The organism is Exiguobacterium sp. KRL4 (assembly GCF_001870785.1).
GTDB lineage: Bacteria > Bacillota > Bacilli > Exiguobacteriales > Exiguobacteriaceae > Exiguobacterium_A.
Genome location: NZ_MOLV01000008.1, coordinates 1 through 54,751, shown reverse-complemented (window position 1 = coordinate 54,751; position 54,751 = coordinate 1). Strand labels below are relative to the sequence as shown.

54 protein-coding genes, 1 pseudogene and 1 other annotated feature are annotated in these 54,751 nt (G+C 47.9%); of the genes and pseudogenes, 18 read left to right on the top strand and 37 right to left on the bottom strand.

Translation table 11 applies throughout. The annotated features are described in order from the left end of the window. Positions 1-506, top strand: a pseudogene (locus BLD48_RS07260) (RNA-guided endonuclease TnpB family protein); the annotation flags it as partial. Between the two features lie 80 nt (positions 507-586). On the opposite strand, the gene BLD48_RS07255 reads toward BLD48_RS07260, so the two are convergent. The 4 genes from BLD48_RS07255 to BLD48_RS07240 form a co-directional block, all read right to left on the bottom strand. Next, positions 587-2,101, bottom strand: a complete 1,515-nt coding sequence (locus BLD48_RS07255) for a peptide ABC transporter substrate-binding protein (RefSeq protein ID WP_071499619.1) — start codon at positions 2,099-2,101, stop codon at positions 587-589. A 95-nt stretch (positions 2,102-2,196) separates the two neighbouring features. After that, positions 2,197-2,432: a binding site (T-box leader), on the bottom strand. A 62-nt stretch (positions 2,433-2,494) separates the two neighbouring features. Next, positions 2,495-2,887, bottom strand: a complete 393-nt coding sequence (locus BLD48_RS07250) for a hypothetical protein (RefSeq protein WP_071499618.1) — start codon at positions 2,885-2,887, stop codon at positions 2,495-2,497. A 368-nt stretch (positions 2,888-3,255) separates the two neighbouring features. Further along, entirely contained in the window at positions 3,256-4,086 is an 831-nt protein-coding gene (locus BLD48_RS07245; protein ID WP_071499617.1) for a GNAT family N-acetyltransferase, read from the bottom strand. Positions 4,087-4,163: 77 nt separating this feature from the next. Then, entirely contained in the window at positions 4,164-4,646 is a 483-nt protein-coding gene (locus tag BLD48_RS07240) for a hypothetical protein (protein WP_071499616.1), read from the bottom strand. A gap of 137 nt (positions 4,647-4,783) precedes the next feature. On the opposite strand from BLD48_RS07240, the gene BLD48_RS07235 reads away from it, so the two are divergent. Further along, positions 4,784-5,287, top strand: coding sequence for a hypothetical protein (locus tag BLD48_RS07235; protein WP_071499615.1), 504 nt, complete (start codon positions 4,784-4,786; stop codon positions 5,285-5,287). 65 nt (positions 5,288-5,352) lie between these two features. Here BLD48_RS07235 and BLD48_RS07230 read toward each other — a convergent pair whose 3' ends face one another. Together BLD48_RS07230 and BLD48_RS07225 are read right to left on the bottom strand one after the other, a co-directional pair. Beyond that, on the bottom strand, positions 5,353-6,615 hold the full coding sequence (locus BLD48_RS07230; protein ID WP_071499614.1) for a HAMP domain-containing sensor histidine kinase: 1,263 nt from the start codon (positions 6,613-6,615) through the stop codon (positions 5,353-5,355). Beyond that, entirely contained in the window at positions 6,612-7,271 is a 660-nt protein-coding gene (locus tag BLD48_RS07225; protein ID WP_071499613.1) for a response regulator transcription factor, read from the bottom strand. Before BLD48_RS07225 ends, BLD48_RS07230 begins: the two co-directional genes overlap by 4 nt. Before the next feature lie 129 nt (positions 7,272-7,400). Here BLD48_RS07225 and BLD48_RS07220 point away from each other — a divergent pair, with 129 nt between their 5' ends. The 4 genes from BLD48_RS07220 to BLD48_RS07205 all read left to right on the top strand — a co-directional run bounded on the left by BLD48_RS07220 (position 7,401) and on the right by BLD48_RS07205 (position 13,608). After that, on the top strand, positions 7,401-8,531 hold the full coding sequence (locus BLD48_RS07220) for a hypothetical protein (RefSeq protein ID WP_071499612.1): 1,131 nt from the start codon (positions 7,401-7,403) through the stop codon (positions 8,529-8,531). A gap of 349 nt (positions 8,532-8,880) precedes the next feature. Next, positions 8,881-11,706 carry a sensor domain-containing protein gene (locus BLD48_RS07215; protein WP_071499611.1) on the top strand — a complete coding sequence of 942 codons (2,826 nt, stop codon included), beginning with the start codon at positions 8,881-8,883 and terminating at the stop codon, positions 11,704-11,706. 80 nt (positions 11,707-11,786) lie between these two features. Further along, positions 11,787-12,668, top strand: a complete 882-nt coding sequence (locus BLD48_RS07210) for a YitT family protein (RefSeq protein WP_071499610.1) — start codon at positions 11,787-11,789, stop codon at positions 12,666-12,668. Between the two features lie 37 nt (positions 12,669-12,705). Beyond that, entirely contained in the window at positions 12,706-13,608 is a 903-nt protein-coding gene (locus BLD48_RS07205) for an alpha/beta hydrolase (protein WP_071499609.1), read from the top strand. 52 nt (positions 13,609-13,660) lie between these two features. Here the strand turns inward: BLD48_RS07205 and BLD48_RS07200 are convergent, their stop codons facing one another. From BLD48_RS07200 to BLD48_RS07135, 14 genes are all read right to left on the bottom strand, one after another. Continuing rightward, positions 13,661-14,485 carry a squalene/phytoene synthase family protein gene (locus tag BLD48_RS07200; protein WP_071499608.1) on the bottom strand — a complete coding sequence of 275 codons (825 nt, stop codon included), beginning with the start codon at positions 14,483-14,485 and terminating at the stop codon, positions 13,661-13,663. A gap of 132 nt (positions 14,486-14,617) precedes the next feature. Then, positions 14,618-14,845, bottom strand: a complete 228-nt coding sequence (gene csrA / locus BLD48_RS07195; protein ID WP_071499607.1) for a carbon storage regulator CsrA — start codon at positions 14,843-14,845, stop codon at positions 14,618-14,620. Beyond that, positions 14,845-15,285 (bottom strand): flagellar assembly protein FliW, encoded by a 441-nt coding sequence (gene fliW, locus BLD48_RS07190; RefSeq protein WP_026830143.1) that lies wholly within the window; start codon positions 15,283-15,285, stop codon positions 14,845-14,847. The genes csrA and fliW overlap by 1 nt, the downstream gene beginning before the upstream one ends. 4 nt (positions 15,286-15,289) lie before the next feature. Beyond that, entirely contained in the window at positions 15,290-15,868 is a 579-nt protein-coding gene (locus BLD48_RS07185; protein ID WP_071499606.1) for a DUF6470 family protein, read from the bottom strand. Positions 15,869-15,885: 17 nt separating this feature from the next. Continuing rightward, the gene (gene flgL / locus BLD48_RS07180) at positions 15,886-16,845 is read right to left on the bottom strand and encodes a flagellar hook-associated protein FlgL (RefSeq protein WP_014971227.1); all 960 of its coding nucleotides are present in this window, start codon (positions 16,843-16,845) and stop codon (positions 15,886-15,888) included. Positions 16,846-16,852: 7 nt separating this feature from the next. Then, a complete protein-coding gene (flgK, locus tag BLD48_RS07175) occupies positions 16,853-18,382 on the bottom strand; it encodes a flagellar hook-associated protein FlgK (RefSeq protein ID WP_071499605.1) in 1,530 nt (509 codons plus the stop codon). Positions 18,383-18,394: 12 nt separating this feature from the next. Beyond that, a complete protein-coding gene (locus tag BLD48_RS07170; RefSeq protein WP_071499604.1) occupies positions 18,395-18,802 on the bottom strand; it encodes a flagellar protein FlgN in 408 nt (135 codons plus the stop codon). Between the two features lie 98 nt (positions 18,803-18,900). Further along, positions 18,901-19,149, bottom strand: coding sequence for a flagellar biosynthesis anti-sigma factor FlgM (flgM, locus tag BLD48_RS07165; protein ID WP_014971230.1), 249 nt, complete (start codon positions 19,147-19,149; stop codon positions 18,901-18,903). Positions 19,150-19,185: 36 nt separating this feature from the next. Next, complete coding sequence (locus BLD48_RS07160) at positions 19,186-19,566, bottom strand: hypothetical protein (protein ID WP_071499603.1); 381 nt, start codon at positions 19,564-19,566, stop codon at positions 19,186-19,188. A 42-nt stretch (positions 19,567-19,608) separates the two neighbouring features. Then, a complete protein-coding gene (locus BLD48_RS07155) occupies positions 19,609-20,148 on the bottom strand; it encodes a ComF family protein (protein ID WP_236629964.1) in 540 nt (179 codons plus the stop codon). Positions 20,149-20,243: 95 nt separating this feature from the next. Beyond that, entirely contained in the window at positions 20,244-21,458 is a 1,215-nt protein-coding gene (locus tag BLD48_RS07150) for a helicase-related protein (protein ID WP_071499601.1), read from the bottom strand. A gap of 187 nt (positions 21,459-21,645) precedes the next feature. After that, a complete protein-coding gene (locus tag BLD48_RS07145; protein WP_071499600.1) occupies positions 21,646-22,491 on the bottom strand; it encodes a DegV family protein in 846 nt (281 codons plus the stop codon). A 134-nt stretch (positions 22,492-22,625) separates the two neighbouring features. After that, complete coding sequence (locus BLD48_RS07140) at positions 22,626-23,321, bottom strand: response regulator (protein WP_014971233.1); 696 nt, start codon at positions 23,319-23,321, stop codon at positions 22,626-22,628. Further along, on the bottom strand, positions 23,318-24,490 hold the full coding sequence (locus BLD48_RS07135; RefSeq protein ID WP_071499599.1) for a sensor histidine kinase: 1,173 nt from the start codon (positions 24,488-24,490) through the stop codon (positions 23,318-23,320). Before BLD48_RS07135 ends, BLD48_RS07140 begins: the two co-directional genes overlap by 4 nt. 98 nt (positions 24,491-24,588) lie before the next feature. On the opposite strand from BLD48_RS07135, the gene BLD48_RS07130 reads away from it, so the two are divergent. From BLD48_RS07130 to BLD48_RS07120, 3 genes are all read left to right on the top strand, one after another. Further along, positions 24,589-25,230: a YigZ family protein gene (locus tag BLD48_RS07130; protein WP_071499598.1), complete on the top strand. Its 642-nt coding sequence runs from the start codon at positions 24,589-24,591 to the stop codon at positions 25,228-25,230. 68 nt (positions 25,231-25,298) lie between these two features. Continuing rightward, the gene (locus BLD48_RS07125; RefSeq protein WP_071499597.1) at positions 25,299-26,330 is read left to right on the top strand and encodes an LCP family protein; all 1,032 of its coding nucleotides are present in this window, start codon (positions 25,299-25,301) and stop codon (positions 26,328-26,330) included. Next, positions 26,305-26,721: a GNAT family N-acetyltransferase gene (locus BLD48_RS07120; protein ID WP_071499596.1), complete on the top strand. Its 417-nt coding sequence runs from the start codon at positions 26,305-26,307 to the stop codon at positions 26,719-26,721. The genes BLD48_RS07125 and BLD48_RS07120 overlap by 26 nt, the downstream gene beginning before the upstream one ends. Before the next feature lie 102 nt (positions 26,722-26,823). Here BLD48_RS07120 and chrA read toward each other — a convergent pair whose 3' ends face one another. The 4 genes from chrA to BLD48_RS07100 all read right to left on the bottom strand — a co-directional run bounded on the left by chrA (position 26,824) and on the right by BLD48_RS07100 (position 30,720). Further along, complete coding sequence (gene chrA / locus BLD48_RS07115) at positions 26,824-27,981, bottom strand: chromate efflux transporter (protein WP_071499595.1); 1,158 nt, start codon at positions 27,979-27,981, stop codon at positions 26,824-26,826. 72 nt (positions 27,982-28,053) lie between these two features. After that, positions 28,054-29,163, bottom strand: coding sequence for a DUF418 domain-containing protein (locus tag BLD48_RS07110; RefSeq protein ID WP_071499594.1), 1,110 nt, complete (start codon positions 29,161-29,163; stop codon positions 28,054-28,056). A gap of 54 nt (positions 29,164-29,217) precedes the next feature. Further along, positions 29,218-30,261: a glycosyltransferase family 4 protein gene (locus BLD48_RS07105; RefSeq protein ID WP_014971240.1), complete on the bottom strand. Its 1,044-nt coding sequence runs from the start codon at positions 30,259-30,261 to the stop codon at positions 29,218-29,220. A 57-nt stretch (positions 30,262-30,318) separates the two neighbouring features. Next, positions 30,319-30,720 (bottom strand): Rok-like winged helix domain-containing protein, encoded by a 402-nt coding sequence (locus tag BLD48_RS07100; RefSeq protein WP_014971241.1) that lies wholly within the window; start codon positions 30,718-30,720, stop codon positions 30,319-30,321. A gap of 292 nt (positions 30,721-31,012) precedes the next feature. Between BLD48_RS07100 and BLD48_RS07095 the strand changes: the two genes are divergently transcribed. Continuing rightward, a complete protein-coding gene (locus BLD48_RS07095) occupies positions 31,013-32,497 on the top strand; it encodes an N-acetylmuramoyl-L-alanine amidase (protein ID WP_071499593.1) in 1,485 nt (494 codons plus the stop codon). A 156-nt stretch (positions 32,498-32,653) separates the two neighbouring features. Here the strand turns inward: BLD48_RS07095 and pgmB are convergent, their stop codons facing one another. Next, complete coding sequence (gene pgmB / locus BLD48_RS07090) at positions 32,654-33,316, bottom strand: beta-phosphoglucomutase (protein ID WP_071499592.1); 663 nt, start codon at positions 33,314-33,316, stop codon at positions 32,654-32,656. 276 nt (positions 33,317-33,592) lie between these two features. Here pgmB and secA point away from each other — a divergent pair, with 276 nt between their 5' ends. Further along, on the top strand, positions 33,593-35,953 hold the full coding sequence (secA, locus tag BLD48_RS07085; protein ID WP_071499591.1) for a preprotein translocase subunit SecA: 2,361 nt from the start codon (positions 33,593-33,595) through the stop codon (positions 35,951-35,953). Further along, on the top strand, positions 35,937-36,695 hold the full coding sequence (locus BLD48_RS07080; RefSeq protein ID WP_071499590.1) for an SLAP domain-containing protein: 759 nt from the start codon (positions 35,937-35,939) through the stop codon (positions 36,693-36,695). The genes secA and BLD48_RS07080 overlap by 17 nt, the downstream gene beginning before the upstream one ends. A 53-nt stretch (positions 36,696-36,748) precedes the next feature. Here BLD48_RS07080 and BLD48_RS07075 read toward each other — a convergent pair whose 3' ends face one another. Together BLD48_RS07075 and BLD48_RS07070 are read right to left on the bottom strand one after the other, a co-directional pair. Next, a complete protein-coding gene (locus BLD48_RS07075) occupies positions 36,749-37,081 on the bottom strand; it encodes an Asp23/Gls24 family envelope stress response protein (RefSeq protein ID WP_235188816.1) in 333 nt (110 codons plus the stop codon). Positions 37,082-37,132: 51 nt separating this feature from the next. Next, a complete protein-coding gene (locus BLD48_RS07070) occupies positions 37,133-38,200 on the bottom strand; it encodes an acyltransferase family protein (RefSeq protein ID WP_071499588.1) in 1,068 nt (355 codons plus the stop codon). 43 nt (positions 38,201-38,243) lie between these two features. On the opposite strand from BLD48_RS07070, the gene BLD48_RS07065 reads away from it, so the two are divergent. After that, positions 38,244-38,984, top strand: coding sequence for an SGNH/GDSL hydrolase family protein (locus BLD48_RS07065; protein ID WP_071499587.1), 741 nt, complete (start codon positions 38,244-38,246; stop codon positions 38,982-38,984). 458 nt (positions 38,985-39,442) lie between these two features. Then, positions 39,443-39,910 (top strand): hypothetical protein, encoded by a 468-nt coding sequence (locus BLD48_RS07060; protein ID WP_071499586.1) that lies wholly within the window; start codon positions 39,443-39,445, stop codon positions 39,908-39,910. Between the two features lie 59 nt (positions 39,911-39,969). Here BLD48_RS07060 and BLD48_RS07055 read toward each other — a convergent pair whose 3' ends face one another. Together BLD48_RS07055 and BLD48_RS07050 are read right to left on the bottom strand one after the other, a co-directional pair. After that, positions 39,970-40,569: an alpha/beta hydrolase gene (locus BLD48_RS07055; RefSeq protein WP_071499585.1), complete on the bottom strand. Its 600-nt coding sequence runs from the start codon at positions 40,567-40,569 to the stop codon at positions 39,970-39,972. Continuing rightward, the gene (locus BLD48_RS07050) at positions 40,566-41,504 is read right to left on the bottom strand and encodes a ring-cleaving dioxygenase (protein ID WP_071499584.1); all 939 of its coding nucleotides are present in this window, start codon (positions 41,502-41,504) and stop codon (positions 40,566-40,568) included. The genes BLD48_RS07055 and BLD48_RS07050 overlap by 4 nt, the downstream gene beginning before the upstream one ends. Positions 41,505-41,684: 180 nt before the next feature. Between BLD48_RS07050 and BLD48_RS07045 the strand changes: the two genes are divergently transcribed. From BLD48_RS07045 to BLD48_RS07035, 3 genes are all read left to right on the top strand, one after another. Then, on the top strand, positions 41,685-42,578 hold the full coding sequence (locus BLD48_RS07045; protein WP_071499583.1) for an ABC transporter ATP-binding protein: 894 nt from the start codon (positions 41,685-41,687) through the stop codon (positions 42,576-42,578). After that, positions 42,568-43,770: an ABC transporter permease gene (locus tag BLD48_RS07040; RefSeq protein WP_071499582.1), complete on the top strand. Its 1,203-nt coding sequence runs from the start codon at positions 42,568-42,570 to the stop codon at positions 43,768-43,770. Before BLD48_RS07045 ends, BLD48_RS07040 begins: the two co-directional genes overlap by 11 nt. 66 nt (positions 43,771-43,836) lie before the next feature. Continuing rightward, positions 43,837-44,268, top strand: a complete 432-nt coding sequence (locus BLD48_RS07035) for a hypothetical protein (RefSeq protein ID WP_071499581.1) — start codon at positions 43,837-43,839, stop codon at positions 44,266-44,268. A 57-nt stretch (positions 44,269-44,325) separates the two neighbouring features. Here BLD48_RS07035 and BLD48_RS07030 read toward each other — a convergent pair whose 3' ends face one another. The 8 genes from BLD48_RS07030 to BLD48_RS06995 all read right to left on the bottom strand — a co-directional run bounded on the left by BLD48_RS07030 (position 44,326) and on the right by BLD48_RS06995 (position 52,729). Beyond that, complete coding sequence (locus BLD48_RS07030; RefSeq protein ID WP_071499580.1) at positions 44,326-44,955, bottom strand: helix-turn-helix domain-containing protein; 630 nt, start codon at positions 44,953-44,955, stop codon at positions 44,326-44,328. Positions 44,956-44,980: 25 nt separating this feature from the next. Continuing rightward, positions 44,981-46,912 (bottom strand): FtsX-like permease family protein, encoded by a 1,932-nt coding sequence (locus BLD48_RS07025; RefSeq protein ID WP_083412265.1) that lies wholly within the window; start codon positions 46,910-46,912, stop codon positions 44,981-44,983. Further along, the gene (locus BLD48_RS07020; RefSeq protein ID WP_014971257.1) at positions 46,878-47,642 is read right to left on the bottom strand and encodes an ABC transporter ATP-binding protein; all 765 of its coding nucleotides are present in this window, start codon (positions 47,640-47,642) and stop codon (positions 46,878-46,880) included. The genes BLD48_RS07025 and BLD48_RS07020 overlap by 35 nt, the downstream gene beginning before the upstream one ends. Then, a complete protein-coding gene (locus BLD48_RS07015) occupies positions 47,635-48,573 on the bottom strand; it encodes a sensor histidine kinase (RefSeq protein WP_236629963.1) in 939 nt (312 codons plus the stop codon). Before BLD48_RS07015 ends, BLD48_RS07020 begins: the two co-directional genes overlap by 8 nt. Positions 48,574-48,623: 50 nt before the next feature. Next, the gene (locus BLD48_RS07010; RefSeq protein WP_071499578.1) at positions 48,624-49,310 is read right to left on the bottom strand and encodes a response regulator transcription factor; all 687 of its coding nucleotides are present in this window, start codon (positions 49,308-49,310) and stop codon (positions 48,624-48,626) included. Between the two features lie 82 nt (positions 49,311-49,392). Further along, on the bottom strand, positions 49,393-51,309 hold the full coding sequence (locus BLD48_RS07005; RefSeq protein ID WP_071499577.1) for an ABC transporter permease: 1,917 nt from the start codon (positions 51,307-51,309) through the stop codon (positions 49,393-49,395). After that, positions 51,296-52,057: an ABC transporter ATP-binding protein gene (locus BLD48_RS07000; protein WP_071499576.1), complete on the bottom strand. Its 762-nt coding sequence runs from the start codon at positions 52,055-52,057 to the stop codon at positions 51,296-51,298. The genes BLD48_RS07005 and BLD48_RS07000 overlap by 14 nt, the downstream gene beginning before the upstream one ends. 168 nt (positions 52,058-52,225) lie before the next feature. Beyond that, positions 52,226-52,729 carry a PTS sugar transporter subunit IIA gene (locus BLD48_RS06995; RefSeq protein ID WP_014971262.1) on the bottom strand — a complete coding sequence of 168 codons (504 nt, stop codon included), beginning with the start codon at positions 52,727-52,729 and terminating at the stop codon, positions 52,226-52,228. A gap of 174 nt (positions 52,730-52,903) precedes the next feature. Between BLD48_RS06995 and BLD48_RS06990 the strand changes: the two genes are divergently transcribed. Then, on the top strand, positions 52,904-54,610 hold the full coding sequence (locus BLD48_RS06990) for a M3 family oligoendopeptidase (protein ID WP_071499575.1): 1,707 nt from the start codon (positions 52,904-52,906) through the stop codon (positions 54,608-54,610). The last annotated feature ends 141 nt before the right edge of the window (positions 54,611-54,751 follow it).

Here is a 54,751-nt window from a genome sequence, read left to right as displayed (position 1 = left end):
CCCGCCGTCAACGCATCGCTCTGAACAAGAAAGTCAAGCTTTCCGAGGCGAGGAACTATCAGAAGCAGAAGCGGAAGGTTGCCCGTATCCACGAGAAGATCGCCAACAAGCGTACCGACTTCCTGCACAAGGTATCGACCGAGATCGTCAAAAACCACGACGTCATCGGCATCGAGACCTTGCAGGTGAAGAACATGCAGAAGAATCGCAAGTTGAGCAAGGCCATCTCGGACGTCAGCTGGTCGGAGTTCTTCCGCATGCTGGAGTACAAGGCAGAATGGTAAGGGAAGACTGTCGTCAAGGTCGGCAAGACCTTTGCTTCCAGTCAACTGTGCTCCAGTTGCGGACATCAACACAAAGACGTGAAACATCTTGGATTGCGTGAATGGACATGCCCGAGTTGCGGCATCCATCACGACCGTGATGTGAACGCAGGACTGAATCTCAAACAAGAAGCAGAACGCATTTTAGCTTCTTCAACCGTCGGAACGACGGGGGTAGCCTGATCAGGTTTCGACCATCAGGTCGGATAACTCAGGAATCCTCCACCTCTAAGTGAAGCATAGGTGGAGGTAGTTCAACTGATTTACTTCCGGTTTATCTCCACATATTTATAAGAGATATCCGTTCCGACATTGTGACGGGCCAGGTTTTTGACTTCCGTGTTTTGCAGGAAGGCATTTTTTCGTTGGTAGACCGGTGAAATTGCTTGGTCGTCGAGTAACATCGTTTCTGCTTCGCTCAACAGCTCCAAACGTTTGTCTTGATCGAGTTCGTTTTCCGCCTGTTTCAAGAGTTTGTCATACTGTTTGTTCGAGTAGTCCATCATGTTAAACGGATTGCCTGTCATGAACAGGTTCAAGTACGTTGTCGCATCTTGATAATCCGGAGCCCAGCTCGCAAGTGACAAGTCGTAATCCCCTCGGCCTTCACGCGCCAACCGTTCTTTTTTCGGCAGCGACAACAGTTTGACATCGACGTTTTGCTGTTTCAGCGATCCTTGAATGTATTCGCCAATTTTTTTCGAGACATCGTCGTCTTCAATGATCATCGTCAGTTCTAACTTCTGATCGGCTAACACTTGTTTTGCTTGTGCCGCGTCAAATGAAGATTCGATTTGACGGGTCTTGTCGTATTTCAGATCGAGTTCTTTCGGTACGATGTAGTCAGCAGGCAGTGATCCGTTTCCGAGTAACGTCTCCGTCAATGCTTTTTTATCGTAAGCGGCATCAATCGCCTGACGGGTCTTCTGATCTTTGAGCGCGTCCGTTTTTTGATTCATCCGGATGAAGAACATCCGTGAGTCGCTGAACGTGTTGTACTCTTTTTTGTTTTTATACGTCACGACGTTTTCCGAGTTCAGTGGGGCGACATCCAGTTCACCTGTCTCAAACAAGTTAATCGCAAGCATCGGGTCCTTGATGATTTTGACATCAACCTCGTCGATTTTGACGTTTTTCCGGTCCGCGTAGTCGGCGTTTTTCGCCAGCGTATAGCCTTGCTCCGCCTGATATTTCTTGAACGTGAACGGTCCGTTGTAAACGTTTGTTTTCGGGTCCGTCCCGAACTGCTCGCCTTGTTGTTTTACGATGTCTTCCCGAACCGGCATATACGTCCCAAATGTCGTCATGCTGAGGAAGTACGGTGTCGGGCGTTTCAATTCGATTTGTAACGTCTGATCATCGATGACTTTTGTTTCTTTAACCGGCTCCAGCAAATAAGCGAACAGTGAGTTCGTCTCGATTACCCGCTCATACGCATAGCGGAAGTTTTCCGCTGTGACCGGTTTGCCATCCGACCATTTCGCATTCTGATCGAGCTTAAACGTGTAGACTTTTCCGTCTTCCGAAACGCTGTGTGATTTCGCTGCTGCCGGAACGAGTTCGTTATTTGCATCAAACCGGTAAAGTCCTTCGTAGATCTGGTTGAAGATGTTTGACGTGATGGCATCTGCCGGGTCGACCGACAAGAGGTCATAACTTTCCATCGTGTATAGGACTTTCTTTTCATTTTCCTTTGGTGCTGCTTTTTCTGTTTCCGTCGTCGAGCATCCTGCGAGTAGGAACGTCGTGCTTGCCGCCGCGATCAATGTCTTTTTCATCAAAAATTCCTCCTAAAGATAATGTGCGTTGGATGATTCGGCGTTCCTTGACGTAAAACAAAAGACGTCCTCTATGCCACAGCAAAAGCTGATGCATAGAGGACGCCTGTATCCGCGCGGTGCCACCTCTAGTTGAGATTAAAAATCTCCTCTTGTCGCTGGTCCAACAACCAGCTAGCCCGGTAACGGGGGCAACCGTCCTGTCTACTGAATCGTTCAACAGGCTCTCAGCGGTCCATTCCCTGATCATCTTACCGCGTCAGGCTCTCACCTTTCCTGACTCGCTTTGTCGGCAGTGTTGACGGTACTTACTCCGCGTCGTTGATTTGTTTGATATGGCTTAACTTGTTGTTTACTTTACACGGCTTGTTTTCAACTGTCAACGAAAAAAGCTTAGAACGGATGATCCTCTTTGCGTTCCTGTTCTTTCCGGACCGGACGGGGACGGATTGGTTCGACGCGTTCGACATGTGTCCGGGTGATGATCCGGTTGCCGAATGCCGCATCGAGTAAAATCGTAATCGCGGCTGCGATGTGCAACAACATCCCGACGACCGGGATGACACCGACTGTCGACGCGACGATTCCGACGATGTTCCCTTTTGACACGCGACCGGCTCGTGCCGTCAAGACGACGACCACGATATGGAACGCTAACATCAACCACAGTGCATTATACCCTGTCCCAATGACAATCAATCCGCCTATAAACGGAATCCCGAGCATTGCCTCTAAACCACCTGATACCCACTTCAACGTCCGTAATGAACCCTGTCGACATTCCATAACGTCGCCTCCTCTTTTTTTCCATATGTTTAGTATACGACAAAACCGGGAGAAGGTTTCAGACTTCTTTTAGATTATGAACTTGTTTTTCCATGTTGTTGAGCTCATCAAAAATAGCATGATTTCTTAAGAAAAGTTTCCGTCGTCCGGGCACGACTCCTACGGGAAAAGGAAGGGCTTGTCCTTTCCGTCAGGAACAGGCAAGACCCGGTCGGCTGAAAGATAACAGCGGCTTGCGTTCCGCCTGAGGAAAGCGCGCCAACGGACGAACGGCAACGATATCGTATTTCTTTAAAAAATAGCAAGACCTAAGGTCTTTTAACTCTACAAAAAAGCCCACTTCCGTGGACTTTCATCAACCAGACTACTTATAACGCAAGCACGTGGAACTGATAACCACGTCCGACAACGAATCCGGCTTCTTTATAGAGATCAAGCGCACGTGCATTGTCTGTCTCGACATCAAGCTCAAGCTGTGTCCGACCAGTACGGAACATCGCTTGCACCATCAGTTTCAACATTTTTTTACCGTACCCTTTACCCTGTGCTTCCGGACGAACGGCAAACGCATGGATGCTCGCCTGTGTGTCAGATGCGAGGTACGCCCGAATGACACCAACCGGCTTGCCGTTTGCGACACCGATGAACGTGACACGATCGTCCGACTCGATGGCTTGATAAATCGATTCTGCTTCGTCTGCCGTGTTGCCAAATGACGATCCAAGCGTCTCAACGATGAACGGACGATCGTCTTTTGTTGCTTCCCGCAGTTCAAAATCCGGATCGGCTTTTAAGAACAATTGTGCTTTCTTGAGCACCATGTTGTATTCCGTCATCCGGTATTCGGCACCAAGTTGACCGAGGACGGCCTGTCCGGACTTACTTTCATCATCAATGACAAACGTAAACGCTTCGACCCCTTGCGGACGAGCTGCTTCTTTTGCCGCTTCGACAAGCGTCTTGAAGACACCTTGTTTCCGGTAATCCGGATCGACGAAGACATTGATTTCCCATTCCGTCGGTAAGTAGGCAAATGCTTGGAGATAGCCAATCAATTTTGTATCATCATAGATTGCGAAATCGTTTTGTCCGACCCAATCCGCTGCTACCTTTAATTCGATGCCATCGTGATCGTTAACACATTTCTCAAGTTGTAAAACTTCTGTCGTTTGTTTGACTTCTGTTACTGTCCATTCCATTTCACTTCACCTCAACCTTTACTATATCGAACCATCAAAAGAAGCACTAGCAAAAGCTGGTGCTCCTTGCAGTTTACTTATTTTAATTTAAATGTTTCCATCATCGCCGGGACATCATTTGTGATCAAATTGGCGATTTTTTCTTTACCGACTGCGCCTTTGACGGCTTCTGTCGGCTGGACGTAATAATACGTTTTGTTGCCTTTGATTCCGAGGTACGTTCCGAATCCGACTTGTTTTTCAAATTGTTTTTTTGATAACTTTTTCGGTTCAAAGTTCAAGTTGACGAGCAATTGGTCTTTGCCCTTCACTTTATAATAGAGCGAAAACGTCCCGCTTCGTGTGACGGTGCCGTATTTCGTCTTGACGGTTTTGTTTTTGACAAAATCGACCTTATCCTGCTTGATCGCTGTCTGCAAGGCTGTCGTCGCTTTGACCGAGTAACCAAAGTCTTTGTTTTGAATCGTTCCTGTGTTGTACGTCACGTTACTTGCGCCGAAAGCTGTCACCGGAATTAGACATGCCCCGATTAATACCCCTGTCATTGCTAGTCGTTTCATGCTAACTCCCCCTCAACTCTTCGATAATAGTTAAATTCCCTTTTGTGAAATAGGTAAACTCTATTCTTGAAAAAAATTTGACGGAATTGTCTAAATTTCTTACGATAGAAGTAACGAAACGAAATGGGGTTAAACTGATGGCTGAACAAGAACAATTAACGCAAGAACAGCTCGATAATCTGCTGAAGAATTCGTTTGCGATGCAGGTACCAATCCTCGAGAAGTTCATGAAAGATACACATGACCGCTACGCACTCGCGACTACTTCTTTCAAACGCGATATGAATACGATGAAAGAAAGCGAGTGGCACCAGTTCTTTGCCGGTAAATTGTTACCACACTTCTTCCTCGAGCACCTCGGATTCGGCGCCTCGTTCCGCTTCAACGGACACGACAAAGAAGTTGATTTGCCGGAAAACGTCGTCCCTGTTCGCAATGACGCCGATGACCAAATCGCAAAAGTCGTCCTCGGTGTTGAAAAAGCAATGAAAGACATGCACATCAAAAACCATGGCTTAGTTGCGAAATTCTACCAGGAAACACTCGAACTCGCTTGCCAGATGGACAGCCGTGTCGGGATGAGTGATGAATTCTATACACTCGTCAAACCAAGCCTCGTCCAAGCAAACGATTCCGAATAAGTAAACGTCTCGCTCCTCATCTAGTTGATGAAGGGCGAGACGTTTTTTCATATGATCCGTTCTTCTCAGAATCGAATATAAAAGCAGGCTCCCTTAAGCGAACTGTCACGAACCCCATATTCAAGTCCATGACTATCCAGAATCAGTCGACTGATCGCAAGACCAAGACCGTGCCCGGATCCTCCGGTCTGTTTGACATAGAGATCCCAAATCGTTGCCCGGTCCGCTTCCGCGACACCACTTCCCGCGTCTTCGACCGTCAGTTCCATTGGTGTCAACTGGACCCGGACTTCACTGCCATTTGGTGTTGCGACCTGCGCATTCATCAAAAAATTAACGAGGACGCGTTCGAACATCCGGCGATCGACCACAAGACGGACCGGTTCTGTCTCGACGGTCAATATGACCTGGTCTTTGCTGAACGTCGACCGAAGGCGTTCGACCGTCTCCTGCACAAGCGAATCAAGGGCAACTTCCGATTGGTCGAGCGGCATCATCCCCCCGGCAAGTTTCGAGTAGACCAGTGTTTCGTCAATCAACAGACCCAACCGGTCCGCCTCCTCGATGATACTGTCCGTCACTTCCGGTAATTCTTCGACCGGGATCACTCCTGCCGCGAGTGCTTCCGTCTCGTTGCGGATGATGGCGAGTGGTGTCCGCAAATCATGGGTGATTCCGGCGATGAACGATTTCTGCAGGACATCTTTTTGTACGAGTTGTTCCTGCATCTCGTCCACGGCATTGATCAGTTCCCCAACTTCATCGTTTGGTCGGACCGGCAAGGTGACATCTTTTCGTCCGTCGCCAATCTGTTTGGCGACTCCGCGCAACTCGATGATCGGACGGATGAACTGTCGTCCCATATAGTAGGCAAGTCCTGCCGCCAGCAGTAACGTCACGAATAAAGCGACTCCAATCGCGAGATACACGCCGTCAAGTGCACTACTCGCAAGTGGGGCTTCACGGATCGTCGTGATGACCGTCTCCCCACTCGTCAGCTGATACGTCAACAGACGATTTCCTTGGACTTCGATGCGGTCCTTCTGTTGCAGGTCCTCTAAAATCGGTAACTCGACGAATTGTCGTCCCCGACCGTCAATTCGTTCCGTCACGCCGTCTTTCGTCATGAATCCTTGGATTTCGCGTGGGACGGGGCGATTCTCAGCGAGTGCTTCTTTGATGATGTTGGCTTCCCGTTCCAGTTGACTGTATCGTTCGTCCTCCGCAAAACGGTTGACGAGGAACGCCGTCAAACCAAAGCTGAGGATCCCCATGATCAATAACGGGGCGATGACGGCGAGTAAGAACTTCCGCATCAACTTGCTCATTCGATTGCCTCCAACCGGTACCCGACCCGATGGACTGTCTTCAACTGTTGTTTAATGGTCGGTAGTTTATCACGCAACTGTTTGACGTGGGTATCGACGGTCCGCGTATCCCCGCCGAACGTGTAGCCCCAGACCTCGTCCAGGATTTGGTCACGGCTGAGCGCTTCTCCGAGGTGCTCAAAGAAATAGATCAACAGTTCGAACTCCATCTTCGCCAGACTAATCGTCTCCGGTCCACTTTTGACACGGCGGGCCTTTTCGTCAATCGTCACATCTCCCAGCTGCCGTCCGGCGGATAACCGTTGTTTTAACGCCCGTTCAAGCCGAATGATCAATTCCTTTAAGACGACCGGTTTGACGAGATAATCATCGGCACCCAGTTCGAGTCCAAACACCCGGTCGTCTGCTTCCCCGCGTGACGTCAGCATGAAGACGATGGGTGCCGGATGATTTGACTTGATCGATGGGACGAGCGACCAACCGTCTCCATCAGGTAGACGGACGTCAACCAGTACGGCGTCAAACGTCTCGCCCATCAAATGTATTTTGGCCCCTTGTAGCGATTCGGCAAGTGTCACCGTGTAACCATGATGGCGCAAGAATCGTTCCGTGACCTGAGCCAATTTCAGTTCATCCTCAATCACTAAAATCTTCATCTTCATCCCTCCATCTGTAGTGTACCGCCTTTTTTAGCCGGTTAGCGTTTCTTCGCGATTTCTTTGCAACTTCCTCACAACTTCCGTCCGGACACCCGCTAACATAAAGGATGAAAGGAGTGATCACCCATGAAATTCAAAAAACAATGGATCACCGCATTGACCATCAGCGCCTTAACAGTTGGAGGAGCTTCTGCTTACGCCGCAACCAACGACAGCGATACGGCAACAAAATCAGAACGCCATCACTTCGAAGGCATGAAAAAACTTGACTTCACCTTACTTCTCAAAAAACTTAATCTGACTCAAGCACAAGCCGAGGCGGCTCGGGAAAAAGGCTTATCGATCGCCGATCTTGCGAAACAAAAAGGCATCTCATTTAAAGACTACAAGGCAGCAGAACTCGCTGCTGCAAAAGAACAACTTGCTTCCCTCGTCAAATCAGGGGACTTAACGAAGTCCCAGGCAGCAGATATGCTAAAACGACATACGGAACGCTTTAGTGGCGTTTCAAGCTACGCCGAGCTAAAAGAGCAAATGCCTAAAGGACATCACGGTGACAAAGGCGGTTTCTTTAACGAATCCTTGATTGCTGACGTCTTAAAAGCCCTTGGACTGAGCCAAGACAAGTTTGATGCCGCCAATCAATCACTCGCTGCCTATGCGAAGGCACAATCGATCAAGTTCGCCGACTACAAAAAAGCGTTGCTCGCTGCCCAGACGACACAACTCGATCAATTCGTCAAAGACGGTAAAATGACGAAAAAACAAGCAACGGACATCAAAGCCCGTCTGACGGAACAATTCTCGGATGCAAACAGTTACGACGATTTACCGGAACGTGGTCAGCATGAACCAGGCGAACACGTGCGATCAGGACACGATGTATTCGGTGACACGACATCTGCCATCTTGAAACGACTGAACCTCGACGAAACGAAATTCAAAGCCGCCGATCAATCGTTACCGGAATTTGCAAAAGCAAATGACGTATCCTTCGATAAGTTTGAAGAAGTGGTGCTCGCGGAACAAACGAAAGCCATCGATGCCAAAGTCAAAAGTGGTGCCATTACCAAAAAACAAGCGACGGCAATCAAGGAACGGATGCAGGAACGGGCAGATGAAGTCCCAAGTTACGATGACTTGCAACAAGGTCCACGTGGTGGACACGGACCAGGACGTCATCACGGGATGAATGATGCCCCTACAACTGATACGGATCCAAACGCAAGTGCCACATCTGTCGATCTCGCCATCTAATCAATATCTCCAAACACAGATGAACCTCATCACCTTTCACACATGTGGATGTTGGTGAGGTTTGTCTTTTTGTCTTTCTCTATTTCCTTTTCTGTTTTACGAAACGAACCGGACGATTGAGCCTGCGTTCGCAGCTCGGCTTCTACGGGAAAAGGAAGCGCATGAAAGCAGGCTCACCTCTCTGATTTTCCGGTACTCGCCCCTGTTTCATCATACCCCTCCCTATTCTCCAAAAAATGATTCGCTTTTTTTGAAAAAAAAGTCTATTCTTTGAACTTTGATTGCAATTGAGGCTCACTTACTCCGATACTAGAAAGAGAATTAAAATTTCTAGTGAGGAGATTTGTCTATGACTTTTTTCGACGCGATGCAACGGCTGAGTCGTTCATCTACATCCCCTCTGTTGATCGGCGGGCTCGAACTGTCCCATCCGGAACGCGTGGAACCTTTTTTTCAACAAAGTACGGATGCCGTCTTTTTCTTTAATCACCTTGGTGAAATCGTCTATTTTAACGAGAACCTTCCTCGGATGCTGGGTTATTCTGAAGATACTTTATATAACCATTTCGCCGTCTTTAGCCCACCGGAACAAAATGATTCCGTGACCACCTTTTTTGAACGTGCACTTGCCGGCGAAACCGTTCATTATACGGCCCAAGGATTACATATTGATCAGCATCGGCTGACGTTAAAAATCACCAACATGCCGATCGAACAAGAGGGTCAGGTCGTTGGTGTATACGGGATTGCACGAGACATCACACGTGAAAAGCAACTCGAAGAAGATGTCGTCCAGATTCGGTCCCAACTCGAATTGACGGAACAGATTCCGGAACTCGTTGTGTTTCATTATGATCCACAGGCCCGAACGATTGAGTACTCTCCCTCGTTGATCAACTACCTGGGTCTGGGTCCGGAACAACTGAAAGAACTTTCAAACGAACAATTGCACAAGCGAATTCACCCGCGTGACTTCGACCCACTTCGTTTTCAGGTGATCCGACTCCTCGACGGAGAAATCGAGACGTTCGAACAGGAAGTATCGGTTCTGAATGCCAATCACCAATACCAGTTGTTACGCTTAAAAGCTTTACGACGCGACGATCAAAGTGGCCTGATTTCACTTATCCTATACGATTTATCGGAAGTCAGCGAAGCCCGTCGCCAACTGACACTCGAACGTGAACAGACGCGTGAAATCTATGAGGCCCTCGATGCAGCAATTTCGCAAATCGATTTATCGACTGGACGTCTCCTGTTTCACTCAAAAGGGTTTTTTCAAATCTTCGAGGAGCTCCCGGAAGATTTAGTGCTTAGTGAAGAATGGTTATTTGAACGCCTTGACCCACGCGATGTACCGGCGATGAAGCAATTCATTCGTCGCCTGACTTCCGGAAAATCAAGTACGATTCAATACCGTCTTCTTTTCCCGGACGGCCGTTGCAAGTGGATCGAGGATCAACAAATCCCTGTCTTCCAGCTCGATGGATCGATTGCTTATACGAACAGCATCATGCATGACATCACGTTACAAAAAGAATATGAAGAACGGTTGCAGCAACTCGCGATGCACGATTCCGTCACCGGTTTGCCGAACCGGATCTCATTAACTGAAACCATCAAGGACTGGATGCAAACGAATACCACCTTCTCGATTTTATCGATTTCATTTAACCGGATTTCTGAAATCAACAATGCCTTTGGTCATGCGTCCGGTGATCAGTGGATTCAAGCGACGAGTGCTCTTCTCTACACATCAAAACCGGATGAAGTCTTTTTTGGTCATCTCGGTGGTGATGAATACGCGATGCTCATTCCGTCCTGCTTCAAGCAAGACGTCACATCGTGTGCTGAAGCCTTACTCACGTTATCTGCTGCACCGATTCTGATTGAACCGTACGCCTTGTTTGCCCGGGTCTCGATCGGGATCAGCCGTTTTCCGGATGATAGTCATGATCCGATTGAACTGATGAAACATTCGTATACGGCACTGCGGCGTTCGCGCCGGGAAGACCATAGTGCCGTCCATCATTATGCGTCCAATCTCGATATCGATTACTACCGCCGTTACCGGCTCGAACAAGATTTGCATTACGCGATTGAGCGGAATCAACTGTTTCTCGAGTACCAACCGAAAGTCGATAGCTGGACTGGGAAAATCATTGGTCTTGAAGCGTTAATCCGGTGGCAACACCCGGAATGGGGACGGATTCCACCAAATGATTTCATTCCACTGGCAGAAGAAAGTGCACTGCATATCGCGATTGGCGACTGGGTCGTCGAGACGGCTTGTCAGGCGATGGTCAACTGGTCCCGTGCCGGTGCTGAACTTGTTCCGATTTCCGTCAATGTCTCCCCAAAACGGTTTTTGATCCCCGGGTTCGAGCATCAAATCGAACAAGCTCTGACCACGTACAAGCTGTCGGCCGATCTGCTTGAACTTGAAATCACGGAAGCCGCCTTGATCATGGATGACCCGAACATCAGTCGGACCCTCGAACACTTAAGTCAGCTTGGTGTTCGGATTGCTCTCGACGACTTTGGAAAAGGATACTCCTCGATGGTCTACTTGCAACGTTATCCGATCAACGTCGTCAAGATTGATCGGCAATTTGCGACGCATATCGCGGAGGATCGAAAAGCGCAAGCCATCGTCAAAAGTATTCTTTACATGGCGACAGAGTTTAATCTAGCCGTCATCGCGGAAGGCATCGAAACCTTACAACAACTCGAGATGTTCCGGTCCTTGAACTGTCCGAATATCCAAGGTTATTTATTCAGTAGACCGGTGTCGGCAGAGGTCATGGAAAGTTTCCTCTTACGGGAAGTGTTGTATCCGATTGAAGCCTGTTCCCTTGCGTCCGATACCGTTCCGAGTTTCTCCGTCCCAGGAAAAATCAAGATGCTGAAACATCAGAATCAAGCCCTTGATTTTAGTTTTTCAAACATTCAGGCGCACCGGACAAGTACCCGTCATCTCTACTTCACGACGAAAACGCCACTGCCGTTACAGACCGCGACGTTTGAAGTACGGCTCACCGAAGGGAATCAGATGGTCTCCTGTACCTTGTCCATCATCGCCATCGAACAGGGACAATATGTCGGAAAATATGCAACGGTCCAAGAAGCTGAACTGGTTTTACGTTTTTTCCAGTCTCTTCGTTATACCGAATAATACCAGCACTAAGGTCGTTCTCGCGCGCCTTAGTGCTTTTTTGTTATAGTAATGAAAAGTGTGTAAAAAGGAGGAATTCGATGCCCGTTGCTGAACAGGCCAAACGACACCGCCGTTCGACGAAATGGCAACTCGTGCGCCGCCTGTTGTTATTGACGATTGGTGCCGTGATTTTTGCGATTGGACTAAAAGGATTTCTTGTCCCAAACAGCATCATCGATGGGGGTATCGTTGGGATTTCGATCATTGCCTCCAAACTGACGGATACGACGCTTGCCTTATGGCTGTTCTTTCTCAATATTCCGTTCATCTTCTTTGGTTATAAACAAATCGGAAAAACGTTTGCTTTGTCGACACTTTATGCCATCTCAATCATGGCGATGGCGACGAAACTGCTCGAAGACATCGGACCGATGACAAGCGTCGATTTACTCGCGACTGTGTTTGGTGGATTGATTCTTGGGATTGGGGTCGGAATTGTCATTCGGGCCAGCGGTTCGCTCGACGGAACGGAAATTTTAGCCGTTTCGTTTAGCCGCTCGACACCTTTTTCTGTTGGTGAGATCGTCATGTTCTTTAACGTCTTCATCTTAGGTGCTGCGGGTTTCGTCTTCGGCTGGGACCGGGCGATGTATTCGTTGATTACGTATTTCATCGCGTTTAAGACGATTGATGTGGTCATTGATGGACTCGACCAGTCCAAAAGTGTCTGGATCATTTCTGAAAACCACGAAGAGATTGGTCTAGCCATCATGGACCGGCTTGGTCGGACGATGACCTACTTAAATGGAGAAGGTGCCTTTTCCGGGGATGACAAAAAAATCATCTTTTGTGTCATCAGTCGTCTGGAAGAAACGAAATTAAAAGAAATCGTCCGTGATTTTGACGAAGAAGCCTTCATCGCCATCGGCAATATTCACGATGTCCATGGTGGTCGTTTCAAGAAAAAAGACATCCATTAAGCAATGGATATGATCAGAATAGAGAGGGAGGATCGCCGTGTCGTTTTTGAAAAAACATCGTAAGAAACTGATTGCCGGACTGATCGTATTGATCGTCCTGGTTTTGATTGCGATCGTCGGGATTTCCGCCTACGTCGGTTCTTCGTTGACGGAGCCGACTCGTGAGCCATTGACGACCAATCCGAAAAAAGCAGAAGGTCTTGCTTATGAAAATATTTCCTTCCGGTCCGCCAAAGACCGGACGCGCCTGTCCGGTTGGTGGATTCCAAGTGAAGACGCCAAGCTGACGATCGTCTTCGCCCACGGGTACGGGAAAAACCGGGAACAAAATGATTTGCCGGTTTTACCACTGTTCAAAAAGTTTCATGACGCCGGCTACAATGTACTGACATTTGATTTCCGGGGATCCGGTGAATCCGAAGGAAAACGTGTCACGGTCGGCGCAAAAGAACAGGATGATTTATTGACTGCCGTCAACTATGCGAAATCACGAGCATCCGAACCGGTTGTCCTGTACGGGATCTCCATGGGGGCTGCAACTTCTCTCGTCACGGCACCAAAAGCGGACGTGGCTGGTATCATCGCCGACAGTCCGTTCAGCAATCTCAAAAATTATCTCGAGACGAATCTGCCGGTTTGGAGTGGACTGCCTAACTTCCCGTTCACACCGATCATCTTGCAGGTGACACCACCGTTGACCGGACTGAATCCGGAACGGGTCAAGCCGATTGAAGCGATTCGCCGAATCGAGTATCCCATTCTCATGATTCATGGGAAAGACGACGATGCGATTCCCGTGACGGAAAGCATGCGCCTCCAAAAAGCAGCACCCCGGTCTGAGTTGTACGTCACGGAAAACGGTGGACATGTCCAGTCCTACAAACATGACCGAGCAGCATATGAAGAAAAAGTCTTATCGTACCTCGAAGATATTCGTTAACCACAAAAACGGAGACCCTGTTCCGAGGAACGAGGTCTCCATTTTAATTCACTTATCGTTTTAAAACCGCACTTCCGACAATCTTCAAGACTTCCGGTCGACTGAGTTTTTCTTTTCCGCGTGCGAGCGCATCGAGCGTCCCGTGTGCAAGAGCCAAGGGAATCTTACAGAACTCATAAATCGTCGTCTGTTTTGGAATCGATGCCAGATACGCATCCGCTTCCGCTAAGTTCTCGCGCGCATAATTAAACATCGTTTCCGTCGTCCAACCTGGTGGGAAATAGCCGACCCCGCGTTCGGCATCTTCTTGTTGATTCCGTAGGATGTTGACAGCCTGCAAGCCGCGTCCAAAACCAATCGCCTGCTGTTTATCGGTCACGATACCGGCTTTCCAGTACCAGATATCCGATAACATGACACCGACGAGTCCCGCCACGTAATACGTATATTCATCCAAGTCAGCAGCTGTTTTAACCGTCCAGTCTCGTTCCGCCCAAACCGCCATCCCTTCCGCCATCTCAGCCGTCGATTCCAGTACTTTCGCCCGAATGCCGACTGGGCAGTACGCAATCCATTCCGGAAGACGACGTGTCACTTCCGGTAACTGATTGGCATACGGTGCAATCAGCGTCCGGTATGTTTCACTCGAAAATGTTCCCCGCATCAGTAAGGCCGTCTCGCGCAACAAGGTTGTTTTGATGTCTGTCGACAACTCTTCGTGATCCTCGATCTCGTCAATTGCCCGCATACATAAATAAGCAGCGCCGACTGCTTCCTGTAATTCCTGTGATAGACGGCTGATCGGTATATAAAAGGTCCGGCTCGTCGCTTTTAGTACACGATTCGCATCTTTCTTCAGCTGCTTCGTCTCATTCATCCCACTACACTCCCTCTTTAGTCAAAAAGGTTTCTTTTCTCTACATTACTATACACGATTCAAAAGAAATGAGCATTTTTTTCGTGAGATGAAAAAACTTCTTCTGCTAGGAATTAGCAAAAGAAGCCTTGATTATGTATCCGTCCGATGTTTCAACAATTGGCTCATCAAACCGGTACTTTGCGATGCTTCCGCATTCTCGTCCTGAATCGCCAGATAGATCTCTTTCCGGTGAATATCGATTTGCCGCGGGGCATTGATCCCCAGTTTGACTTGATCGCCTTCAATCGCAAGAATCGTCAACTCGATATCGTCGCCAATTTGAATCGCTTCTCCTGCTTTTCGTTTTAAAACGAGCATCAGCGGCCACCTACTTCGGTCAAACTACCAATCATCCGTCGGTTCGCATACGTTTCGTCGAGGATGATCTGTTTCGCTTGACGACGTTTCGTCTCCATGACGAACGGGGCGCGCAAGTTTGTCGTCGATTCTTGGAACGGTTCCCGTAAGGTCACGGTCGTATAAACAGCAACTTGTGCGGTTTCTTGAATACCCAGTTGTTCTTTGGCCGACTCCGGTAATTCAAACACGTAATCCGGATCAATCCAAAACGGATTTGTCACGACAAACGCACATTCCTCTTGATCAATCGATTGAAACGACCAAAAGGGAATCCCTTCTCCAAACGGTAACAGGATAAAACGCCGGGCATCCGGGAAACCCGGTACTTCTGAAGCAAAGGTAATGATTTCACTTTCTTCTACTTGCACCGTACCAAAAAAATCAGTGTTGATTTGCATATGATTATCCTTCCCCATCGAATATGCCGCCGACCGGCCACATATCCAGTTGATTTTGTTCCCGTAGATAGATTTCGACCGTACCTTCCGTGACGTTCAACTCCGGTCGGTTGACCTGAACCTCAATCCGTGGTTTCTCAGCCGTATAGTTGAGTTGTACTTCTGCCGGCGTGTAATTGATTTTGACCCGGTCGAGACTACGTGGCGAGAAACCAAGTGTCGTCACTTCGGCAGGTGGCGTATCCCGCGATTTTGCGACGCGGGCTACTGCATTGCCTCCTTGCTCGATTCGCATCAATTGATCGCCTTCCGCTGCTGCCCGACTAACTGCCTGTTGCCCCATCTGACGACCATATTCTGCATAACGCTGGACGGACTCAAACGCTGGAAGCCGTCCCGTTTCAATCATCGCTTGGGTCGAGTCGATTTCGAGACGTGCTGCGACTGTCTCGATCGACAGATTCCCTTTTGGTTGTTCGATCGATAACGACGCCGGTGCCTGATGCTGCTCAAGCGTGGCTCGGGTCGTATTGATTCCAATCTTCGCTGACGTTTGACGCATCTCAAGATGTGGCAGATTCACCGTCCGTCATTCCCTTCTTAACGTAAGAAATCAAGCAAGGTCGGCTGAATGATCCGCGCCCCCGCGCTGAGTGCCGCACGGTGTAACGTTTCATACGACTTCAGTTCCATGATGACTTTTTCGGCTTCGATGTCTTCGTTATCCGACATGACCGATTTCGCGATAATTTCTTGATCTTCCAGACGCGACGCATTCAATTCGAGTCGGTTGACCCGCGCCCCGAGATCAGCACGCGTTTCGACCGTTTGATTGAGCATACTATCAAGATCTTTTAACATCCCTGACAATTCGGCTCCATTATTTGAACTATCAACGGCACCTGCGTCCGAAACCCCACCAAGGGCATCGTATAATTTTTTGAGCGTCGTAAACGTCTCCGGACTAAAGACATTCGTCGGTGAAACGTTGACTTGGACTTCAATTCCGGAAGAAATTTCATAGCGGATGACTTCATTTTCTTTTTCAGTTGGATCACCGTCCGTAAAAACGGTATCAACCGCCTTACCTGGTGTTGTTAAATAGTCTTTCAGACCTTCCATCGAAATGAACGGCTGATCGGTCTTTGTTCCATTAAAAATGGCTTTTTCATTATATTTCGTGTTCGCCAGTGTCCCGATATGTTCAATCAACTGACCGACTTCGCTTTGGATTGCTTTTCGTTGCGTGGCATCATACGTATCCGTCGCAGCTTGTGTCGTCAATTCACGGACCCGGCTCATGGCGGATGTCACTTCGTTCAGTGCAGAGTCCGTCAAGTCCATCCAACCTGTCGCTTCATTGACATTTTTTTTGAACTGTTCGACTTCACGCACTTCTGTCCGGTAACGAATCCCCTGCATCGCGACGACTGGATCTTCAGATGGTCGCTGAATCTTTTTTCCACTGATCAATTGTTCCTGCATCGCACTCAGTTTTTGATAACTGGCTGATAGATGTCCGATATTCGTTTTCGTCAGCATCGTTTGTGTTACGCGCATTTAGTCATCACCGTCCTACGATTCCCATACCATTGATGATTTTATCAAGCATCTCATCAACCGTAGTAATATTACGCGCTGCCGCGTTGTATGCATGTTGGTACTGAATCATCATTGTCATCTCTTCATCAATCGAAACAGCAGAAACCGACATACGGCGCTGTTCCGCACTTTCCATCAAGACGGCAGAACTCTGACCGAGCCGAGCGACCTGATCCGTTGCGACTGCCATGTCTCCAATGACGTTTTGATAAAACGAACCAATTGTCGTCGTCGTATCGGATCGTTCAAAACGAATGCTTGCCGTCTTCATGTTGGCCAGCTTCAAGGCACCGGCACTATCACCGATGTTCCCGTCTGTCGAGGTAGCAATGTTATCTAGACTCTTTTTAATGTCTGCTCCAAGCGTAATCGACTTCGCTGTGATTGCTCCTCCGTTGGAAGAAACAAAAAATTCACTTGTACCCGCTGTCTTGTCTTTTTTTACATTCGTAGCATGCGCTTCGTTGAATGCAGTCGCAAACGTCGTCGCCATCTCATCCAAATGTCCTTGCATGTTGACGTACTCACCGGTTGCTTGACCATCCTCCACGTGTCCATACATCTCAATCAGACCAATTAATCGACCTGATGAAAAACCGCCGGCTGTGTCAAATGACATCGTTTGTGAATCCGTTTTGAATCCTGTATAGAGACCATTGTCATCTGTTGTAAAGGTCAACGTTCCAGCTTGTGGTAAATCCGAATCCACTGCAAGCAACTTATCACCGTTCGGTAATTTGATTCGAACATCGATCCGACCCTCTGCCGTTTTAACCGTATTTCCAAGTGTTCCTTGCTGAATCGCATCGCCGTCGACTGATACTTTTTCAAAATCGACGTACTCTGCGAGTTCATCGAAATAACGGTCTCGTTCATCATAAAGTGCATTTGGTAACACACCAAGTGGTTCGACCGTATGGATTTCCGCATTGATATTATGAATCTTTTTGAACAGATCATTTACTTTTTTGGTCGAGACCTCAATCTCACTTTTCAAGTCACCTTGTACTTGATTAAGTGCCTTCGCCATATAATTAAACGTTTGTGTCAACGTCTCTGCTTTTTGACGAACGACACTCCGAGCACCGGAATCTTGGGGATTTGTTGATAAAGTCTGAAGGGATTCCCAAAACCCATCAAAGGCTTTGGATAAGCCGGTATCGGACGGTTCATTGATGACGTCTTCCATCCGACCGAATGCGGCTTCTTTTGTACCATAATAAGATGTCTTCGTCGCCTCGTCCCGGTATTGTTTATCGAGCATGACATCACGGACACGTTCGAGGAGTTCACCTTTCACACCGGTCCCGATTTGTCCCATCTTTCCTGTGCCGATTGCCATCGACAGTTGTTCTGTTGTCGCCATGACAAGACGTTGCCGTGAAAATCCGACGGTTCCTGCATTGGCGATATTGTTTCCGGTTGACTGGAGTGCCCACTGATTCGTCGTCAGCGCACGCCGGCCTGTTTCAAGCCCCATGAATGTTGATCCCATGTTGTTTCCCCCTTAGGCATTGCGATTGAAGTGTGCGCGGTCCAGCGCGGATTGACCATATGTAAAATCATCGGCCTCCGGTATCAACAGCTCAAGGTGCCAGTTGAGATACTGAAGCGACTGTTCGAGCAGGTCGGCATTTAGTTCATTGAGTGCCTTCAGTTGACCGATTGCCTGGAGCAACTGACGCATGGAATCGACATCTGTCGGATGAGTCTGTAGCCATTCCGTCATCGTCATCGTCCCCATCTGCTCGATCCGTTGCTGTTCCAACTGTTCGATTCGTTTCAGATGAACCGGTTCTTCCTTGACGATTTGCGAAAGACGTTGCATGTCATTTTGAATCAGGACCTGCTTTTTTTCTTCTGCTAGTTTTAATAACGGAATGTGTGCTGCCGTCAGCTGATCGATGAGTTCCATCCGTCCATTCCTCCTCTTCTATTATGTATATGCGTTCATATAAAAAACGACCCGCGCATCCGTGCCCCGAGTCGCCTCTACTGTCTGAGTTAACCTTCTTACAAGTTCAAGAAACGTTCCGCGATTTTTTTCGCATCCGGTTTATAGGTTCCATCCTGAATGGCTTGACGAAGGGATTCGATTTTCTCGGTCCGGGAAGAGGGGGTCTCACTAAAACGCATCCGCGCTTCGCTTGAGATCGTCACTTCATCCGGCCGATTCGTACGTGTTGGTTCTGTTCCTTCTACTTTTTGATTTTTTTCGTACGCTTTAGGCATATTCACCCATTTCGTAGAATCAATTCGCATGTGAACACCTGCTTTCTAGACTACAAGATTCTTAATTCAAGTTCGATACGTTCTCGGTTTCGAAGGGGCAGAAGAATCCAGCATCGCTTGGGCGAGGTCACGTCGCAGCTTTTCACGACATTCGGCACAAATCGTGCCATCACGGGAGGGCTTCCCGCAACTCTCACACATGATCTCCATCTGAGAAATCTCAGAAATCAACAATCGCCCTTCTTTAATGTATCGGTATACATTTTCTTTTTTCACACCGATAGTCATCTCAACATCGACAGGTGAGGTTCGGACTTTTCGCCGTTCTCGCAGGAACTCACGCACCTTCTCAAAATCAGTATGATCTTTTCTGATACAATCCACACAGAGATCAGAAGATTGACGAACAAATAACTTCCCACAAGTTTTGCAGTTTAATACATCCATTTCCTTCACCTCATATTGAATATCGGCAGGAATGAGACTTTTTTAAACACTTCGAAATAAAGTTACGGCAGAAATTTCGTTCGCTCCGGCTTCACGCAGTCGAGAAGCCGCTTGGCGTAAGGTGATTCCTGTCGTGTACACATCATCCACAAGCAGAATGTTTTTTCCACCAACCGGTTGAATGACGTGAAACGGGTTCGTCCGCTCGTGCCGTTGTCGTCTCGATAAGTGGCTGAGCGCAACACCATCCGTTCGCTCCAATGCCAGATGGACACGCCCCCGCAACATCCGGGCAATCCATTCGGCTTGATTAAAACGACGTTCTGCCAACCGATCCGGGCTTAACGGAATCGGAACAATCCAGTCCTGTTTGACTTTTACCTTCTTTAGCTCTGTTTTAAACACTTCGAGCAAAGCGGTATCTCCGAGAAACTTATACTGTTTCATAAATGCCTTGGCCTGCGGATGATAAAGAAACAAGGGATGTGTGACCAGTGCTTGTCCCTGCGTTCGCCACTGCTGGCAGTCCGCACAGAGCGCTTGTCCCGGTTTTCCGCAGTCTGCGCATTCCCCTTTTTTCACAAATTCTATTTTACAGGTTGGACATAGGGTTTGCCTAGTCCAGACGTTCGACAACGACCAACTTGGTAAAAATGCTTGTCCGCAAAGTCCGCAGTTCATCGAAATCCCTCCCGGTTCGCTTGTTTGATCTGATGAATCGCCTGATACATCGCATCGGAGCGGTCGTTCGCAAAAAATACAACCTCGCCTTCCGGAAAATCCGCACTCCGTCCGACACGACCGCTGATTTGAATCAACGCCGCGACACTAAACGCTTGATCGGCACCCAGTACGGCGACTTGAACATCAACGAGCGTCACACCCCGTTCTAAAATCGTCGTCGTCAATAAAATCCCGGTCGTCTGACGAAACTGTCCGACCTTCGTAATCCGGTCCGGATCGGCAGCATGGACGGTTTCGCTTTTCAGTTGGTGTTGACGGAATACTTCTTGCCATACCTTCAGGTCGTCGACTTTCGGGACGAATACGAGTCGGGGTTTCGTCGAATGGGTGGCGAGCCAGTCCAATACATCCGTCTCGGTATACGGAATCTGTAGACGGGGGACAGGTAACGGAAATCCGTGATAGCGGCGCATCAGCCGGACGGTCGGAAGGAATTTGTTGCGTAACGACGGAGTCGCACTCAGTAAAATCAGCGAGGCCCCTGACCGCATCGCTTGGTGGACGTAGCGGTGTAACGTTCGGTCGGCATGATAAGGGAAGGCATCGACTTCATCGATGAAGACGACGTCAAAACAAGCACGGTAATGAATCAATTGATGGGTCGTACCAATCGTGATATCGCCAAGTTGAAGGCGATCTGCGGATCCACCAAACAACGAAACGATTGTGGTCTGCCGAAATGCCCGCTTCACATGCACCGTCAATTCCCGCACGACATCCGCTCGTGGTGTCGTGATCAAGACACGTTTCTGTGTACAAAGTGCCCGTTCAATGCCCGGAAACAGCATCGGTGTCTTACCGGCTCCACAGACGGCGTAGACGAGCAATCGCTTCTTTTGATCAATCGTCTCGACGATTGCGCTCGCGATCCGTTGCTGGTCGACAGTCAAGTTTAGTTCGGCATGGTGGTCGGCTTGAACCGGTTCTAACGGGCGTGGGTCCGTTACCAGGTAGTCACATGTCCGCAACTTGCCAAAAACCAGGCAATGACGGCAGTAATAACACCGTTTCCCACACGTACACGGACCACGCGTCGGTAACTGACCACACCGTTGACAACGCCATGTCACGGCCGACAAGCGTTTGATTGGATAGTCGACCGGTGCGTCTAGCTGATATGAAGGAATCACGCGTCCTCTCAGATCCATCTGTCACGTCCTTTCTACGACCGGCCTTCACGCCAGCGTAGACATGTTTTTCGTCAACGTCCTCGTATTTCCTGCTCATCCAAATCGTGTCACGCCATCACAAAATGCAAACAACTCCACAAAAAAGACGCATCTACTTAAGTAGACACGCCGAAAGTTTCAACTATGCGTTTCGCTTGTTCTAGAGTTAAGCTTCTTGATACCACGTGATCCCGATTGCTCCCGGTCCAAGATGCGTTCCGATGACCGGACCAAACAGACTCATCTCGATCCGGGCTTCCGGGAATCGTGCCTGCAAGACCGCAATCTCGGCTTCTGCTTTAGACGAATCTTCTGCGTGGATGACACCGATGACGTAACCGGCTCCGGTTCCATGAATCGTATCTTCCATCATCTCTTCGATTCGTTTGACTGCCCGTTTGAACGTCCGGATTTTTTCGAACGGCACGATCTTCCCTTCGACAAAGTGAAGGACCGGTTTGATCTTCAAAAACGAACCGACGACAGCTTGCGTCATGCTGAGGCGTCCGCCACGCTGCAGATGCTCTAAGTCATCGACGACGAAATAGGCGCGGATCAGTCCTTTTAAGTCTTCAAGGCGCGTGACGATTTCAGCTGCCGTCGCACCTGCATCACGCATCCGGACCGCTTCCTTCACTAAAAAGGCTTGCGGCATACAGGAAATCCGGGAATCGATTGGATGGACCTGGACGTGCTCGACCATCAGATTGATCGTATGTAGTGCCTGATACGTGCCACTGATTCCGCTCGATAACGTGATGCCGATGATATCCGTCCCTTGTGGAAGACGTTCAAACGCATCGACGAGATCGCCGATGTTCGGTTGCGAAGTCGTTGGGAGACTTCCTGTCTGAATCCGTTGATAAAAGTCAGGTACGGAAATATCAATGCCTTCCCGGTACGCTTCTCCATCAAAAATGACACTAAGCGGTGCGACATGGACGTTGTTTTCTTCACAATAGGTAGTTGGCAGATAGGCTGTACTATCCGTTAAAATCACAATCTGGCTCATTCGTGAATTTCCTCGCTTTTAAGAGTTCCGTCGTGACATAAGGTATTCTGACAGGTCACAATCGCTTTTCATCATATCATATGTAAGGAGGTAAAAAAAAGAAAGACGGAGCCGAATCGGCTTCCGTCCTGAAATCAAACGACGACGACCCAGCCCCGTCGAATGGCTTCGACGACGGCACCAGTTCGGTCAGGAACATTCATCTTACGTAAAATCGATGACACATGGTTTTTGACAGTCTTTTCACTGATAAACAACGTATCGCTGATGGCCCGATTGGAGAACCCGTCTGCGAGCAGCTGCAAGACTTCACATTCACGACGCGTCAGCACATGGAGCGGTGCTTCCGCAACACGTTTTTCGATGGGTTGAGAAGACATCGTCTGTTTCATCTTCATCAAACGACGGTATTCTTGCAGTAAGTTCGGCGTGACTTTCGGATGGACATAACCACCTTCCCGGTAAACGGAACGAATCGCATTCACGAGCTCATCCGTCGCCATCTCTTTTAAGAGATATCCTACTGCCCCTGCCCCTAACGCATGCATGACATAAGTTTCATCGTCATGGATCGACAGAATGATGACACGAACTTCCGGATGAACTTCCATCAGACGTTTCGTCGCTTCGACACCATTGACTTTCGGCATATTTATATCCATTAAGACGATATCAGGTTGATGGGCTTCGACAAGCGGAATGACATCCGCTCCGCTTTCCCCTTCCGCGACGACGATGAACTCTTGTTCGAAATCAAGAATTCGTTTGACGCCTTCACGGAAAAGCTGATGATCATCGATGATGACTACTTTTACTTGCTCGTTATTCACAGTGTTTCCCCTCTCACTCCGGATTCCTCAACTGGAATCCTTACCTTGATGACTGTCCCTTTTCCGGGTTGCGTCTCGATCTCAAACTCACCATCAATCAATTCAATCCGTTCACGCATTCCGATCAATCCAAACGATTCATCACACGATTCGACGATCGAATCGAAATCAAATCCGATCCCATTATCTTTGACATGAATCCGAACGGAATGTTGGTACTGTTCTATGATAATACGAATGTCCCCTGCTTTGGAATGCTTAACTGCATTTTGGACGGCTTCTTGAACAATTCGGAAGACGGCGACTTCATATGTCGACTCAATCCGCTCCCCTCCCCCGAGATAGTTGAAGTGGATCGGAATGTTGGAAATTTCCTGCATATGTCGTAAGTAACGTTCGAGTGTCGGGACGAATCCGAGATCATCGAGCGTCATCGGACGTAAATCATAAATGATGCGCCGGATGTCGGCTAACCCGTCACGAATCAACGTTCGCAGACGATGAATCTCTTCAAAAGCGGCTTCCGCCCCGTTATGTTGATGGATTTTTTCAATCAAGTCTGCCCGGATCAAGACATGGGCCAGCGTCTGTGCCGGACCATCATGCATATCACGCGAGAGCCGACGCCGTTCATTCTCAGCCGATTGAAAGACTTTTAATCCCATTTCTTGTTTCTGCATCGCTTTTTCGTACTTTTCATTCATGACCTGCATATCGTCCGTCAAAAAATTCAGGACAACCGAGACACGGCTGATCAGCATGTCGGCTCGTTCAATCGTCTCATCGAGTTGAATCAAACGTCGTTCGAGTTCATCCCGCCGCTTGCGGCAATTCATCTCATCCCGTTGGTTGATGAATGATTCGAGTTGAAGCGAGTTTGCCGTCTCATACGCGGACCGGATATCTTGTTCCGAGTAGTTGTCGAAGTTCTTGCTCACGATGACGAGTCGCGCTTTCGAGTCCTTAATGTGTCGTTCCAGCCGTTCGGCTTCTTTAATATAGTCGTGAACACGTGTCTTCAGTTCCCGCAACTCTTGCTGGATCTCAGCATACTGTTCACGTGAACTTTCTGTGATGCGAACGATTTCTTCCCGACTTTCTTCTACGACACCAATGATGTTCTGTACGATATCATTCAAGGACAGTCGCTCCCCCATCTCATTCGTCATACTACTCCCTCCGTTCCTTGCCAGTCCCCACGGTTGTCTCTCTCTCTAATCGTCGTTATGCTAGAAAGAACTAGTTCACGAGGAGGACATTTTTGATTATGACATTATTTAATTATTATACAGTAAAAGAAAACGGTTTCCATGAAATCATTATACAAAAGTCACGATTTATTACATATTTAGCGCGTGCCACCTCAGAAAAAGAGGCACAGGGCTTCATTGCGGACCTCAAAAAAAAACATCACGATGCGAATCATAATTGTTCCGCTTATGTCATCGGTGAACGAAATGAGATCCAAAAAGCCAATGATGACGGTGAACCAAGTGGGACAGCCGGCGTCCCGATGCTCGAAGTCTTAAAAAAACGGAATCTCCGAAATACCGTCGTCGTCGTCACCCGTTATTTCGGGGGCATTAAACTCGGTGGCGGCGGATTGATCCGCGCTTATGGCACCAGTGTCTCGGAAGCCTTAAATGCAGTCGGGATCATCGAACGGGCTCCTCACGATCTCGTTGAAGTCACAGTCGACTATACGTGGTTAGGGAAGCTCGAGAATGAGTTGCGGGCAACACCACACATCATCGAGCAGATTCATTATCTCGATCACGTCAAGATTGACGTCTGGGTGGAAGAAAAGGATGTCCCTCCTTTCATCGACTGGATGACGAACCTGACAAATGGACAAGCGGTTTTCGAGAAAACCGTTTCCCGCTACATCGAACGTGACATTCAACCTTGACCTGCTATACTGATTGTAAAGAATTTAAAAGTTTTCTAATAATTCAGTAAAGTAAGGAGTAATGAACTGTGGATGACTCAAAACGATCCCGTTCTGCAAAACAAAAACCGAAACGGTCTTGGTTTAAAGTGTTTGTCACCGTATTCCTAGTTGTTTTCATCACAGGAGGTGCCGCATTTGCCTATGTCGCCAATAAAACGTTTCAAACGGCCAAACAATCAGAAGTCGAACTGTCGCGTGGTGATAAATCAGACAAACGGGCTGCTGCCGTCGATTTGACGAAAGACCATTTTTCCGTCCTGCTTGTCGGAACGGACGAACGGCCCGGAGACACATCTTCACGAGCCGATACGATGATTGTCGCAACTTTCAATAAAACCGATAAAAAAGTCAACCTGCTCAGCATTCCACGTGACTCCCTCGTCATGATTCCGTCTGTCGGTTACGAAGATAAGATCAACCATTCCTATGCCTTTGGCGGAATTGATTCGACGATCGAAACCGTCGAGATGCTGCTTGACATCCCGATCGATTATTATGGCTCGATCAACTTCAATGGTGTTGTCGCAATCGTCGATGCCGTTGGCGGGATCGACGTCGACGTCAAATTACCAATCGATACGTTGAACTCATCAGACCAAAAAAATGGTGTCAAACTCGAACCGGGTCTTCAACGCTTAAATGGAGAAGAAGCGCTTGCTTATGCCCGGATGCGTTATCAGGATCCTGAAGGTGACATCGGACGGACAAAACGGCAGCAACAGGTCGTCCAAGCAATCATCGATCAGTCGACATCTTTTGGATCCATCACGAAGCTAAATAAATTGATGGATGCGACTGGTGATAACTTCACGACGAACATGTCACTGACAGAAGCGTTCCAGCTCCAACCGTTCGCGAAGTCCCTGAATGCGGTCAATCGGATTGATTTGAAAGGAACCGACACGAAAATCAATGGTGCCTACTATTATCAGCTTGATCCAACATCACTGACAGAAGCAAAAGCCGCCTTAAAAGAACAGCTTAACCTGCCAACTACAGCTGACGATCCAACGCTTACGCCGGAGGTCACGGATGATTCGACAACTGGAATCAACTGATTATCCAGCTCTCTACCACCTTCAACAACAAGCTTATCAAGTCGAGGCGGATTTGATTGGCGCCTCTCACTTCCCACCACTCCAGCAAACGGAAGCCCAACTGAGGCAGGAGCAGCCCAGCGGTTATGTTTGTGTGTGCGAGGGATCACTTGTCGGGATCCTGACCCTTGAACAGGAAACGATCACACGGCTGATCGTCTCCCCGGATCATTTTCGTCAGGGGATCGCGAAACAGCTCGTGCAACATGTTTTGACGAGACAAACCGTTCGTTTCGTCTCGACGGCTGCTGCAAATCATCCAGCGATTGCCTTATATCAACAGTTTGGATTTCGCCAAACCAACCAACAGACACGTGATGCGATTGTCCTCGTGACACTCGAACGGTCATGAAAAATGAGCTGGCGATGTACTTGCTCCCATCGAAAAACGAACGACTCCCTGTTACAAAACAGAGGAATCGTTCGTTTTTTTTGTCTTGAGCTCGATTTTGACTCAGACCGAGTTCATGATCGTACCGACCAAAGCACCGATTATCACGATGCGAAGCGGCGACTGTTTATAGAACCGAAGCAGACAGAACAAACCAAATGCGACGAAAAAATCGGCACCTGTCTTGACGCTTGATGTAAAGATCGGGTCATACAAAGCTGCCAGTAAAATACCGACAACTGCCGCGTTCACCCCGATCAACATCCGACCGACCTGTTTGTTCGAACGGACGCGGTCCCAAAACGGGAGCACACCGATGACAAGTAAAAAGCCGGGCAAGAAAATAGCGAGTGTCGCAAGGATCCCGCCCGTCAGACCGTTTACGACTGTTCCCAGGTACGTCGAAAATGTAAAGAGGGGTCCCGGTACGGCCTGAGCTGCCGCGTAACCTGCAAGAAAACTATCACCGGTCAAAAAATCCGGAACAAGTGACTGCTGTAAGAACGGTAAGACGACGTGCCCGCCACCAAAAACGAGCGCTCCTGCGCTGTACATGATACTTGTGAGTTGGACATTCCCTGTCGCGACATTCGCTAAAATCGGTGTCGCAACGAGCAAGACCACGAACAAGACCAAAGCAGTGATGCTGAAAAGACGTGGAACACGAATATCTAACTTTCCGCCACTTGCTGGTTCATCCTCGAACCAAAATAGGCCAATCAGCGCTGCAAGAACCAAGACGCCGACTTGTGCGAGCGGGTGTGCGAGGAGCAAGACTCCTGCAAGGGCAAGCAACATCAAAAACAACCGTTTCGGACCGACGGCAAGTTTGGTGCCCATACCAAGCACGGCATCGGCGACGATTGCGACGGCGACGAGCTTTAACCCATGAATGAAGCCGGCTTCTGCCAAATTAAGATCCGTCGCAAGCAACGCAAAGATGACCAAAAGAATACTCGACGGTAACGTAAAACCGATGAATGAGATGACGGCGCCGATGACGCCTCCCCGGACAAGCCCAATCCCCATTCCGACCTGACTCGAAGCCGGACCGGGCAAGAATTGACAGAGAGCGACCAAATCGGCATACGCCTTCTCATCCACCCATTTCCTTCGTTTGACATATTCCTCGTAAAAGTACCCTAAATGGGCGACGGGTCCGCCAAATGATGTTAATCCGAGCTTCAAGGACACGATAAAAATTTCGATCCATCTGTTCATATAACCACCTCCACCACTGATCATACGAAAAGTTTGTAAATTTTTTGTGACAACCTGCACCTTCTGATTGGATTATTTAGTACGACCATAGGTTCCCGCACGCCAGACCGCTTCGATCGGACCTTGACGGTGGCGGTTTAAGTACCAGTTCGAGAACACGACTTGTACTGCCAACAACACGATGACAGACAACGTCCCTTGCCATAACGGAATCGTTCCGTACATCCCCGTCAAGAAAATCAGTGCCGTAAAGACCATCGTCTGCATCAAATAGTTCGTCAACGCCATCCGCCCAAGCACTTGAAAACCAGACAGCGAACGACCGGACCGAAGGAGCAAGGCCACCCCCGCTGCATAAGTCACAGCAAGCGTCCGTCCGGACAACCAAACAAAAAAGTAGTTGGCCAATCCGTCCGGCACCGGTCCTTGATGAATACGAATGATTTGATACAACGCAGGGAACGACAGGACGAGACTGATGCCAAATATCAGCGCAAGTGTCCGTGTCGCTGGCGGTCGGATTGTAAAACGCTCCATCAAATAGGCACCGATCAAGAACAGTGATAGGATTTCCGGAAAAATCGTCAGTGTGTTACTTAACGCCTGTGGCAGCTGAACCGTTGCGTGATAGGATATGTAGTCAATAAACTGCCGCGACGCTACCAGTTCCTGAATCGTACCATCCGGCTCTACGATTGATTGGTCCCCCTCCGAACGGGCATACATATAAATCGATACGTATAGGAAAAACGTATAGAGTTGTAAGGCGATCCCCACAAATAACTTCGCCGTCGGACGGGTCTTGACGAATAAGAGTAAAAAGAAGCCGCTCAACGCGTACGTCTGAAGAATATCTCCTTTCCAAAACAAAAGATGAATCAGTCCGAACACAAACAAAATACTCAGCCTGCGAACGAATATCCATAATGATTTCCCTTTGACACGGAGACGATCGATAAACAAAATAAAGCCTGCTCCAAACAACACACTGAACAACGTATAGAATTTCGTTTGAATAAAGAGATCAAACAATAACCGAAGCACCTGGTCTGCTTGTCCCATCTCACTCGTCAAACGCTCTCCGAGAAAACTCGGCATGTTGACGAACAGAATCCCGCACAAGGCAAATCCCCGTAAGACATCCAGATAGACAATTCGATCTGTACGTTCCATCAGATTCATTTTAGACACCCCCAGCGTCAATCAGCCGCTCAAATCATTTGAGCGGCTGATTGGTTATTTTGATGTAATTCGTTCTAACAGATTGAGTAAGGGACGATACCGTTCACCGAGCAACCCAAGTGACTCGACTAAGATATCGAGGACAAGTAACAACATGAGTAACGAGACGAGAGCTCCGAGCGAAGTCGTCTGGGAAAACAGAATTGCTGTCATGCCGAATACGGCACACAGTCCATAGATGACGAGCACGGCTTGCCGCATCGTAAATCCAAGATCAAGCAATCGGTGGTGCAAATGGGCTTTATCTGGCGCAAACGGTGGTTTCCCTTGCAGGACCCGACGCACGATCGCAAACAACGTATCAGAAATCGGAATTCCAAGCAAAATAACCGGAACGGCCAGTGAAAACAAGGTGACATTCTTGAAACCTAATAGTGACAAGACCCCTAGCATGTAGCCGAGGAACAATGCTCCCGTATCGCCCATGAAGATTTTGGCCGGATAAAAGTTGTGGAACAGAAAACCAAGCGTACTCATCAACAACAGAATCGCGACGATCGTCACGTAGACGTTGCCTTGGATGACGGCCAAGCTGATCAGTGTCAACAGGACAATGCTCGAGACACCTGCTGCGAGTCCATCTAATCCATCAATCAAGTTGACGGCATTCGTGATTCCGATGACCCACAAGAACGTCAACGGCACACTCCACCAACCGAGAAACAGTTGTTGATCAAAGGGGAGATTGATGAATTCGATCCGAATCCCGCCATTTAAGACGACGACGGCGGCAACGATCTGCCCCATCAACTTCAGCCGGGCATTCAATTGAAAACGGTCGTCGAGTGCTCCTGTCAAAATGACGACAAAACCACCTACCAAAATATGCGTCGCATACGGACTTGAAGGTTGCAAAATAAAGTAGCCGATCATGAAGGCGATATAAATCGCGAGTCCGCCTAAACGCGGCATGATCCGCACGTGTACTTTTCGCGCATCCGGACTGTCAACGGCACCGACTGCAATCGCAAAGCGTTTCACGACGGGTGTGATCAGTAAGGCCGCGATAAAACAGACAATGGACGCCGTCCATAACATAATAACATCACGCTCCTGCGCGAATTATATCATAAAAAAAAAGAGCCGACGAGCGGCTCACATAAAGATTGGAACTTCTGCAGACGGATCATATGTATAGATACCACGGCCTACTTTTTTAATCGCAGGGTTTGCTTGTTCGACCTTCGCCATCAACTGATAGATGTTGCTGATCTGGTGACGGTAACGTAATTCGAGTTCCATCTGAATGTCACGTGCTGACATCGACTCGCGTTCGCGCATCAAGTCACTGATCTGGTGGACATACACTTCCAGCGGGTAACGTTGATTGACACGACGTTGTTTTAATGGACGTTCTTGTGTCACAGCGATTTCTTTTGCTGAGTCGCCGGTTCCGCGGCTCAGTTCCGCGATTAAGTATTCTGCGCGTCGTTGCAAACGACGATATTCCTCTTCGATTTCCATCAGCTCTCGGTAGATGTGTTCACTCGTTCCCATTTGTTGACCTACTTTCCTAAATTAAACATAAATATTTCAATTATGTTTCAATTGTATGTTTTTTGAAATATAGTTCACTACATTTTGCCTCTTTAATATATAATTTTATTATATATTTAATTATTCTGTAATATTTTTATCTCATTGGGTAGCAGTTAACTACACTTCATATTAACAGAAAGGAGCTAGAACGGAACATATAAATTATAAATTAAACTATTTCAAAAGCACTTAATTGACTATATAAGGTTTTATACGTATTCATTTTACTTAAAAGGAGACTGGAAATTTAATGGACAAATTAACTAAAATCCTGACCTCAGCGTTAGTACTTTTGCTTCTGATCACCGTCGTGTTTCCGTCCTCATTAGTATCGGCTGCAACTGGAGTAACGTTTACGAAAACGACGTATAAAACAACCGATTTGTTAAATCTACGTTCAGCAGACTCCGTTTCCTCAAAAAAATTGACATCGATTCCGAAAAACACAGCCATCACGTCCAACTACCGTGCTGGTGATTGGTATCGCGTCACGTACAGTGGAAAGACGGGTTATGTTCTCGGTCAATACTTAACTAAAGTCGTTTCGGGCACGACATTTACGAAAACGACATATCAGACGACTGATGCGTTATCGTTACGTCAAGCTGCCTCGACGACATCAACACGGCTGTTGATGATTCCGGTTAAGACGTCGATCGATTCTAGTTTCCGTGATGGCAACTGGTATCGCGTCACGTATAAAAACAAAACAGGTTTCGTCTCTGGCTCCTACTTAAAAAAAGTGACCGCTGCTCCTACCACTGCTTATACGACGACGGAACGGCTGAACTTACGTAGTGCGCCGACGACTTCCGGCACGTTACTGATGACGATCCCAAGCAATCAGGTCGTCCAATCGTTGTCCATTAGCTCAAACTGGCATAAAGTCACGTATGGCGGGAAAACAGGTTATGTCATGGGAACCTATTTGAAAAAAGGAACGGCTTCCCCGACTGCGACACCTGCCGGCAAAGCCGACTACACTGGTGCGAAGATGTATGTCCTGATTGATTCCGGAAGCACAGTCGCCCTGCGTTCTGCCGCTTCCGTCTTGAGTGGACAAACTGCACGACTCGGACGGGGAACACCGCTCGTCGTGACGAATAGTCTCCATAAAACGCGTGGTTTCGTCGCCGTCCAAACGGCAGATGGTCGTCGTGGTTATGTAGAAGCGACGTATTTGACCCTCTTCCAACCAAACACCTCCAACCGTCCGCTGATCGTCCTCGATCCGGGTCACGGCGGGTATGATCCTGGTGCCGTCCGATTCGGACTAGCAGAACGTGACATCGTCTTAGCCGTTGCGCGCCAAGTCGCAGGTCTCCTTGAAGGAAAAGTCGATTTGACGTTAACACGGTATACGAATGATTATTATCCTACATTAGGAGACCGGAGTGCGATGTCAAATGCACTTTCGACATCCCGTTTCGTCAGTATCCACATCAATGCTTCTTCTGCAGTAAGTGCGTCAGGTGCGGAAAGCTTTTATTACAAAGGATCGACTTCGATTCAACTCGCACAAGCCATCCAGCAACGACTGACGAGTTATGCCGGCATGAAGAACCGGAATGTACACTTCGCCAATTATGCCGTCATTCGCGGCACTCAAGCCCCGGCAGTCTTAGCAGAACTTGGATTCTTGTCAAACAGTGCAGATCGTGCGAAACTCGCAAGTCCGGCTTATCAAACACGTTATGCCCAAGCGATTGCAGATGGGATTCTCGCTACACTTTGATCAAATGAAGTAAGTCAAAAAGCCCTGATTCCTCGCCCGGAATCAGGGCTTTTTGGCATGACAAAAGGACCGCTCAGGGAAGCGGTCCTTTTGTACTCACATGAAAAGAGATCAATCAGATAAAACAATCCACCATCAGGGAATGGTTGATTTTCATTAGCGACTAGCTAGAATTTGCTCAAGGGAAAGCAAATCCGTCGAATCGACACGATAGTCTGCCTCATGTAACGTCGTTTCCGGTCCGACTCCAACAGCATACATGCCTGCTGCCTGAATCGCCGTAATACCTGCGGCTGCATCTTCTACACCGATACAACGTTCAGGTGCGACGTCAAGCGCTTCAGCTGCCCGTAAAAACACTTCAGGGTGTGGTTTTGACTGGGCAACGGTCGCTGCATCGACGATATCATCAAAATAGTGTCGGACTCCAAGTGCCTCAACGACGGTCAACGCATTTTTAGAAGCCGACGCCATTCCGATCTTCAAGCCAGCAGCACGGATTTCATCAAGGAACGCAATGATTCCCGGTAAGAGATCCTGTTCTGAGATATGTTGGATCAACGTGACGTAATGATCATTCTTTTTCGTTGCGAGCGTTATCTTCTCTTGCTCCGTGAAAGCATCTTGCTTTCCGCCAAGTGTTAAAATCCGCTCGAGCGAATCAGTTCGACTGACGCCTTTTAGTGTTTCATTGAAATCCCGGTCGAACGGAATGTCCAGTTCCTCACCTAGTTGTTTCCAAGCCAGATAATGATACTCGGCTGTATCGGTTATTACGCCGTCTAAGTCAAAAATGACCGCTTCAATCGTTGGTGCCATCCGACATCCATCCTTTCATCCATCGTACATGAAAGACAAGAAATCGAATGATTTGCGCAAACGATTGCACTTGCCTCAAGAATTATTTTACCTGTTCCCTCACTTCTTTGCAAGCGTTATCAAAAAAACAACTTAAAAAGCAGACTCCTTTCAATAGAAAGCGTTTTCATATTCAAGGGAATGTTTTACTTTTTTCGTTCTTTACTATTCGTTTTACAATTTTTAACTGTTATAATAAAAACGAGTCTGATAGTCGAACTGAAGGAGTGACCAACTATGTTTCAGCGTGTTAAACAATTAATAGATGAACAGAGTCGTAGAATGCGGCGTTACGAAAAAACCGTTTTATTAATTAACAGCTTAGAAGCAGAAATGGAACAAAAAACGGATGAAGAATTACGACGTTTGACACAATCCTTAAAAGACCGTCTTCAAGCCGGTGAAAAAATCGAAACCATCACGGTGACTGCCTTCGCGCTTGTCCGGGAAGCGAGTAAACGGACGCTCGGATTACGTCATTATGATGTCCAGTTAATCGGTGGGCTGTCGCTTCTTTCAGGACATATCGCGGAAATGGCGACGGGTGAAGGAAAAACGTTAGTCGCTTCGCTCGCAAGCTTCACACAGGCCTTACATGGACAAGGTGTCCACGTCATCACAGTCAATGAATACCTGGCCAGACGTGATGCCGAGCAAATCGGTCAGATTCACCGCTTTTTAGGTTTGACGGTCGGTATCAATTCTGCTGACTTATCTTTTGAAGAAAAACAACACGCGTATGCGTCTGACATTACATATGGTGTCGGGACAGAATTCGGATTCGATTATCTCCGTGATCATCTCATCATGCGGCCAGACGATCGCCTGCAACGTCCACTTCGCTTCGCCTTGATTGACGAAGTCGACAGCGTCTTAATTGACGAAGCGAAAACGCCCCTCATCATGGCAGAACGCGATACGGTTCATGAAGGGTTGCAACAGCTCGTCCGCCACGTCATCCAAGACTTTATCGAAGACGCAGATTATACGTTTGATGAAGAGGTCAAAGCGGTTGCCCTGACCGATCAAGGCATCGAAACGATTGAACAGGTTTTTGGTATCGATCAGCTGTTTGCCGCTGAACATGCTGTTTTGTTTCATTATGTCATCCAGGCACTCCGGGCTCATGTCGTCTTACAACGTGATGTCGATTATATCGTCAAGGATGATAAGATTGCCCTCGTCGATCTGTTCACCGGGCGTCTCATGGAAGGGCGCAGTTTGTCTGACGGTCTCCATCAGGCACTTGAGGCGAAGGAACAAGTCAGTGTGACGGAAGAAAATCGGACGACGGCCCAAATTACGATCCAGCATTATTTCCGCCTGTATCACCATGTCTCCGGTATGACAGGGACTGCTGCGACTTCGCGTGATGAATTTTTGAAGACCTACCGGATGGACGTCGTCTCGATTCCACCAAACCGTCCTAAAATCCGCGTCGACGAACCAGATGTCCTGTTCTTGACCAGTTCTGAAAAATATACGGCAATCGCCAGAGCGACAGAAACGGCACATGCGACCGGACAACCGGTCCTTATCGGAACGACATCGATCGAACAGTCTTTGAAGGTTGCGCATGTTCTCGACGAACGACAGATCCCTTACGAAATTTTGAACGCCAAAACGGTTGATCAAGAAATACGGATCATCGAATCCGCCGGACGACAGGGACGGGTGACGATCGCAACGAACATGGCCGGTCGTGGAACCGATATCCTGCTCGATGATACGGCAAAAGCAAAAGGCGGTCTGTTTGTGATCGGGACAGAGCGACATGAATCCGTCCGGATCGATAATCAGTTGCGTGGCCGGGCCGGGCGTCAAGGTGATCCCGGGCGGACCCGCTTCTATCTTTCGCTAGAAGATGATCTGCCCCGGCGTTTCGCACGCGATCGCCTGATTCGCGTAAAAAAGAAGCTGGGATCAGTCACAGGACCCATCAGCGCGAAAGAAGCCCAACAATTGATGGCGTTTGCGCAAGAGACATGCGAATCCGTCAACCGGAGTGTCCGCGACGATCTTGTCCAACTCGAAGAAGTCATCAGCGAACAACGTCTTGCCATCTATCGCCTGCGTAATCAAATCGTTGACTCGACGACACTGGATCAGTTCGTCCGACCATTTGCGGCTCGGACGATTCATTTGTACCTCGAACATCATTTGACAGACGAACTGGTCCCGGAAGAATGGCCGATTGATTTACTGAAAACGGAACTGGAACAACTCCTTCATCAACCGATCACACTCGTCTTAGCTGATACGATCGATGGCGTCAAACAACAACTCGAACCGTTGATCGACTCCGTCGAACAACAGATGACAGTCCACTTAGCCGAACAGGAAGAAGCGGCGCGACGTTTCATGTTGCTTGTACTGGATGAACAATGGACAAGCCATCTGACAGCGATGAACTCGTTGAAAGAAGGAATCCACCTACGTAGTTATGGGCAGGAACAACCCGTCCGGATCTTTGAACGAGAAGGCATGGATTATTTCCGGTATGCCATCTTAAGTTTTGAAAAACACGTCGTTTCTGGACTTTGCCGTTCGGAAGAGACGTCTACACCAGGAGGACTGATTCATGCAACCGTCGACTGATTCGTTATTGATTCAACCTGCTCTTTACTTCACCGAGGATATGCCGATCGTCAAGGAAGACGAATATGTCTTTCGTTATGCCTTGAATCAGTTACCGAAGCTTGGACCTGGTCAGCTCGCGATCCATTTGTTTCAAGTCTTACAGACGGAACCGTTACAGCTGATTGCTCTGTTCCAGAATACGCTCGAGCAACATTTCCAGCTCAATGACTTGGTTGTCCTTGTATTGTCGGGTGATCAGCTCGTCGCTCGGAAAACGTTCACGATTGAGGAAGTACCGGTACTTCTTCCGAAAGCGACATTACCGCTTTGGCTCGATTTTTCAGAGGAAGAGCAGTTCGTCGATTTGTCGACATTGGATGCTCCGCTCCAACTCGTCTTCTCGAATGAGCAGTTAACTGATCTCGTGATTGATGATTCGTTCACCGCTCCGGAGCAGCGTTTGATTCGACAAATTGCTTTCTCTCATCCTGCGCCGCCGACAGATGGCTGGTCGCTGTTGCCGGTCTCACTCTTCAAACGTGAACAGACCGTCGATGCCATCGTCCTAGTCCGTAATCCAAGTGAACAGTCGATTGAGCTCGATCCACTCGACTTTGAATTAACCTGCGGCGATCAAACCGTTTCAACCACTCAGCATGAAGCTGTCACGGTCTCTGCCAAAAGCGAACGCGCCATCCGGTTCGTCTTTGACTACACGGCAAAAGTAACGGATTCACTCGCGTTACGTTATCTTCCTTAATCGTTTCTTCAAAAAAATGGACTTCTCGTCAGTGACGAAAAGTCCATTTTTGATTATCCTTTTAATAAACCGATGACACGGACGTTGATTGCTTTTGGTTGGAACGCCAACATGTTTTCCATGTCTTGCGCAATCCGTTCCTGTACTTTACCGGCCGTTTTGATGATCGACATCCCATATTTGATATGCACCGACAGACTGACTGTGATCGCACCGTCGACATCTTCGACTTTCACGAGTTTGACCATCTGTTTTTCCTGTAATTTTGAATCGTCCTGTGTAAAGGCAATCCCTTCTGTTTCCTGAACTGCTACTCCAGCAATGACTTCAATGACTTGCTGAGACACGTTTACGACACCATCCGCGTTATTTAAGTTATATGACATACTATCCACGCCCTTCATCAATTAATCGCTCTACTTTAAATTGTATAGCATTTAACCTTTTTTTGAAAGGTCTTGTCGTTCTTCGACGATTGGCCGAATATCAATCTCGATCAACGGCCGTAAGATTCGAACGACGAGCGGATGAATGATCAGACCGACAATCAATAACGCGACACCGGTGACAATCAACATTGCGAGCCACGGCTGCGGCACAAATGCCTCTGTCACGTATTGCCGCCACGCCATGACGAAGAAGACGTGAAGCAGATAGACATACAAACTGAGTTCGCCGGCGCGTGTCACGAGCGGCAGACGACGCATCGGCACAAGCATCATGAATCCAAGTGACGCCGTAATCGAGAGAAAATAGATCACGCCGTGTTTTAAGACACCGATCCAGGCATCACTGTCGTACTGGACAACATACGGGAAGCGATGTTTGAAAGCATTGGCGAGGGCGACGATTTCTTGAGGCGTATCCCGCCACGCCTCATATAGAAGAAAACCGACGACACTCGCAAACGCCAGTCCGCCGATCAATCGCACGTTCATTCGCCGCTTAAAGTTTTTCGGCATTTCAAAGATGCGAATGAATTCATGTTCCGACAAGTAGTTCCCTAAGAGGAAGTAAGGGTAAAACATGATTAATTTCCGTAAAGCTAAAAATCCTGTGTTTTCTAGCTCAAAGCCATACAACAGGGCAAAGGCTAGACCAAACCAGACATACCCGCGCAGATGAACGACGTACGGTGTGACGATGTACCAGACGACCATGACGAATAAATACCAGAGTGCCCAGTACGGACGTAAAAGATGGGTTCCGATATTTTCTCCAGACAGGATGGGCAATCCTTCATTAAACGTCGCCCACGAACCGATCAGGATTTGCCAGACACAATAGACGGCAAAGAGTTGGATCACCCGTAAATATTTATTTTCACGGAAGAAGTAACCACTTAAAATAATAAATAATGGCATGTGGAACGAATAGATGATTAAATATACTGTTTCGAGTAATTTCCCATCGTAATCAAACCGTAGATCCGTCAGCATATGACCAATCACAACGAAAATGACAAGAAATCCTTTGATGTTGTCAAACCATGGATTTCGATTCATGTTACACTACCCCTTATACTCCCTCGAAAGGAACGATTGTTTTATGAAAAAATCACTAATCATTCTATCGGTCGTCGTAAACGTCGTCCTCCTTGCCCTCTTACTAGGACGAAAGCCCATCGAGTTATTCGAATCCGCCTTTCCTGCAACGAGTACGCAACCCGTGACGACATTCCAATACACAAAAAATCCGAACTATGTCCGTCTGAATAGTCTTTTCCATACTTATCAATACCCAAAATCACCGAATGCTGTCATGTTAGGTGATTCGATGACTAATTTTGGTGACTGGCGGATCCTGTTAGATGATCCGACGATCGTCAATTTCGGGATTCCGGGTGATACGACGGAAGGATTTTTAACTCGGCTTGATCTGATTGTCGAGATGAAACCAAAACGTGTTTTCTTAATGGGAGGCATCAATGACATCCGCCATTTCACGCCGATTCCAATAATTACGGAAAACATGACGACCATCGTGACGACACTCCGAAAAAATAACATCGATGTCGTCATTCAGTCAACGTTACCTGTCGCTCCTAAATATTCCGATTCCGTTCGTGTCAATCGGGAAGTCGAAGCCTTGAATCGGAATCTCGAACAGCTCGCAAAATCAGTCGACATGCCGTTCGTCGACTTACGACCAACCTTGACCAACCAACAAGGTTATCTTCAGAACCGGATGACCTACGATGGTCTACATCTGGTTGGTGGTGGCTACTTGCGCTGGAGTGATGCCTTGAAGCCGTTTGCTGAACATCTCCAAATCACAGAAAATAAATAGCGGTTCTCCTGGCGTCCGCGATCGTTCTCGTCGTCAGTATCCTGTACAGTTTCTACCGGACAAAAAAAGACACATCATCCGACTGCTAATCTGACAAGTGGCTGAAAAAAGGGAGGTTCCGCAACCGGAACCTCCCTTTTTCTGACGTCCATGCAGAACATGAACCTTTGTTGTTTGTTCAGTCTTCTTGGTTTTTGACACCCATGTACGCGGCGATGCTTGATGCTGAGAATACAGCGATTGCGACGATACCGACTGAAATCCATACGACTTGATCCATCTTTTCTCCCCCTTGTATGTAACCGTTCACTTTCTTTTTTTAGCGTACACGAAATTCGTCAAGAAAGAAACACATTTTCCATGTCTAACGACTAGACGTTTCGGGAAAAAGTAACTATAGTAGAGGGACAACTATAAATTGTCAGAAAATTCGATTATTTAACAAGGAGGTGATTCTGATGGCTACCCCAATTCTAAAACCACGACTTATAGTGCGGCAACGAAGTACAGTCAACTTTGGCTATTGGCTCGTCATCGGTCTCATTGCATGGACGATGCTCAGTTTCATGACCGGACTTCGTGATACCCTTTCGAACCTTCCCTTCTATGAAAGTGTACCGCTTGCTCTATCCGTCATCTTGATCACAGGGATCGTATTGAAAATGGCTCGGGATGAATGGTGGATTCGCTATCTCGATCGTCAAACTCAGTTTTACATCGGTCATGACACGGTTTTGACCTGGTGTCTCATCATCGATAGCATGTGGTTGATCCGTAAACCGATGCGCCGTGAACTCCGTCACCTCTATAAACACATCACACAAACCAAAACATCCCAAGAAGCGATCGAAACGCTTGCCAACCAACTTGTCGAACGTGGTGTCCTCATCGTCTATTCTCGTCCAAAAAGTGATCATCCTGCTTAACTCAAAAAGGCATGGGATTCAGGACACCCTCTCCTGAATCCCATGCCTTTTGCGTGCCATTACTGTTTAGCCAACCAGTTTGTTGCCGCCTCGATTGTCGGCATGACGAGCTGGTGACCATGATGGGACCAAGTCACGTCAACGTCTGCGCCGGCCTGTTCGAGTAGTCGAGTCAGCTCCTCTGTTTCTGAAGCCGGACAAATTGGATCATTCGATCCAGCTCCGATGAAAATTCGGACTTGTGCGGAATCCGGTAAAGCCACGCCACGTCGTGGGACCATCGGATGAAGCAGGATCGCCTGTTCAAACAACCGTTTTTCGAACATCATGTTCGCCGCGATGTTCGCTCCGTTCGAATAACCGACTGGTATGAGTTGATTGACGGAAAAACCATGCGTTTCACTTGATTCATGTAAAAAGGCGATGAGTCGTTCTGTCCGGAGCGCAAGATCTGCTTCGTCAAACACACCTTCTGCCAATCGTTTAAAGAAGCGTGGCATTCCGTTTTCCGTCACCTCGCCCCGGACCGACAGATAGCCGGCTTCCGGATGTAATAGTGAAACGAGCCCAATCAAATCCTGCTCCGTCCCGCCTGTGCCGTGTAACAAAAGAAAAATTGGTGCGCCCGGTTGTTTCGCTGGTTCAAATAGATGAATCATACAAGTCTCCCCTTTGGTAGTGTGATTGGTGCGACATGTCCTTCAATCGTCGCCCGGTGTGCTTCGAATTGCTCTGGTAACTTCAAATCTTCTCCCAGTGCTTCAAACGCTTCATCGACGGCAAAACCAGGGGTATCGGTTGCGATTTCATGCAAAATCCGACCCCGATCATGGAAGTAAATCGATGTGAAGTAATGGCGGTCTTTGACTTCTGTCGTCATCAGACCAAATGCATTGATTTGTTTCATCCAATCGAGTTGATCCGCCTGGTCGTTCGAGCGCCACGCGATATGGTGAACGGTTCCTGCTCCCGGTCGTCCGACAGGGACATTCGTGTGTAAAACGTCAACCGTGTTTCCAAATTCACCGGCCGCTGCGTATCGGTCCATCGTTTCCGATCGTTTCGCAAGCGTCAATCCGAATGCTTCCGTCAAAAGACGTGCCGTATCCGTTGGATCGTGCGACAGCAAAGTCGCTCCGGCAAACCCTTTGATGGCGACGTCGGTAGAAATCCCGTCGATTTCAAAACGGCTGTTTGGTCCCTCGGTTCGTTCGACCAGTTCGATTTGTAAGCCATGCGGATCCTTGAAGAACAATTGCTTTTCTCCAAACCGTTCAGCTTCTTCAAACATGACATCTTTTGCGGTCAAGCGGTTTTTCCAAAAATCGTAGGCACCGGCTGGAATCGCATAGGCTGTCGTCCCGACTTGACCGGCACCGACTTTCCCTTGCTGAATCCCTTCAAACGGGAAAAAGGTGATGATCGTCCCCGGTGCCCCGGACTGATTGCCAAAATAAAAATGATACGTCCCCGGATCATCAAAGTTGACGGTTTTTTTTACGAAACGTAACCCGAGTATCGTTCCGTAAAAATCAAGATTTTCCTGTGGATTGCCGACCATTGCTGTAATATGATGAATCCCTTTTGTTTTCATGAGTATTTTCTCCCCTTCATTCTACCTTATAACAAAATAATAGTAACTAATTTACTAAAAGTAAACAGATATGCTTGATTGATTTCTTTCTTTGGAACCTTTACCCATTTCCTTCGTAGAAGTATTAGGAAACGAAACGTGACACGTACGACCTATCTTGATGAAGGAGGACTGATCCCTATGCTAGAAATTAAACAGATCACGAAACGATTTGGAGCATTCACGGCCGTTGACGAACTGTCCTTTGAAGTGCCGGAAGGACAAATTTTTGGTTTGCTGGGAGCGAACGGTGCCGGTAAGACGACGACGTTCCGGATGTTACTTGGTTTGCTGAAACCGACGGAAGGTTCGATCACGTGGAAAGGACAACCGATTCCGCTCTCAAAGATTGGTTACCTCCCAGAAGAACGTGGATTGTATCCGAAAATCCGCGTCGATGAGCAGTTGATTTTTTTAGCCGAATTACGCGACATGAAACGAAAAGATGCCAAGCAGTCTTTGCAGGAGTGGCTGAACTACTTTCAGATTCCACAGTATGAAAAGATGCGGGTCGAACAACTATCAAAAGGGAATCAACAAAAAATTCAATTGATTTCCGCCGTCCTACATAAACCCGACTTATTGATTTTAGATGAACCGTTCAGCGGACTGGATCCGGTCAATGTTGAACAGTTAAAGAAGGCCGTCCGTAAATTGACGGCAGAAGGCACGACAATCGTCTTCTCGAGCCACCGGATGGATCATGTCGAAGAATTATGTGAGCATGTTGCGATCCTCGACCATGGAAAACCGGTCGTCGCGGGCTATCTCCCCGATATCAAAGCGGGCTACGGGAAGACACGTGTCTTACTGACGACAGATGCCCCTCCGCTGTTATGGGATGCGCTTCCTGGGATTCTTCAAGTCGAATCAGACGGAACCGGCCATAGCTTACAAGTCGAATCAAAAGAAGCCGCCGATTCATTGTTACGTCATTTGATCACGGAAGGATTCCGCGTCGAACGATTCGTCTGGGATCAGTTATCACTACAAGATATCTTCATCGAGGAGGTCGGAAAACGTTATGAACCATAAATTCTTCACCTTGTATCGTTTCAGTCTGTTTCAAAAATTGCGGGCTAAAAGTTTTCTGATCTCGACTGTCCTGATGATCGTTTTTCTCGTCGGCTTCAGCAATATCGAACGGATCATCGACTGGTTCTCCGGTGATGATCCGAAAATCGCCGTCGTCAGTACACTTGACACCAACATACTCCCCGTTTTAAAGCAAGTCGGTATCAAAACCGCTATTACCGAAAAAGACTACACGCAAAAGCAGGCACGACAAGTCGTCGACAAAGGTAGTTATGATGCGGTCGCTTTATTGTCCGATGACCCGTATCGTGTCACACTGATTAGTGCCAGTCCGGAACAAGAACTGCAGACACAGCTATCGACGGCCTTAAAACAAGTCCGCGATCAGAACATCATCACGGAGGCAGATGTCGATCCCGCTTTACTCGCGTCTCTCGCCGAACCAATCGAAGTCAAACAAGAATTGACCTCAACGGGTGGGAAAAATGAAGATGAGTTGTTTGCCGCTTCGGCTCTCGTTTATGTTTTGCTCTTTTTGATGTACTTCACGATTGCGATTTATGGTGGGATGATCGTCACGGAAATCGCGAATGAAAAATCATCACGGGTCATGGAACTATTGATTTCAGCGGCCAGTCCGATTCAGCACATGCTTGCGAAAATCACGTCAATCGCAACCGTCAGTCTCATTCAGCTGTCGTTACTCGTCGGCGTCGGTTACTACAGTGCACAAAGCAGCAGTCTGTTTGACGAGCTATCGCTGGATTCACTAAGCGTCAAGACGATTGCCTACTTGTTCGTCTTTTTCCTGCTTGGTTATCTGCTGTATGCGACGTTGCTCGCTGCACTGGGTTCACTCGTCAGTCGGGTCGAGGATGCTCAACAGGTGACGTTACCCGTCATCATGTTGATTGTCGCAGCGTTCACCGTCTCCATCTTCAGCCTGAATGCACCGACGAATCAAGCGGTCGTCGTCTTATCGTTTGTCCCGTTCTTTACCCCGATGCTGATGTTCTTACGGGTCATGCTGACGGAAGTCCCGGTCTGGCAAGTTGCCTTATCACTCGTCTTGATGGGAGTCAGCATCGCTCTTGCACTCTTCGTCGGAACAAAGTTCTACCGCGGTGGCGTTTTATTCTACGGATCAAATCCATTAAAACAATTACGCCGTATTTTAGGTGGTCGCCAGTAGTGGTTTACAAGACGAACCGTTTCCGCTATCGTTAGGTGAGAAAAAGCCTTGAGGAGGAACTACGTTATGCGGTCTCGTTTTTGGGCAGCGATTTTGTTTACAGCTGCCGCCATCGTCTCGTCCCTTGTCATGTTCACGAAATTCCCGCAAGCAAGTGAGACATGGAAACTCGTCCTCGCCTACGGAGGGACGACATTTATCGTCAGTCTGTTTTATTGGTCCCTCGTCACTCTCCGAGTCCAGTCTTCACGTCTATACGGAAGCTGGATCGGTGTTTTTATTGGTGGGACGACGGTCTTGCTCGTCTGTGTCGCTCGTTTTCTGATTCGAGGAGACTTCATGATGATTTTCAAATGGCAGGCGATGCTCGGTAGCCTCACCTTGAACTTCGGTTATGTCGGTTGGGTCTTGATCATTGCTAACGCCATCATCGGTTTCCTGATCGGACGGACACGACAACAAGGACGCCGTGCACCACGTCCTGCGCCACACCGTTAATTGATCATCCATCAAAAAACGCCGTCTCTTCTTTAAGAGATGGCGTTTTTCGTTCGGTCATTTCCGGTGATAGCGGGCACGATTACTCGATTGACTGAACTTCGTATAATAGGCGGTTTCCGGGACATCGAGTCCTTCCGTCAGACGGTCGAGGTACTCATCGAGTTGGAGCATCGTCGGTAGCTTATCTGTAAACAATTCAAACGTCTCGGTCGCTTCTTCACGCTTCAATTCCCCTGCTTCCATGACAGCTTCGACAAGCTCATGGAAAATCCGTTGCTCCGTCGCACTCATCGTCTGTTCGATTCGCTTGACGTCTTCGTCATACATGAGGTCAAATAAACGCATCCGTTCCTCAAGCTGCTGTTCGATCATCGTCTCGTCCTGCCCCATCGTCTGCTCGTAAGCTAATCGCATCTCTTCCAACGGCGTTTTTTCTTGCATGACGAACTTCAAGGACTCTCCGGTCCAGATATGCCGTGCCAAATAGCTTGAATCAATATGCAACGCTTCCGCCAACGATTCGATATACGCTTTTGTCGGATATACTTCGCTTAATTCGGTGCGTCGAATGAAATAAGACGCGACACCTAGATTTTTTGCCAACTGATCAATCGAGATACCGGCTCGTTCTCGTAAGATACGGATGCGGTCACCGTATCCCCGGTAAGGTGAATGGTCGAGCATGTTACCCCTCCTCGCTATGCTTTTATCATACCCTTGAATCAGGTATCGGATACATCGAACTTTCGCACGATTTTTTAAGCAGATGACGTGGATAACGCACCCACAACGGCAAGATGCTGATCAAGTAACAAAACGTGACGATACCAATCCAAATCAAGGAGAGGGGCAGAAACGGTCCGAGGTCCAGACCTCCTTCAGACAAGATCACCTGAAACAGTAACCAGGCGTGAAAAATCGAGATCAGGTACGGGACCATCAACACTGCTCCATACTTGACGAGCAGAAAGGTTCGAATACTGCGTTTGCTGAAGCCAAGGGCAAACAACGTTTTCAACCGTTTCTGTTCCTTCTCTGCCGTCATCTGCATCCACACATGCAGGAAACTTGCATTGATGACGAATAACCAGACAGTCAATAAGATGACGACGAATGAGACGAGACGGACAATCCGGATGCCATCCAGTTCATCTTCCGTTTCATTGATCAGTTGGTACGGTGCCTTTGCCTTTTTGGCCATGTCGGATTTGGATTGAATGTTGCGAACGATCGACATCCACTTCTCCCAACGTTTTGTTCCGTAGTCCATATAGGAAGGTGTATCAAATACATGGATGGTCGCAAGCGGACGCTTGATACGCGCAAAGTCGCTGTCACTGACGACAAACAAGGTCTCGATCCGGTCGTTGTATCCGAACAACAGACCATGATCCGAAGCCCTCGTTAAAGCGTAACCTGCCTGCTTCATCTCCGCTTGTGCTTGCTTCATCGTCGGTGTGACTTCCTTGACCTGGACCGGTCGAGCCGGAACCATGAACGCCTGTCCACTCGTCAAGGGGCGCCGTTCATATCCGAGATGCCGCATCAATTGGTTGTAATCCGATAATGGCATCACATAGCGCGTGTTAAAGGATTTTAAGCTGACGGCTTGTTGGTATTTATCCGGGAACGTCTCGGTCATCGTCTGCTGGATCGTTTCAAGCCGCTTCGACGGTTTTGTCGATTCTTCATAATAAACGAGACCAAACTGGTTTTTCGATGATACATCAAAACCGATGAGTTGAAACACAAAGACAAGCCCCACCGCCGTCAACGCGCACGACGTCAAAATCGTCCCGAGCGCTACCAGCGTACTGTTCGTCCGTAGTTGGACCGCAATCTCGGAGACGATTAATTTACGTAACGACAAACGCCGGGGGCGATATAGTTTCAACAGTGTTGGAATGACATGCCGGCAGAAAAAAAAGGAGCCGACGAAAATGACGAACGGAAAAACGAACAAAAAGTTGCCCTGCCGCGTCAATGCCAGGAAATAACCGTAAAACAGCATGAGTACGCCCAATACCTGAACGGTCAGACTCAGGCGGACCCGAAAACGTGAATGGGTCCGGACGGGACGATCGGGTCGAAACCGATAAATCGCGAGGAAGGTCGCGATCAATAGGGCAAGTAACGCCCCCGCAATCAAGACCAAAAAGGAGGTGATTGAAATCTCAATCGTCAACCGTGGGAGAAACATGACTTTTTCGATCGATAGTAACATCAATTTCGTCAACACGACACCAAGCGTGATTCCGGCCGTAATCGCCAAGCCACCGACAATCAAAATCTCAATCAGGAAGTATTTTAAGAAATGCGAAAATCCACTGCCGAGTGTCCGCATGATCCGTAAATCATTTTTCCGATGCTCAAGCATCGTGTAGGTCGTCGAATAGATAAATAGAATACTAAAAAATAAGATGATGACTTCTGCGATAAAAACAAAAAACATCGTCAATTCAATGACTTGATTGAGTTGACTTAAGACTTTCGCGATATTTTGAAAAGATTCACTCACGACGAGATTCCAATAACTTGTCGCAATCGTCATCGCAACGATGATGGTCAGCGCATAGCCATAATACAGACGTTGATAGCGTTTGATATTACGTAGGGCGTATTGCAGATAAGTGATGTTCATCCCCTCCTAATAGTGAAAGCGATTCGATGACACGCTGAAAGAAGACACGACGTGGTTCATCCCGGAACAACTCCGTCTGAATACTCCCGTCTTTTAAGAACAGGACATGGTTACAATAAGACGCAACTGTCGGATCATGGGTGACGATGACCATCGTCATCCCGGATGCATTTAACTCTGCCAACAACTCCATGACGTGTTTCGTCGCCTGAAAATCAAGCGCTCCCGTCGGCTCATCCGCGAGCATCAAGCGAGGGGCATGGATCAAGGCGCGACCAATCGCGGTCCGTTGTCGTTGACCTCCGGAGACTTCATCGACCTGCTTATCGAGCAACTCGTCAATCTGTAATCGCTTCGCGAGATGCTGCATTTCTTCTCGTGCTTCTTTCGTTTTTTTCGAACCGAGCATGAGCGGGACAAGCATGTTTTCAGCAACCGTCAACGAGTCGAGCAAGTTAAACTCCTGAAAGATGATGCCAAGCGTCTCCCGCCGAAATCGTGTCGTTTCTTTTCGTTTGAACGTCGCTGTATCAATGCCTTCGATCAAAATCGAGCCCCAGCTCGGTTGATCAAGCGTCGCCAGCAAGTTGATCAAGGTCGACTTCCCACTACCAGATGGTCCCATGACGGCGACCATCTCCCCTTCCTCGACCCGAAAATTGATGTCGGTCAACGGCTGTTCCGTCACTTTTCCGGGATACACTTTCCCTAACTGCTTGACTTCAATCATCCTGCTTCCCTCCTACGAGTTTTAAACGACACACTGTTCCGACCCCTTCCGTACTCTCCAGTTCAATCATATGTCCGAGCTTTAAACAGACTTGGCTCACGAAGTAAAGTCCCATTCCGGTTGACTCTCCATACCGTCGACCGTTTTCACCGGTAAAGAAGGCATTGAAGACACGCGGCAAATCCCGCTTCGGTATCCCGACCCCATCATCTTCAATCGTCATGATGACCTGTCCCCCCTGCTCGAACGCCCGGATGACGACCTCCCGTCCATGACCTGCCGTATATTTGACGGCATTCGTGATCAGCTGGAGCAATAAGAAGCGAAACCATTTGGCATCTGTATACACATATAAATCAGGTGAAAGCTCAAGCTTCGGAAAAACCTGATTTTTGACGAACAGTCGTTTTTCTTGATTGATGATCCCCGTCACTAATGTCCGAAGATTCAACTGTTCCGCCTTCAGATCCGTTTCGATCGCTTCAAGTCGTGAGGAATACAACATCTGATCAAGTCCAATCCGCATCCGGTCCACCTCATGACGTAAATCGGTCTGAAACTGTTCTCCCGGGTGTTCGAGAATCAATTCAATGACCGAAAGCGGCGTCTTCATCTGATGGATCCATTGATCGACATACCGGTGCCGTTCCTTTTCCTTACGTCGTTCTGCAAAAAGACTGTTCCGAAAAACAGTCTGCTGGCGTTCTAAAAACTGTTCGACGGCAGCCGCAAGCGGTTCATCACTATCCCCCCGGATCGGTTCTGCGACTGAATGAATAGGTGTCTGGAGACGTTTGAGTAACGGCAACATACTAAAAAACCGATAACTCAAATAGATGATGAGCGCGATGCCATTTAAAAGTGCGATATAAAAAAACGCTGCCGGTCGATACAAATCGTATAACCATAAAATAATGAATAATGCCACCATCTGTCCGCTAAAAAAGAGAATCCCCGGAATCGTATGTCTAAGAAAAAGCTTCATTTGTCCAAGACCAGTTTGTACCCGACTCCACGGACGGTCTCGAGACCACCGATTCCGATTTCGGTGAGACGTTTTCGAACGCGGGTGATGTTGACGTTTAACGTATTTTCATCAACAAACGCTTCGTCATCCCAAATCCGTTCCAACAAGTCGCCCCGGCTGACGATCCGTGGACTCGCCGTCAACAACATTTCTAAGATCAGTCCTTCTTTCTTCGACAGCTCGATCGACCGCTCCTCATGTTCGACGATATAGCGATCTAGATACAGGGTAATCCCCGCTTTGTTGACCGTTCGTTCGTCACTTTCATTGGACAACGTCCCGTAAGCCCGCCGAATCTGACTTTTGATCTTCGCGATGACGACGGCTCCTTGAAACGGTTTGACGATATAATCATCCGCCCCATATTCAAGTGCCATGACTTGATCCATTTCACCGACACGCGCTGAGATGAACAAAATCGGGGCACGTGTCTTCATCCGGAGTTGGCGGCACCAATAAAACCCGTCAAACTTCGGCAAGTTGACATCAAGTAAGATGACATCCGGCTGTGTTTCCTCGAACCGGGCGACGACATCCCCAAGCCCGTCCTCATGTACCACCTTAAAATCGTACCGTTCCAACAGCTCCTTTAACAACAAGGCAATCTGTTGATCGTCTTCTACTAATAAAATTGTTTCCATCAGAGAATTCAGCTCCTTCTTCCTCCATGATACCGGACAAAAAATGGACTGGAAACGATTATTCGTTTCCCGTCCATTGGAATCACATGACAATCTGACGATACGCTCGAACGGTGATCCAGTAATACATTAGATAAACGACCGTATAGCAACCGATTGCAAGCGACATCGGTAAGACCAGATTATAGTTCAGTAATTTTTGTAAAACTTGCATCGCAAACAGACTGTGGATGAGCCCCAGCAGATACGGTAAAGAGAACATGAACCCGACCAGCCGGCGAATGATCCCGGTCTGCTCTTGTTCATCGACCCCGATCTTTTGAATGATTGCAAATCGTTGTTTCGATTCTTCTGCTTCCGCAAGCATCTTAAAGTAGATGATGGATCCGGTCGCCAGTAAAAAGACCAGTCCGAGGAAACCGGCGGCAAAGGCGAGCAGTCCCGTCGTCGCCGTCGTCATGGCATAGACGGGATAATACGCTGCCATGTCTGTCTCTGCTTGTTTACCATACAGCTGTTCCAATCGTTGGATCAATCCATCATCCGAACGTTCGTCGGAGAACTGGTAGTTCGTCAGCATCTCTGCTTGTTCCGGGATCATCGCAAAGGCATCATCGGAAACGGCAAAGGCCAGACGTTTTTTCGCATAGAGTTGAGTGAGTGGTAAATTCGTCGCACCGGTAATTCGAAAGGAACTATGATCATCTTTAATCGTGACACCCATCGGGGATCGGACGGTCTCTTTCAATAGATCGTTCCCCTTAAACGTCTCAAGGACAATCGCTTCATCTGAATCCGGTTCTGCCAACACGTTTTTTCCAGTACTCTTCGCTAACTTCTCATAATCGGAATAACTGATATAGCTGAACTGACCTTTTTCCCCATCAAATCCAAACGTCTGATACGATGTCGTCAACGATAATGGATTTGGTAATTCTTCAAGCGAGTGTGTGACGTTCTTGACGTTGACCATTGTCCGCGACTCGATCGTCTGATTCGACTCTCGAATCAACTTTTCCGCTGCTTGTTGTTGACTCGCAATCGAAAGGCTGTATGGCATCTGTTCTTCGACTGTCTGATCAATGTAATAGTAGATGGACGTCGCCGTTCCGACCGTCGTCAACGTGACCGCCGTGATGACGGTAATCGTCGATAACATGACCGCATTGGATTTGATCCGTGATACCAGTTGTCCATGTAAAATCAAATTTGTGCCTTGGTAATGCCGGAGACGCTTGCTGAGTAGACGCAATAAAAAAATCGTGAAGTAACTCATCGTCCCAAACGTCCCGACAATGATACACACCATTAAAATCGGTGCGACGAGCGTAAAGTGTTCGAGCAGCGGTTTTCCGGTCAGATAGTAGCCAACAGCAATCAAGGTCACGGATAACACGGCAAGTACCGGATGGACTTTTGGAATCGTTTCGACCTGTTGTTTCGCTTGAAACAGCTCAATCAACGTAAACCGGTAAATCGTCCGCGCTGATCGGAGTGCGATCAGCAGGAAAATCGTTAAAAAGACAAGAATCGTCTGACCGATTGCATCGGCATTCATCGAAAAATCGGCTTGAATGTTCATGCCCATGACGTACGCGAGCAGCTGGACAAAATATTTCGAGGCGATCGTTCCGAACAACACACCGATCAACAGACCGATGATGCCGTATCCCATCGTTTCAAGAAACATCAATTTGGCAATTTGCTGGCGTTCTAAACCAAGCAAGGCATAGAGTCCAATTTCTTGTTTCCGGCGTCGTAGGAAAAAGTCACTCGAGTACCAGATGAATATGGCTGAGAAAAGCGCCAGAATCACACTAGATCCCGTGAAGACCGTCCCTAATTTTTCGTATGATTCATTAGCTTGCAACATGGCTTCATTGGATCGAATCGCTAAAAACGTATAATAGATTAAGATCGCAAACGTCACGGCACCGAGATACATCATATTTTGACGAATGTTCTTTAAATTACGGAACGCTAACTTAAACAAGTTCACGTGCAGCACCTCCAAGTTCCCGTTGCACTTCCATGATTTGCTCAAAAAATTCCTTCCGGGTCCCGAACTGATGAATTTCCCGGAACAACTCCCCGTCCTTGACGAACAGGACCCGCTCCGCATATGACGCCGTCATCGGATCATGCGTCACCATCAAGATCGTCGCTCCCTGCTCGTTCAACCGGACCATCGCTTCAAGCAATCCCGTGGCCGACTTTGAGTCGAGTGCCCCGGTCGGCTCATCCGCTAAGATCAGCGACGGCTGATGAACGATTGCTCTTGCTGCTGCCGTCCGTTGTTTTTGTCCACCGGATAGTTCGACCGGTCGTTTTTTCAACAAGTCACTAATACCCAACTCCTGTGCTACACTGGTCACCCGTGCCAGGATATCTGTTTTCGGGAGCTGTTGGAGGGCAAGCGGCAAGGCAATATTTTCTTCGACCGTCATGGTATCGAGGAGATTAAAATCTTGAAAGATGAACCCAAGCTGTTCTCGTCGAAAACGTGCCAATTGTTTTTCCCGCATCCCGGTCACGTCTTCCCCATTGATATGAATCGTCCCGTCCGTCGGCTGATCGATCGTTGATAAAAGATTCAACAATGTTGACTTTCCGGCACCCGATGGTCCCATGATGCTGACGAATTCGGATTGATGAATCGTTAGCGTCGTCGGATGAAGTGCCTCGTGCCGGGCATTTTTCGTTTGGTAGACTTTCGTAATCTGTTCTGCATGTAAGATGGATTTCATGTGATGGTTCCTCCCGTATTGTTCGTGTTACCACTAGTGTAACGGGAGTACGTCCCTTACAAGAATCGGCTAGACTTTCATTCATCTTACAAAACAGTAAGCTCGGGACGGAGACGACAAAAAAGCTCCTTCGTCTAGGACGAGGGAGCCGGTCAGTTGCGTGATGGATTATTTATGTGTTGCTTTGAAAAGTTCTGTTTCGCCTGCGACAACAGATGTGCCTTCAGCCGGTACAGCAGAAAGTGTAAATTGATCATGATTCGTCACGATGATTGGTGTAATCGTTGACGGTGCATTCGCACGGATGAAGTCGAGGTCGAACTCAACGAGGACGTCGCCTGCTTTGACTTTATCGCCTGATTGAACGTGTGCTGTGAAACCTTCACCTTTTAGGTTAACCGTGTCTAGTCCAACGTGAATCAACAATTCAAGACCGTCTTCACCTTTAAGACCAATGGCGTGTTTCGTCGGGAAGATCGTTTCGACTGTTGCGTTGATCGGTGAAACAACTTTACCTTCTGTTGGCTCGATTGCAATTCCGTCACCCATCATTTTTTGTGAGAAGACTTGATCTGGTACGTTCTCGATGCTGACGATTTTACCTGTAAGAGGAGAAGCGATTTTTGTGTTCCCTGCGTCATTACCACCAAACAATTTTTTAAAGAATCCCATGATACTATCCCTCTACTTTCTCGATCGTTGTCTTCCTGAAGAAGATCCGATTTTTTTATAGGAGCCAGTTCAATACGAACTCGCTCACGTTCTCACAAAAAGCATACGTTTGTAACTCTGGTTTTGCAAGTATTTTTGTGTGATAATAGTTAGAAATCACAAGGAGGCGCTTACATGTTAACATTTTCAGAACTTACATATGTCCGTCCTGACCTAAACGTCCTTGAAACTTCTATGCATGCCGCAATCAATCGGTTGCATGAAGCAACAGACATCGATACGGCAAACAATGCCATCACTGAGATTAATACCCTTAGAAATCAATTTGAAACTGCCAGCCAGTTGGTCGAGATTCGCCATACGATCGATACACGCGACAGTTTTTATGAAACGGAGCAGGGATTCTTTGATGAAGCCGGTCCCGTCTACCAAGGATATGTATCAAGTTATTACCAAACCTTGACGGCTCATTCACTCCGCCCCTCACTCGAGTCAACGTGGGGCAAACAACTCTTTTTACTCGCGGAAGCAAGTCTGAAGACATTTTCGGATGAAATCATTCCTAAGCTCCAGGAAGAAAATCGTTTGGCAAGTGAATATACGAAACTGATGTCTTCTGCTCAAATCGAATTTGATGGCAAAATCTTGAACTTGTCTCAATTCGGTCCTTACTTACAGTCGCCTGACCGTGATGTTCGAAAAGCAGCATCAGAAGCCCGCTATGGCTATTTAAAAGAGCACGGTGACGCGATTGACACGATTTACGACAAACTCGTTCATGTCCGGACCGACATCGCGAAGACACTTGGTTTCCCGTCGTTCGTCGAACTCGGTTACGCCCGGATGTTGCGTGTCGACTACGATCAATCGATGGTCGAAAACTACCGTGAGCAAATTCTCGAGACGATTGTCCCGATCGCCACCTCTCTAAAAGAACGCCAGCAACAACGAATTGGTGTCGATTCCCTTTATTATTACGATGAAGGGTTTGCTTTCAAATCCGGAAATGCGACACCTCAAGGGGAAGAAGCGTTCATCATCGAAGGTGGCAAGAAGATGTACCGCGACATGTCCCCGGAGACAAATGAGTTCTTCGAGTACATGATCGAGCGTGGCGCACTCGACTTGACGGCTAAACCAGGTAAAGCGGGCGGCGGATACTGTACGTACATTGCCGACGAAAAACTTCCGTTCATCTTCTCGAATTTTAATGGGACAGCTGGCGATATCGACGTCTTGACGCACGAAGTCGGACATGCGTTCCAAGTCTATGAGAGCCGTCACTTCACAGTGCCGGAATATGGTTTCCCGACCTATGAAGCATGTGAGATTCATTCAATGTCGATGGAATACTTTGCGTATCCGTGGATGGAAGAGTTTTTCGGTGACCAGACTTCTAAATACAAATTCAGTCACCTCGCAGGCGGCGTCACCTTCTTACCATACGGTGTCGCAATCGATGAGTTCCAACACGTCATCTACAGCCAGCCGGAATTAACATCTGCCGAGCGTCGTGCGGCATGGCGTTCGATTGAAAAAAAATACTTGCCACACCGCAATTATGAAGAAAATGATTACCTCGATTCAGGTGCCTGGTGGCATCAGCAAGGGCATGTCTTCGGAAGTCCGTTCTATTATATCGATTACACGCTCGCTCAAGTTTGTGCCTTCCAGTTCTATGCCTGGATGGAGCAAGACCGCGAAGCAGCCTGGAAGTCGTACCTCGCACTCTGTAAAGCGGGTGGCTCAGAAAGTTTCCTCACGCTCGTCGAACGTGCCGGGTTGAAATCACCATTTGCTCCTGGAACGGTCAGCGCAGCCGTTGCACCAATCAAGGCGTACTTGGCGGAAACGGATGATCTCGCACTCGATCGTGTTTGATTGATTTACAGGCAAGACTTCCAGTTTCTGCAGGAGTCTTCTTCTTGCCTGTTTCTCAATCATCATACTCGGATGCTTAAAGTAAAAAAACAAAAAACCGAAACGATCTGTTCCTTCTTGATGAACTGAACCCTGAATGGT

Coding starts and splice junctions, on each gene's coding strand:
- BLD48_RS07255 (WP_071499619.1), bottom strand. CDS start 2,101: ATGAAAAAGACATTGATCGCGGCGGCAAGCACGACGTTCCTACTCGCA.
- BLD48_RS07250 (WP_071499618.1), bottom strand. CDS start 2,887: ATGGAATGTCGACAGGGTTCATTACGGACGTTGAAGTGGGTATCAGGT.
- BLD48_RS07245 (WP_071499617.1), bottom strand. CDS start 4,086: ATGGAATGGACAGTAACAGAAGTCAAACAAACGACAGAAGTTTTACAA.
- BLD48_RS07240 (WP_071499616.1), bottom strand. CDS start 4,646: ATGAAACGACTAGCAATGACAGGGGTATTAATCGGGGCATGTCTAATT.
- BLD48_RS07235 (WP_071499615.1), top strand. CDS start 4,784: ATGGCTGAACAAGAACAATTAACGCAAGAACAGCTCGATAATCTGCTG.
- BLD48_RS07230 (WP_071499614.1), bottom strand. CDS start 6,615: ATGAGCAAGTTGATGCGGAAGTTCTTACTCGCCGTCATCGCCCCGTTA.
- BLD48_RS07225 (WP_071499613.1), bottom strand. CDS start 7,271: ATGAAGATTTTAGTGATTGAGGATGAACTGAAATTGGCTCAGGTCACG.
- BLD48_RS07220 (WP_071499612.1), top strand. CDS start 7,401: ATGAAATTCAAAAAACAATGGATCACCGCATTGACCATCAGCGCCTTA.
- BLD48_RS07215 (WP_071499611.1), top strand. CDS start 8,881: ATGACTTTTTTCGACGCGATGCAACGGCTGAGTCGTTCATCTACATCC.
- BLD48_RS07210 (WP_071499610.1), top strand. CDS start 11,787: ATGCCCGTTGCTGAACAGGCCAAACGACACCGCCGTTCGACGAAATGG.
- BLD48_RS07200 (WP_071499608.1), bottom strand. CDS start 14,485: ATGAATGAGACGAAGCAGCTGAAGAAAGATGCGAATCGTGTACTAAAA.
- csrA (WP_071499607.1), bottom strand. CDS start 14,845: ATGCTCGTTTTAAAACGAAAAGCAGGAGAAGCGATTCAAATTGGCGAC.
- fliW (WP_026830143.1), bottom strand. CDS start 15,285: ATGCAAATCAACACTGATTTTTTTGGTACGGTGCAAGTAGAAGAAAGT.
- flgL (WP_014971227.1), bottom strand. CDS start 16,845: ATGCGCGTAACACAAACGATGCTGACGAAAACGAATATCGGACATCTA.
- flgK (WP_071499605.1), bottom strand. CDS start 18,382: ATGGGATCAACATTCATGGGGCTTGAAACAGGCCGGCGTGCGCTGACG.
- BLD48_RS07170 (WP_071499604.1), bottom strand. CDS start 18,802: ATGGAACTCATCGATCAGCTGACGGCAGCACACATTCCGTTATTAAAA.
- flgM (WP_014971230.1), bottom strand. CDS start 19,149: ATGCGAATTGATTCTACGAAATGGGTGAATATGCCTAAAGCGTACGAA.
- BLD48_RS07160 (WP_071499603.1), bottom strand. CDS start 19,566: ATGGATGTATTAAACTGCAAAACTTGTGGGAAGTTATTTGTTCGTCAA.
- BLD48_RS07150 (WP_071499601.1), bottom strand. CDS start 21,458: ATGGATCTGAGAGGACGCGTGATTCCTTCATATCAGCTAGACGCACCG.
- BLD48_RS07145 (WP_071499600.1), bottom strand. CDS start 22,491: ATGAGCCAGATTGTGATTTTAACGGATAGTACAGCCTATCTGCCAACT.
- BLD48_RS07135 (WP_071499599.1), bottom strand. CDS start 24,490: ATGACGAATGAGATGGGGGAGCGACTGTCCTTGAATGATATCGTACAG.
- BLD48_RS07130 (WP_071499598.1), top strand. CDS start 24,589: ATGACATTATTTAATTATTATACAGTAAAAGAAAACGGTTTCCATGAA.
- BLD48_RS07120 (WP_071499596.1), top strand. CDS start 26,305: ATGATTCGACAACTGGAATCAACTGATTATCCAGCTCTCTACCACCTT.
- chrA (WP_071499595.1), bottom strand. CDS start 27,981: ATGAACAGATGGATCGAAATTTTTATCGTGTCCTTGAAGCTCGGATTA.
- BLD48_RS07110 (WP_071499594.1), bottom strand. CDS start 29,163: ATGAATCTGATGGAACGTACAGATCGAATTGTCTATCTGGATGTCTTA.
- BLD48_RS07105 (WP_014971240.1), bottom strand. CDS start 30,261: ATGTTATGGACGGCGTCCATTGTCTGTTTTATCGCGGCCTTACTGATC.
- BLD48_RS07100 (WP_014971241.1), bottom strand. CDS start 30,720: ATGGGAACGAGTGAACACATCTACCGAGAGCTGATGGAAATCGAAGAG.
- BLD48_RS07095 (WP_071499593.1), top strand. CDS start 31,013: ATGGACAAATTAACTAAAATCCTGACCTCAGCGTTAGTACTTTTGCTT.
- pgmB (WP_071499592.1), bottom strand. CDS start 33,316: ATGGCACCAACGATTGAAGCGGTCATTTTTGACTTAGACGGCGTAATA.
- secA (WP_071499591.1), top strand. CDS start 33,593: ATGTTTCAGCGTGTTAAACAATTAATAGATGAACAGAGTCGTAGAATG.
- BLD48_RS07080 (WP_071499590.1), top strand. CDS start 35,937: ATGCAACCGTCGACTGATTCGTTATTGATTCAACCTGCTCTTTACTTC.
- BLD48_RS07075 (WP_235188816.1), bottom strand. CDS start 37,081: ATGTCATATAACTTAAATAACGCGGATGGTGTCGTAAACGTGTCTCAG.
- BLD48_RS07070 (WP_071499588.1), bottom strand. CDS start 38,200: ATGAATCGAAATCCATGGTTTGACAACATCAAAGGATTTCTTGTCATT.
- BLD48_RS07065 (WP_071499587.1), top strand. CDS start 38,244: ATGAAAAAATCACTAATCATTCTATCGGTCGTCGTAAACGTCGTCCTC.
- BLD48_RS07060 (WP_071499586.1), top strand. CDS start 39,443: ATGGCTACCCCAATTCTAAAACCACGACTTATAGTGCGGCAACGAAGT.
- BLD48_RS07055 (WP_071499585.1), bottom strand. CDS start 40,569: ATGATTCATCTATTTGAACCAGCGAAACAACCGGGCGCACCAATTTTT.
- BLD48_RS07050 (WP_071499584.1), bottom strand. CDS start 41,504: ATGAAAACAAAAGGGATTCATCATATTACAGCAATGGTCGGCAATCCA.
- BLD48_RS07045 (WP_071499583.1), top strand. CDS start 41,685: ATGCTAGAAATTAAACAGATCACGAAACGATTTGGAGCATTCACGGCC.
- BLD48_RS07040 (WP_071499582.1), top strand. CDS start 42,568: ATGAACCATAAATTCTTCACCTTGTATCGTTTCAGTCTGTTTCAAAAA.
- BLD48_RS07035 (WP_071499581.1), top strand. CDS start 43,837: ATGCGGTCTCGTTTTTGGGCAGCGATTTTGTTTACAGCTGCCGCCATC.
- BLD48_RS07030 (WP_071499580.1), bottom strand. CDS start 44,955: ATGCTCGACCATTCACCTTACCGGGGATACGGTGACCGCATCCGTATC.
- BLD48_RS07025 (WP_083412265.1), bottom strand. CDS start 46,912: ATGAACATCACTTATCTGCAATACGCCCTACGTAATATCAAACGCTAT.
- BLD48_RS07020 (WP_014971257.1), bottom strand. CDS start 47,642: ATGATTGAAGTCAAGCAGTTAGGGAAAGTGTATCCCGGAAAAGTGACG.
- BLD48_RS07015 (WP_236629963.1), bottom strand. CDS start 48,573: ATGGTGGCATTATTCATTATTTTATGGTTATACGATTTGTATCGACCG.
- BLD48_RS07010 (WP_071499578.1), bottom strand. CDS start 49,310: ATGGAAACAATTTTATTAGTAGAAGACGATCAACAGATTGCCTTGTTG.
- BLD48_RS07000 (WP_071499576.1), bottom strand. CDS start 52,057: ATGAAATCCATCTTACATGCAGAACAGATTACGAAAGTCTACCAAACG.
- BLD48_RS06995 (WP_014971262.1), bottom strand. CDS start 52,729: ATGGGATTCTTTAAAAAATTGTTTGGTGGTAATGACGCAGGGAACACA.
- BLD48_RS06990 (WP_071499575.1), top strand. CDS start 52,904: ATGTTAACATTTTCAGAACTTACATATGTCCGTCCTGACCTAAACGTC.